At 69.3% G+C, this 57,671-nt stretch carries 38 protein-coding genes; 20 read left to right on the top strand and 18 right to left on the bottom strand.

The window, feature by feature from the left end; all coding sequences use genetic code 11:
- Nucleotides 1-85: 85 nt before the first annotated feature.
- From gltJ to KRR26_RS18745, 9 genes are all read right to left on the bottom strand, one after another.
- Complete coding sequence (gene gltJ / locus KRR26_RS18785; protein ID WP_217080453.1) at nucleotides 86-2,239, bottom strand: adventurous gliding motility protein GltJ; 2,154 nt, start codon at nucleotides 2,237-2,239, stop codon at nucleotides 86-88.
- A gap of 134 nt (nucleotides 2,240-2,373) precedes the next feature.
- On the bottom strand, nucleotides 2,374-14,649 hold the full coding sequence (locus tag KRR26_RS18780) for a tetratricopeptide repeat protein (RefSeq protein WP_217080452.1): 12,276 nt from the start codon (nucleotides 14,647-14,649) through the stop codon (nucleotides 2,374-2,376).
- 110 nt (nucleotides 14,650-14,759) lie between these two features.
- The gene (locus tag KRR26_RS18775; RefSeq protein WP_199723864.1) at nucleotides 14,760-16,400 is read right to left on the bottom strand and encodes a tetratricopeptide repeat protein; all 1,641 of its coding nucleotides are present in this window, start codon (nucleotides 16,398-16,400) and stop codon (nucleotides 14,760-14,762) included.
- Entirely contained in the window at nucleotides 16,367-16,567 is a 201-nt protein-coding gene (locus KRR26_RS18770) for a hypothetical protein (protein WP_217080451.1), read from the bottom strand. Before KRR26_RS18770 ends, KRR26_RS18775 begins: the two co-directional genes overlap by 34 nt.
- A gap of 25 nt (nucleotides 16,568-16,592) precedes the next feature.
- Nucleotides 16,593-17,225 carry an adventurous gliding motility protein CglE gene (gene cglE / locus KRR26_RS18765; RefSeq protein ID WP_120208622.1) on the bottom strand — a complete coding sequence of 211 codons (633 nt, stop codon included), beginning with the start codon at nucleotides 17,223-17,225 and terminating at the stop codon, nucleotides 16,593-16,595.
- A 105-nt stretch (nucleotides 17,226-17,330) separates the two neighbouring features.
- A complete protein-coding gene (gene gltG / locus KRR26_RS18760) occupies nucleotides 17,331-19,247 on the bottom strand; it encodes an adventurous gliding motility protein GltG (RefSeq protein ID WP_217080450.1) in 1,917 nt (638 codons plus the stop codon).
- A gap of 70 nt (nucleotides 19,248-19,317) precedes the next feature.
- Nucleotides 19,318-19,578 carry an adventurous gliding motility protein CglF gene (cglF, locus tag KRR26_RS18755; RefSeq protein ID WP_120208618.1) on the bottom strand — a complete coding sequence of 87 codons (261 nt, stop codon included), beginning with the start codon at nucleotides 19,576-19,578 and terminating at the stop codon, nucleotides 19,318-19,320.
- Nucleotides 19,579-19,705: 127 nt separating this feature from the next.
- Nucleotides 19,706-21,184, bottom strand: coding sequence for an adventurous gliding motility TPR repeat lipoprotein GltE (gene gltE, locus KRR26_RS18750; protein ID WP_120208617.1), 1,479 nt, complete (start codon nucleotides 21,182-21,184; stop codon nucleotides 19,706-19,708).
- The gene (locus KRR26_RS18745; protein WP_236068753.1) at nucleotides 21,184-24,795 is read right to left on the bottom strand and encodes a tetratricopeptide repeat protein; all 3,612 of its coding nucleotides are present in this window, start codon (nucleotides 24,793-24,795) and stop codon (nucleotides 21,184-21,186) included. The genes gltE and KRR26_RS18745 overlap by 1 nt, the downstream gene beginning before the upstream one ends.
- A 282-nt stretch (nucleotides 24,796-25,077) precedes the next feature.
- Between KRR26_RS18745 and KRR26_RS18740 the strand changes: the two genes are divergently transcribed.
- Genes KRR26_RS18740 through cutA form a run of 3 tightly spaced genes read left to right on the top strand, consistent with a single transcriptional unit; the run spans nucleotide 25,078 to nucleotide 27,096 of the window.
- Entirely contained in the window at nucleotides 25,078-25,734 is a 657-nt protein-coding gene (locus KRR26_RS18740) for a hypothetical protein (protein WP_217080448.1), read from the top strand.
- A 58-nt stretch (nucleotides 25,735-25,792) separates the two neighbouring features.
- The gene (locus tag KRR26_RS18735; RefSeq protein ID WP_120208613.1) at nucleotides 25,793-26,755 is read left to right on the top strand and encodes an ATP-binding protein; all 963 of its coding nucleotides are present in this window, start codon (nucleotides 25,793-25,795) and stop codon (nucleotides 26,753-26,755) included.
- A gap of 17 nt (nucleotides 26,756-26,772) precedes the next feature.
- On the top strand, nucleotides 26,773-27,096 hold the full coding sequence (cutA, locus tag KRR26_RS18730; protein ID WP_120208667.1) for a divalent-cation tolerance protein CutA: 324 nt from the start codon (nucleotides 26,773-26,775) through the stop codon (nucleotides 27,094-27,096).
- 7 nt (nucleotides 27,097-27,103) lie between these two features.
- Here the strand turns inward: cutA and KRR26_RS18725 are convergent, their stop codons facing one another.
- Nucleotides 27,104-28,873: an ATP-binding protein gene (locus tag KRR26_RS18725; RefSeq protein WP_217080447.1), complete on the bottom strand. Its 1,770-nt coding sequence runs from the start codon at nucleotides 28,871-28,873 to the stop codon at nucleotides 27,104-27,106.
- A gap of 332 nt (nucleotides 28,874-29,205) precedes the next feature.
- Here KRR26_RS18725 and KRR26_RS18720 point away from each other — a divergent pair, with 332 nt between their 5' ends.
- The gene (locus KRR26_RS18720; protein WP_147423019.1) at nucleotides 29,206-29,625 is read left to right on the top strand and encodes a hypothetical protein; all 420 of its coding nucleotides are present in this window, start codon (nucleotides 29,206-29,208) and stop codon (nucleotides 29,623-29,625) included.
- 23 nt (nucleotides 29,626-29,648) lie between these two features.
- Here KRR26_RS18720 and KRR26_RS18715 read toward each other — a convergent pair whose 3' ends face one another.
- Nucleotides 29,649-32,339: an ATP-dependent Clp protease ATP-binding subunit gene (locus KRR26_RS18715; protein WP_199723861.1), complete on the bottom strand. Its 2,691-nt coding sequence runs from the start codon at nucleotides 32,337-32,339 to the stop codon at nucleotides 29,649-29,651.
- Nucleotides 32,340-32,596: 257 nt separating this feature from the next.
- Between KRR26_RS18715 and KRR26_RS18710 the strand changes: the two genes are divergently transcribed.
- On the top strand, nucleotides 32,597-32,992 hold the full coding sequence (locus KRR26_RS18710; protein WP_147423018.1) for a hypothetical protein: 396 nt from the start codon (nucleotides 32,597-32,599) through the stop codon (nucleotides 32,990-32,992).
- Nucleotides 32,993-33,248: 256 nt separating this feature from the next.
- Nucleotides 33,249-34,871, top strand: coding sequence for a right-handed parallel beta-helix repeat-containing protein (locus tag KRR26_RS18705; RefSeq protein ID WP_217080446.1), 1,623 nt, complete (start codon nucleotides 33,249-33,251; stop codon nucleotides 34,869-34,871).
- Here the strand turns inward: KRR26_RS18705 and KRR26_RS18700 are convergent.
- Both KRR26_RS18700 and KRR26_RS18695 read right to left on the bottom strand, forming a co-directional pair.
- Nucleotides 34,861-37,434, bottom strand: coding sequence for a N,N-dimethylformamidase beta subunit family domain-containing protein (locus KRR26_RS18700; protein ID WP_217080445.1), 2,574 nt, complete (start codon nucleotides 37,432-37,434; stop codon nucleotides 34,861-34,863). The genes KRR26_RS18705 and KRR26_RS18700 overlap by 11 nt on opposite strands.
- A gap of 107 nt (nucleotides 37,435-37,541) precedes the next feature.
- Nucleotides 37,542-38,732 carry an aspartate kinase gene (locus KRR26_RS18695; protein WP_120208604.1) on the bottom strand — a complete coding sequence of 397 codons (1,191 nt, stop codon included), beginning with the start codon at nucleotides 38,730-38,732 and terminating at the stop codon, nucleotides 37,542-37,544.
- Nucleotides 38,733-38,781: 49 nt separating this feature from the next.
- Here KRR26_RS18695 and KRR26_RS18690 point away from each other — a divergent pair, with 49 nt between their 5' ends.
- Genes KRR26_RS18690 through KRR26_RS18675 form a run of 4 tightly spaced genes read left to right on the top strand, consistent with a single transcriptional unit; the run spans nucleotide 38,782 to nucleotide 43,404 of the window.
- Nucleotides 38,782-39,504 carry an ABC transporter ATP-binding protein gene (locus KRR26_RS18690; RefSeq protein ID WP_217080444.1) on the top strand — a complete coding sequence of 241 codons (723 nt, stop codon included), beginning with the start codon at nucleotides 38,782-38,784 and terminating at the stop codon, nucleotides 39,502-39,504.
- A 39-nt stretch (nucleotides 39,505-39,543) separates the two neighbouring features.
- The gene (locus tag KRR26_RS18685; protein WP_217080443.1) at nucleotides 39,544-40,347 is read left to right on the top strand and encodes an ABC transporter permease; all 804 of its coding nucleotides are present in this window, start codon (nucleotides 39,544-39,546) and stop codon (nucleotides 40,345-40,347) included.
- Nucleotides 40,348-40,372: 25 nt separating this feature from the next.
- Nucleotides 40,373-41,950, top strand: coding sequence for a GldG family protein (locus KRR26_RS18680; RefSeq protein WP_217080442.1), 1,578 nt, complete (start codon nucleotides 40,373-40,375; stop codon nucleotides 41,948-41,950).
- Complete coding sequence (locus KRR26_RS18675; protein ID WP_217080441.1) at nucleotides 41,947-43,404, top strand: DUF4340 domain-containing protein; 1,458 nt, start codon at nucleotides 41,947-41,949, stop codon at nucleotides 43,402-43,404. The genes KRR26_RS18680 and KRR26_RS18675 overlap by 4 nt, the downstream gene beginning before the upstream one ends.
- 13 nt (nucleotides 43,405-43,417) lie before the next feature.
- Here KRR26_RS18675 and KRR26_RS18670 read toward each other — a convergent pair whose 3' ends face one another.
- Nucleotides 43,418-44,122: a metallophosphoesterase family protein gene (locus KRR26_RS18670; RefSeq protein ID WP_120208663.1), complete on the bottom strand. Its 705-nt coding sequence runs from the start codon at nucleotides 44,120-44,122 to the stop codon at nucleotides 43,418-43,420.
- Entirely contained in the window at nucleotides 44,106-44,963 is an 858-nt protein-coding gene (locus KRR26_RS18665) for a nucleotidyltransferase family protein (RefSeq protein ID WP_407931724.1), read from the bottom strand. The genes KRR26_RS18670 and KRR26_RS18665 overlap by 17 nt, the downstream gene beginning before the upstream one ends.
- Before the next feature lie 207 nt (nucleotides 44,964-45,170).
- Here KRR26_RS18665 and KRR26_RS18660 point away from each other — a divergent pair, with 207 nt between their 5' ends.
- The 8 genes from KRR26_RS18660 (at nucleotide 45,171) to rpoZ (ending at nucleotide 53,487) form a co-directional block, all read left to right on the top strand.
- Entirely contained in the window at nucleotides 45,171-46,154 is a 984-nt protein-coding gene (locus KRR26_RS18660; protein ID WP_120208594.1) for a hypothetical protein, read from the top strand.
- Between the two features lie 27 nt (nucleotides 46,155-46,181).
- Complete coding sequence (locus tag KRR26_RS18655) at nucleotides 46,182-46,724, top strand: RNA polymerase sigma factor (RefSeq protein WP_120208592.1); 543 nt, start codon at nucleotides 46,182-46,184, stop codon at nucleotides 46,722-46,724.
- Nucleotides 46,721-47,491 carry a DUF4384 domain-containing protein gene (locus KRR26_RS18650; protein ID WP_217080440.1) on the top strand — a complete coding sequence of 257 codons (771 nt, stop codon included), beginning with the start codon at nucleotides 46,721-46,723 and terminating at the stop codon, nucleotides 47,489-47,491. The genes KRR26_RS18655 and KRR26_RS18650 overlap by 4 nt, the downstream gene beginning before the upstream one ends.
- Complete coding sequence (locus tag KRR26_RS18645; protein ID WP_120208588.1) at nucleotides 47,488-49,083, top strand: caspase family protein; 1,596 nt, start codon at nucleotides 47,488-47,490, stop codon at nucleotides 49,081-49,083. Before KRR26_RS18650 ends, KRR26_RS18645 begins: the two co-directional genes overlap by 4 nt.
- 11 nt (nucleotides 49,084-49,094) lie before the next feature.
- Nucleotides 49,095-50,054: a hypothetical protein gene (locus tag KRR26_RS18640; RefSeq protein ID WP_236068751.1), complete on the top strand. Its 960-nt coding sequence runs from the start codon at nucleotides 49,095-49,097 to the stop codon at nucleotides 50,052-50,054.
- 77 nt (nucleotides 50,055-50,131) lie between these two features.
- Nucleotides 50,132-51,409: an AmpG family muropeptide MFS transporter gene (locus KRR26_RS18635; protein WP_120208662.1), complete on the top strand. Its 1,278-nt coding sequence runs from the start codon at nucleotides 50,132-50,134 to the stop codon at nucleotides 51,407-51,409.
- An 84-nt stretch (nucleotides 51,410-51,493) separates the two neighbouring features.
- Nucleotides 51,494-53,131: a phosphoglucomutase (alpha-D-glucose-1,6-bisphosphate-dependent) gene (gene pgm / locus KRR26_RS18630; RefSeq protein ID WP_217080438.1), complete on the top strand. Its 1,638-nt coding sequence runs from the start codon at nucleotides 51,494-51,496 to the stop codon at nucleotides 53,129-53,131.
- 113 nt (nucleotides 53,132-53,244) lie between these two features.
- Nucleotides 53,245-53,487, top strand: a complete 243-nt coding sequence (gene rpoZ / locus KRR26_RS18625; RefSeq protein WP_120208583.1) for a DNA-directed RNA polymerase subunit omega — start codon at nucleotides 53,245-53,247, stop codon at nucleotides 53,485-53,487.
- An 11-nt stretch (nucleotides 53,488-53,498) separates the two neighbouring features.
- Here rpoZ and KRR26_RS18620 read toward each other — a convergent pair whose 3' ends face one another.
- The 3 genes from KRR26_RS18620 to KRR26_RS18610 are packed head-to-tail and all read right to left on the bottom strand — an operon-like array spanning nucleotide 53,499 to nucleotide 55,260.
- A complete protein-coding gene (locus KRR26_RS18620; protein WP_120208582.1) occupies nucleotides 53,499-53,969 on the bottom strand; it encodes an NUDIX hydrolase in 471 nt (156 codons plus the stop codon).
- 37 nt (nucleotides 53,970-54,006) lie between these two features.
- A complete protein-coding gene (locus KRR26_RS18615; RefSeq protein ID WP_120208580.1) occupies nucleotides 54,007-54,654 on the bottom strand; it encodes a hypothetical protein in 648 nt (215 codons plus the stop codon).
- A gap of 9 nt (nucleotides 54,655-54,663) precedes the next feature.
- Complete coding sequence (locus KRR26_RS18610; RefSeq protein WP_199723860.1) at nucleotides 54,664-55,260, bottom strand: hypothetical protein; 597 nt, start codon at nucleotides 55,258-55,260, stop codon at nucleotides 54,664-54,666.
- A gap of 390 nt (nucleotides 55,261-55,650) precedes the next feature.
- On the opposite strand from KRR26_RS18610, the gene groES reads away from it, so the two are divergent.
- Nucleotides 55,651-55,941: a co-chaperone GroES gene (gene groES / locus KRR26_RS18605; RefSeq protein WP_002640434.1), complete on the top strand. Its 291-nt coding sequence runs from the start codon at nucleotides 55,651-55,653 to the stop codon at nucleotides 55,939-55,941.
- A 39-nt stretch (nucleotides 55,942-55,980) separates the two neighbouring features.
- The gene (gene groL / locus KRR26_RS18600; RefSeq protein ID WP_120208578.1) at nucleotides 55,981-57,633 is read left to right on the top strand and encodes a chaperonin GroEL; all 1,653 of its coding nucleotides are present in this window, start codon (nucleotides 55,981-55,983) and stop codon (nucleotides 57,631-57,633) included.
- Nucleotides 57,634-57,671 lie beyond the last annotated feature (38 nt).

The raw sequence follows: 57,671 nt of genomic DNA, 5'->3' as shown, positions 1-57,671 counted from the left end.
GGCCTCACTCCGCAGATATTCAGCCTCTTCAAAAACCAACACTTGGGTCGAGGGTGTCATGTACCACCCTCAACCCCAGTGTCCTTTAGAACGTGAACGGGAAATCGATGGGGTCGCCCTGGCGCTTGTGTCGCGGGAACGTCCAGCCCTTGATGAGCCCCGAAATGCAGCTCGCCATGTAGCTCGAACGGAACTCATCCGTGCGACATGACACGGCGGTTGTCTTGCCGCTCGTCTGCACCGTCCAACGCATCACCAGCTTGCCACTCAGCGCCGGGTCCTTCTTCTTCTGCTCGCTCACACACTTCACGATGGCAGGCTTGTTCGACAACACCACCTGCATGATGTCCGACTGCTGAAGCGTGTCTGGCATCGAGCCGCCACCACCAGGCTCGGGCGGAATGTACGTCGTGGGCGGCTTGCTTCCCGCCTTCGCCACCGGCGCCGCCTTCTTCGTGCCGAAGAGGTCGTCAAACTCATCATCCCCACCACCCGCGTTGGATGACGACGAAGCCGTGTGCTGCGAAGCGCTGTGCGTCTCTTCTTCGTGGCCACCCACGCGGCTCGACGTGCCCGTGCGACGGGTCGTCTGCGTGCGCTCCACGCGCGCCACCGCCGTGCCAGGCATGGCTGGCGGCGTAGCCGTCGCCGGGGTCGGCGTCGCAGCGACCGGCGGGGGCGCCACAGCCGCGGCAGGCGTCGCGGCCGGCACAGGCGGCGCCACAGCCGCGACTGGAGCACTCGCCCCTCCCGGCGGAGGCGTCGCAGCCCCCGCCACTGGAGGCGTACCCGCCGCAGCGACTGGCGCCCCTCCCGCGGGCACAGTCGATCCCGGAGCAGGAGCCGCAGCCTGAGGCGTCGCAGCGGGCGGCGGCGTCTGCACCGTCCCGGTCGGAGCCGGAGGCATCGGCGGCATTTCCGCGCTCGGACGAGGCGTCGCGGCCGCCACTTGCGTGGGTGGCGCCGGCGGCACGGGCGTCTCTTCAGAGCGCGAGTTGCCACCACGGGAGACCGCCAGCACCGCCAGGACACCCAGGATGAGTACCCCGCCGATACCGCCCGCGATCAGCGGCATCTTGCTCTTACTCGCGGGAGGCGCGGCCTGCGGCGGCGGGTAGCCCACGGGATAACCCGGAGGCGGATAGGCAGGCGCGGGCTGCGCGTACGCGGGCGCAGGCTGCGCATAGACAGGCGCGGGCTGGGCATACGCGGGCGCCGCATGCTGCGGCGGATAGGCCATGGGCGCCTGAGCCATGGGAGCGCCCATCATCGGCATGGGCGCACCCGGCGACGACAGCGGCTCCGGAGGAGGAATCGGGACGTCCAACAGTCGCGACTGGGACACCGGCTCCTTCTCCAGCGACGGAGCAGGACGCGGCGGAGGCTTCGCCAGCGCCTCGTTCTCCTCCTTCACGAGCGACGCCAGGACGCTGGCGGCCGAGGGCTTCCAGCCCACGGACTCCTCGGCGGGCGCCAACGCCATACCGGGGCTCGTCTCCGTGCGGCCCGACTTGGAGCTGCCCGCGCTGAAGGCAGACTCAACCGGACCCGCCGCCACGGAGGGAGACGACGAAGACACTGGAGCGGGCGCGACGATGACAGGTTTGGACGGGCGCGGCGCGAGGACCGAAGCCAGCTCGGCCGTCTCGGACAGCGGAATCCAATCACTGAATCCTGAGCGCCAGCACAGGCTGTCCGGCCCGACCTCGCCGCGCTCCCAGGCGTCCTTCACCTTCTCCACCGACCAAGGCCCGACCTGCTTCTCCTCGATGGCCACGTACCACTCGTGGGCCGCGGCGTTGGGCTTGGCGTCTTCCTTCGACGACTCGGTCTCCTCGGCCTCGGCCAGGCGGCGCACGGTCTCGGATGCGGCATCCTTCGCCGCGCCCACCGCCTCGCCCGCTGGGATCTTGTGCGAGCCGGAGCTCAGCACTTGATCGAACACGGCGCCGATCTCGTCCTCCTCCACGTCCGTGAAGAGGCCACCTTCCGGAGGCGTGCCCAGCGATGCGGGCAACCCCGTTCCGGCGGGCTCGGCCACGCGCGGTGTACCGGCAGCGGGAGGCGGGGTCTCGACCGGCGCATTCTCCGGCGAGCCCTCCTTCACCGACGGTGCTCCCGCGGGCCTCACCAGAATGGTGTGACCGCACTTCTTGCAACGAACCTTGACTCCCTTGGAGCCAACTTTGTCGTCGCTGATCATGTACTGCGCGCGGCAGCTGTCGCAGACGAAACGCATCTTTCCCGCAACCCTCAGAAATGACGGAAGAAATCCCGTCGGAATCGTAGAAGTGCCCACCGGGGAGATCAAGGTCGCGCGCCTCGATTGCCCGGATGCTACTCAACGCACGAACCCGGAGTCCGGGTCTGGCGCTACCGTCGCACCTGCACCTCCACGTGCGTTCCCACGGCCACTCGCAAGTCGTGCAGGTCCTCGGAGGTCGCGAACACCAGGAGTTCGCGCAGCTTGGTGCGCGAGGGCACGCGGAAGGCCGAGCCCGTCTCACCCTGCACCATGCGGCGCACCGGCTCCAGCTCGCCCGCCGCGAAGAGTCCAGCGCGTGACGCCGTAAGCTCGGCGCCCTCCAGCCAGTTCTTCACGTCCTGGGGGGTCGCCGTGGGCAGGTAGGCCCGAGCGACCTTCGCGAGCGCTGCGCGGTCCGGCTCACTGAGGCTCTTCTCCAGCAAGCGACGCTCCGCGTCCACCGCGCGCGGGTCCACCGTCAGCCGCACGTTGCCCACGACCAGCGTGAGCGCGGCCTGGACCACGGCCTCGAGGCGCTCGGGCGCCACGCGTTGGCTGAGCGAAAGCTCCGGACGTGCCAGCGCCAGGGTGCGACCCAGCAGGTAGTAGACCTCTTTCTGTCCCTGCTCCGCGAAGTACTTGCCACCGACGCGCAACGAGGCCGGGTGCGTCTGGAGCAGCTCGACGTTGATGAGCGGCTCGGGAGCCGGATCGTTGGAGCGCTTCGCGAGGCGCTCGCGCGTCGCCACGAGGAACGCCGAGTACAACTCCACCGCCTCCATGCCGAACAGCCGCGCCACGTAGCGGTAGTGGTTGACGTGGTACTCCTGCGCCGTCGCCACGTCGATGCGGTGCTTCTTGGGCACGAGCTGGTACTGCGTGAAGGGCACGGCGTACAGGTGCCCCGCCTTCTCGAAGAGCAGGCCCAGCAGCTCGGACAGCGGCCCCCGCACCTTCGGGTGGAACAGGTGCGTCTGCCACAGGCGATCCGTCAACGGACGCTGCGCCAGCTCCTTCTTCTTCGCGTACGGCCCGAGCTTGGTGAGGATCTCCTGCTCGTCCTCTCCCGCCTCGCCGAGCAAGCCCGTCACGGCCTGGGCCGCGAGCCAGGCCGCGTCATAGTCCTTGCGCAGCGCGGACAGGCGCACGAGGTGCCCCACCACCTTGCGCGCGTTCTGGGTGTTGGGCAGAGCGCGGCGCAGCGCGGCGATGGCCTCGTCCTCCTTGCCGGGCATGGCGCCGGCGACCTCGGCGAAGGTCTCCTGCACGCTCGCATCGTCGGGCAGGCCCTTGGCCGCGACGCCGTAGGCCGCGACCGCGCCTTCGGGGCTCTTGAGCACCTGGAGATACAGATCGCCCAGTGCCCGCCAGAGCGTCATGCGCGCCGCGTGGGTGTCGGGCGTCTTGGGCAGACGGCCCAGCATCCGCGTGTAGTTCTCCTCGAGGACCTTCCACTGCCGCGCACCGCCGAGCAGCGCCTCCAGGGCGCTGAAGGCCTCCACGAAGCGATGGTCCAGATCGAGCGCGGCGTTGAAGGCCTGGGTCGCCCCCTCGACGTCCTTCAGCTCGTCGCGCCGAATCTCTCCCAGCGCGAACCACACGCGCTTGGCCTTGTGTGGCTCGGAGGACAGCGCCGGCAGCGCGAGCATTCGCGTGAGGACATCCGCCGCCTTCTGCCCCTGGCGCGTCTCGCGCAGGAGCACGTAGAGCGCGTCCATGACCTCGGGCGAGGTGGGGTCGACCTTGAGCGCGCCACTGAAGGCGTCGATGGCCATGTACGGATCATTGAGCTGATCCCTCGCGATGCGCCCCAGCTCGAGGAACACGCGGATCTTCGCGTCGCCCTCCACCACGCCGACGAGTTGCTGGCGCAGCTCGGCAGACTTCTCGTACTTGCCCGCCTTGTCCATCAGCGCCACGAGCGCGCGCAGCGTGGGCTCGTGGCCCGGATCCAACGCCAGCGCCTTCTCGAAGTGGTTCTGCGCCCGGTCGGCCTGTCCCAGCGCCGCGTGCACGTCACCGAGCTGCCAGTACACCTCCACCACTTCCAGGTCGGTCAGCTCCTCGCGGTGGTGGATGAGGATGGTCTGGAAGACCTTGAGCGCGTCCTCGAAGCGACGCGCCTGGACGAGCAGGTTGCCGTACCCCTCCAGCGCGGGCAGGTACGTGGCGTCCAACTCGTAGGCCTTCTCGTAGACCTTGAGGGCCTTGTCACGACGGCCGAGCTTCTCCGCCACGTAGCCCAGGCGGTAGAGCTGGCGGCACAGCTCGGCGGCGAGCGCTCCGTCCTTCTCCGCCATGGCCTTCTCGGCCATCTTCCGCGTGACGATGTCGAGCATCCGCTCGCCCGCGGACCAGTCCTCGCGAGCGATGTAGATGTCGGCCAACGGCCGCGCCGCCTCCAGGCTGTCCGGGATGTGCTTGAGCGTCTCCTCCCAGTAGCCCGTGGCCGTCTCGCGATCCTCGCGCGTCTCGGCGTGGTAGCGCGCGACGTCGAGCAGCGCGCGCCCCTTCGCCTCGGGGTCCTCGGTCTGCCGGGCCTCCTGCAAGAGCGTCTGCTCGTAGCCGCCCCAATCCTTCTCCTGCTCCTGGATGCCCTTGAGGGCGCGGATGCTCGGCAGGTGGCTCGCGTCCACGGCGAGGGCCTGTTGATAGGCGTTCCGGGCACTGCCGGAGTCCATCAGCATGTCCTCGTTGATCTTCCCCAAGCGGTACCAGAGTTCCACCGCCTCGGGAGACTGGCCCGCCAGCTCCGCCTCCTTTTGCAGCATCTCCAGCGCGAAGGGCCAGTTGCCACTGCGCTCGTAGAGCGTGCCCAGCGCGTGCAGGGCGGGCCGGCTCGTGGGGTCCGCCGAGAGCGCCGCGTGGTAGCTGTTCACGGCCTTGTTCAACGCCTTGAGCTGCTGGTACTGCACGTTGCCGATCTCGACGTACAGCTCCGCCTGCTCCTGCGGGCTCGTGGCCAGCGCGAGCTGTCGCTCGAAGGCGGCGATGAGGTCTTCCCAGCGCGCCTGCGCGCGCCGCAAGCGGATGAGGGCCTTGATGGCCTGCACGTTCGTCGAGTCGATGGAGAGCACGCCCTCCACGCACGCGTCCGCGTTGGCCGGGTTCTGGTACGTGTCCTCCCAGATGGTCGCGCTGCGGAACAGGACGCGGACCTTCTCGCGCCAGTCCTGGCTCAGCTCCAGCATCCGCTCGTAGGTGGCGAGCAGATCCGCGGGCTGATCCAAGCGCGTGTGCAGACGCTCCAACGACTCCAGCGACTCGCGGTTGTCGGGCTCGAACTCGAGGGCCTGCCGATAGGCCGCCACCGCGGCCTCGTCATCCTTGAGGTCGCGCTCGTAGACACCGGCGACCTCGACCTGGATGCGCGCCCGCGCCTCATTCGAGTCCGCGAGGTCCCTCGCGCGAAGCAGCGACGAGGCCACGTCCGAGTACGCCCTGCCCCGCCGATACAGCGCGGTGAGGACCCCGAGCGTCTCCAGGTCCGGCTCCAGGTCCAACGCGCGCAAGAGCGCGCTGGCGGACTCCGACGGGTCCTCCAGCTTCTCGTCCCAGACACGGGCGATCTCTCGCAGGATGGACTTGCGCGCCTCGATGGATCCGGCCGCTTCGAGCTTCTGCTCGAGCGCCACCACGTACTCGCGATCCCGTCCCCGACGCTGGAACACCGCCGCCAGGCCGTCCAGCGCGGTGGCGTTCGTCGGGTCGAACTCGAGGATCTTCCGGAACGCTGCTTCGGCGGCCTGTGGATCATCCAGCCGCGTGTCGTGCACGCGCGCCAGCGTGGCGTAGATGCGCTCGGCGAGAGGCCCGCGCGGCAGGTCGTCCGCCACCTGATCGTAGACCGCGGCCAGTTCCTCGTGGCTCCCCGTCTCGTCCGCGAGCCGCTCGACTTCCTCGCGCAGCGAGTCGTCCGAGGCGTCGAGCTGCAACGCGCGGCACAGCGCGAGGAACGCCACGTCCTTCTGACCGAGCCGCTCCTCTTGCACGCGCGCCAGCTCGCGCAACGCGGCCAGCTTCTCCTCGTCCGTGACGAGGTGAGGCATGTACCGGTCCATGACCGTGGCGTAAGCGCGCCAGTCATTGTGCGAGCGGTACAGCGTGCACGCCCGCTCGTAGGCCGTGCGATTGGCGGGGTCGAGCTCCAGCACGCGCTCCAGCGCGCCCGCGGACAGCTCCGGCTTGGCGCCAGGGCCCTCCCACAGGTCCGCGACGGCGAAGTACGTGGCAACGGCCTGCTCGCGCTCCTCGGCGCCGAGGTGCACCTGGACCTTCAACTCCAGGGCGCGCACCGCGTCGTTCCACGCTCGCAGTGAGGCGAACAGCGCGTTGACGCGCTCCAGGTCCGCGACCGCGTGCGGCTCCACCTCCAGCGCGCGCCGGGCCGCGTCCAGCGCCTCCTCGCGGCGCCCCATCCCCGCGAGCACCTCGGCCAATCGCAGGCGCAGCGCCTTGACCCCCTCACTGCTCTCCTGGAGCGGGATGAGGCGGCGCAGCACCCCCACCAACTCCTCGCGCTGGCCCGTCTCGTCGTACAGCTCGCGCAGCGTGTCCAACACGCCGCGGTGGCGCGCGTCGCGGTCCAGCGCGGCCTTGAAGAACGGCACCGCTGCTTCGGGCTGCTTGAGCAGGCGGTACACCACGCGCCCGAGTCGCTCGTTGAGCCGCACCACCTCGCGCGGATCCAACGTGAGCGCGAGCCGGCCCTCCAACAACGCGCGGAGATCCTCGGGACGATTGGCGCGCTCGTACAGCGACTCCAACGCGGAGAACGCCTGCTCGTTGCGCGCGTTCTTCGCGAGCAGCTCGCGATACAGCTCGATGGAGCGGTCCAGGTCCGCCAGGCCCTCGGCGGACACCTGGGCCATCTTGGCCAGCACCCGGTCGCGCTCGGCGCCAATGGCCTTGTCCGCCTGAAGCTTCAGGATGCCGTAGAGCTTCTCCGAGGCATTGGCCGCCTCGTAGATGCCCTCGAGCAGGCGCGCCGAGGCGAGGTGTCCTGGATCCAACGCGAGGATGGACTCGTACGCCCCCGCGGCGCGATCCGGGCTGTCCAACCGCTCCTGGTAGAGCTGACCGAGCCGGAAGAGGAAGCCCACGCGGTCCGCCACGTTGGCGCCACCCGCGGCGAGCGCCTCCAACACGCCCGCCAGTTCCGGCCACGCCTCCAGCTCCACGTAGAGGCGATCCAACGCGACCAGCGCCTTGTCCTGCACCGACGCGTGCAGGGTGCGCGCCCGCTCGTAGTACGAGACGGCGCGGTCGGGATCCCGCAGCTTCGTCTCCAACATCTGGCCCAACTTGAGGCAGACGTCGGCGGCGTCGGCCGCTTCGGCCACGCGCGGGAGGGCTTCCTCGTATGCCACCACGAGTTCGTCGTAGCTGCCCGAGGCATCCGTGGCGTCTTCGAGCCGCCGGCGCACCTCCGCGTCGTTCGGGTCCTCCTTGAAGCCACGGAAGAGGGCCAGGAAGGCCAGCTCCGACTCACCCTGCGCCTCGCGCAACGTGGCCAGCTCCCCCAGCAGTTGCTTGCGCTCCAGCGCGTCACGCGACACGCCAACGCGGACCTCGATGACTTGCGCCAGACGCGCCACGTCGCCGCTCGCGCGGAAGGCGCGCAGCAACGTCTCCACCGCGAGCAGGTTCTGCGGCTCGCGATTCACCAGCGCCTCCATGCGGCCCACCGCGCCCGCATGGTTCGGCTGGACCGCGAGGACCTCGCCATAGAGCGCCAGCGCTCCAGACTTGTCCATCAGCTTGGACTCGCGCACCGAGGCCAGCCGGAACTTCAGCTCCAAGCCCTCCTCGGGCCCGAGCTGCGCGATGCGACGCGCCAGCACGTCCGCCAGCTCCGGCCAGCGCTCCTGCTTCTGGCAGAGCGCTTCCATCTTCTCGAGCGCCGCGGTGTCGTCCGGCTTGAGCTCCAGCAGGCGCCGGAACGTGGCCAGTGCGGCCAGCGAGTCCTTGAGCTGCTCGTCCTGGACGGTGCCAATCTGAAGCAGCACGGCCGCGCGACGCGCCGGCTCCTCGGACAGCGCGAGCTGCCGGCGCAAGACCTCCAGCAGCTCCGTCGGCTTGCCCTGCGAGGCGACCAGGCGCGCCGTGCCATCCAGCGCTTCCTGATCCGTGGGCTTGAGTTCGAGGACCTTCTTCCACGACGCGAGCGCCTCGACGGGCTCGCCCAGGTCCACCTGCATGCGACCGAGCGCGCGGTACAGCTCCGCACGCGCGCTGTCACTCGCCTTGGGGGCGACCTCCAGCAACACCGCGCACAGCTCCTCGGGGGCCTCGGCCTTGTCCACCAGCGAGACGCACAGCTCCAGCGAGCGCAGGTCGTCCGGCAGCTCCCGCAGCGCGCGCGTGGCGGCCAGGAAGGCCATCTCCGGATTCTCCAACGGCCCGGCGTAGGTCTCTGAGATGCGGCGCAGCAGCGCGGCGCGCTCCTGCGGAACGGGCTCCGCGGAGGCGCGCGACTCCAGCATCTCCACCTGCTTCAGGTGATTGCCCACCGACGCGAAGACAGGCTCCAGGGCCTGCGCCGCCGCGCCTCGCAGCGGGCTCTCCGAGCGAGCCATCTCCTCGAGCGCGCCCACCGCGCCCGCGTGTCCGGAGCGACGCGACAGCACCGTCTGGTACAGCTCCAGCGCGCCGCGCGGGTCGTCCAGACGGCCAACCTTGAGCCGTCCGAGGCGCACGCGCAGATCCGACGCCTCCTCCTGCGCGCCGCGCGCGTCCGCGAGCTGAATCTCGCGCTCGACGTGCTGGGCCAGCTCCGGCCAGCGCTCCATCTCGGCCAGCACGCGCCCCAAGAGCTTCAACGCGTTGGTGTTCTCCGGCCGAAGCTCCAGCACCTCGCGATAGGCCTGAGCGGCCAGCGACTTATCCGCGAGCGTCTCCTCCGCCAGGTGCGCCAGCTCGAAGAGCAGGTTCACCTGCGAGCTGGCGTTCTGCTCGGCCGCCACCTGCCGCCGCATCACCAGCGCCAGTTCGCGGTGCGCGCCCGTGCGGCGATGGACGCGCGCGATGGCTTCCAGCACCGTCTTGTTCTTCGGATCGCGACGGCTCACTTCCTCGAGCGCGCGCACCGCCAGGTCGTAGCGCTTCAGGCGGTTGTCATAGATGGCCGCCAGCCGGCGCCACAGGTCACCGGCGAGCGGCTCGGCGGCGTCCCGTTCGAGCTGATCCTCGTAGGCCGCCGACACCTCCTCGAACGAGCCCGAGTCGGCCGCGAGCCGCTCCAGTTCGTCCCGGACCGACGTCTCGCCGGGGAACTCGTTGAAGGCGCGCAGGCGCGCGACGAACGCGAGCGAGGTCTGCCCCAGCGCCTCGCGCAGCGTGGCGATCTCCTGGATGCGCTCCAGCCGCTTCTCAGGCTGGACCCCCGGGAGCAGGACTTCGAGCACGTCGACCAGCTTCCGCGTGTCGTTGATCCCGCGATAGACGGGCTCGAGCAGACGCGCCGCCTCGATGCGCGGCCCGTCATGCGACAGCAAGCGCTCCAGCCCCGCGACCACCTGATTGTCACCGGGCGCGTTCTCCAGCAGCCGCCGGTACACCGGCAGCGACTCGGCGGCGCCCACTTCCTTCTCGAGGAGCTGCGCGCGTTTGAGCAGCCAACTGCGCCGCGAGGGCTCGTCCGCGGCCACCTCCGCGAGTTGCTCCAGCACGTCCGCCTGCTCCACGAAGCGCCGCGTCTTGGCGTACAGCTTCTCCAGCGCGAGCAACCCTTCGGGAACCTTGCGCAGCGCGAGCGCGGAGCGCAGGGCCTCGATGGCCTTCGCGTCGTCGCCCGCGTTGGCGTAGGCCTCGCCGGCCTTCAGGAGCAGCCCGAGGCGCGCCTCTGGATCCGTGGAGAGCAGCGCCTGCTTGGCGTACACCTCGGAGAGGCTCTTCGCGTTCTGGCCCTTCTCGTAGAGTCGGGACAGCGCCTCCAGTGCTTGCCGGTCCTGCGGCGCATCCGCGAGCAGGTTCTTCCACAGCCGCGCGGACTCCTCGGGCTGATCCAACTGCTCGCGCAGCTCGGCCGCGCGGCGCAGCAGCTCGAGCGCGGCGGGGTCACCGGAGGTGAGGTCCACCGCCGCCGTCTCGTAGATCTCCGCCAGCACCTCGTGGCTGCCAGTCTCTCGAGCGAGGCGCTCCAGGTCCGCGCGCACGCCGTCCCGGTCCAGGCCCGCGGCGAAGGTCTTCACCGCCGACATGAAGGCAAGCGACGGCTGCTGCATGTCGCGCTCGTAGATGCGGCGTACCTCTCCGGCGAGGATGATCTTCTCGACGGTGAGCGCGGACTCCATTCGCGTCTCGCGCAGGCTGACCCGGCGGGCATGGTCGCCCACCTGCTCCAGCACCTTGTCCAAAACCTCCAGCGCGGCGCCACTCGTGGGCACCGCCGCCTTCACCCAGGACTCCAACCCCGCGCGCGCGCCCGGATGACCCGGGTCCTCGGCGAGGATGCGCTTGTAGAGGCCCAACGCGGCGTTCGCGTCATCCAGGACGGTGCGCTGCAACTCCGCGAGACGGAAGGAGACCTCGCGCCCCTGCGGACTCTGGCCCTCCTGGTTGCGACGCAGCGCCAGCACCCAGGCCAGGTCCGCGTTGCGCCCCAGCTCCGTGTAGAGCCGATCCAACGCCGCGGCGGCCTCGCGCTGCGCGGGGTCACGCTCCGCGATGGCGCGCCACGCGTCCGCGGCGCTCTCCTTGTCGGTGAGCTTCGTATCGTGGAGCAGCGCGGCCTCGCGCAGATACGCGAGCTGCTCGGACGCCTCGCCTGAAGCGCCGGCCAGCTTCTCCAGCACCTCCGCCAACGCCGCCCACTCCTCGCTCGCGCGATGCAATCGCTGGAGCGCGCGCAGACAGTCGAGGTTGCCGGGCTCCAGCACCAGCAGCGCGCGCAGGGCCTTCACCGCGCCTGCCTTGTCGTCGAGCTTCTTCTCCTGGACCTCGGCCAGCTCGCGCAGCAGCGCGCCGCGGGCCGCACCCACCTCGCCCTCCTCCGTCAGCTCGGAGAGGATCTCCGCATAGCTGTCCAGCGCATCCGCGTCCTCGGCGGCCTGCCGCGCGGTGGCCCGCAGGCCCGCGTCCGCTGGCGTCAACCGCAGGGCGCGCGCCAAGGCGGAGAAGGCCAGCTCGGGTTGTCGCAGGTGCGTCAGGTGAACCTGCGCCGCGTGCCGCAGGGCCTGCACGCGCTGCGCGTCGTCACGCGCCACCTCGGCCAGCATGTCGAGCGTGGCCACCATCTTGCGGTGGTCCTTGGTGCGCTCGTACGCCGGAACCAGTGCCCGAGCCGCGGCCTCACGCGATGGCCCCTCGGCGAGCATGGCCTCCAGGGCCGCCAACGCGTCTGGATCCGACGGCCGCTGGCGAAGGAGGTCCGCGTAGCTCTGCACCGCCTCGTCGCTGCCGTCCTGCGAGCCCTGGAGCAGTTGGGCGCGGCGCAGCTTCAGGCGCGACACCGTGTCCGCGTTCCCCGCGGACTCCGCCAGCGCAATCATCCGAGCCAACGTCTCGCCCAACTCGCGCGTCTGGCCGGCCTTCTCATACAGCTCGGCCAGGCGCGGCAGGTGGCGGCCTTCTTCCGCGCCGTGCGACAGCGCGGAGTTGAGCGCCTCCGCGGCCTGCGCGGGACGACCCAACTCCACGTTGAGGTCCACCAACCGCAAGAGCATCTCCAACCGCTCGGGGCCCCGCGTCGCGTGGATGCGCTTGCGCAGCAGTGTCTCGGCATCCGCCGAGCGCCCAGCCCGGCCATACAGGCGAACGAGCCGCTCCAACACCTGAGGCGACTCCGGCGCGCGCGTCAGGCCCGCCTCCAGCGCGGCCACGGCCTCGGCGACCATGCCGCCTTCCTCAGCCAGCGTCGCGGCCTCGGTCAGCAGTTGCACCGCGAGCGTCGGCTCGTCGGCCTCGGTGGCCAGCGTGCGCAGCGCGCGGCCCAGCTCCGCGTGCGCGGACAGGTCCCGCGCCAGCCGCTGCGATTCCGCGCGGTTCGCGTCATCGCGAGGGTCCTCGCGCAGCGCGCGCAACCGCACATCGAACGCGGCCCGGCTGTCCGCGAGCTGCTTCTCGTGGATCCCCGCCAGGAGCCCCAACAAGCGCTTGCGGCCCGCGGGCTCGGTCACCGCGTCGAGCTGCCGCTGCAGCGCCGCCACCTGTCGCTGGTGGTCTCCCGTGCGGCCGTAGTGGCCCGCGAGGGCCGCGGCGATCTCCTCGGTCCGGATGCCATTCGTGGCGAGCCGCTCCAGTCCGCCCACGACCACGCCCGACGACACGTTCTCCGACAACAGCCCGAGGAACAGATCCGCCGCGTCCTCTTGCCGGCCGAGCCGCTCCGCGTAGAGCTTCGCCTGCCGCGCCGTCCACTCGTTGCGCTCGAGCTGCGACTCCGCCAGCGTCACCAGCCGACCCGCCAACGCCGCGGCCTCGTCGAACTTGGACAGCGCCACGCACAGGGCCTGCAGCTTGTGCACCGGGGCGGCGTCCTCGGGCGCGAGTTGCACCCACTGACGCACGAGCGGCTCGAGTTCCTCGGGCGGCGCGCCGGCGGCCTCGCGCCGGCCGATGTCCGTCTCCAGCCGCACCTTCGGGTCATCCGCCAAGGCAGCAGCCGCTTGCAGCGAGCGCACCGCCTCCGTCGCGGCGGAATCCCCCGGCGCACGCGCCAACACCTCGCGCCATGCGGCCTCCGCGCGAACGGGATCCGCGAGCGCGCCCTGGAGCAACTGCGCCAGGTGGCGCCACATCGCCAACGCCACCTCGGGCGCGGTGGTCGCGGCCTGAGCCGCCCGGAGCAGCGCCGAGGCCAGCGCCGGCTGCGCGCCCGCCGCCTGCGCATGCTCCACCACCGAGTTCATCAGCAGCGGTCGCGCCGGATCCAACTCCAGGGCCCGCGCGAGCACGTCGAACGCACCGCGCGCGTTCTCCTGCTCCTCGAACATCAGCGCCAGGGCCTCGCAGAAGGCCACCCGCTCCGCGCGCGGGCGAGGGGCGAGCATGGCGAGGTCCAACAGCGGGAGGACCTCCTCGGGCTTGTCGTCCTCCGCCAGGAGCCGCGCGAGTTGGAAGGCCGCCAGCGCGTTCGTGGGGTCGAGCTTCAGCGCCGTCTCCAGGTGGCCGCGCGCCGCGTCCGGATCCTTCACCTGGTAGAGGCACAGGTCCGCCAGCCGCAGCCGCAGCCCGGCCTGCACCGAGCGGTCCTTCACCGTCCCCAGGTAGCGCTCCAGCGTGGCCACCGCGTCCGCGGAACGTCCCTGCTCCAGCATCAACTCCGCCGCGAGGCTGGCGGCGTCCGCGCGCGAGGCATCCGCCGCCACGGCCTTCTCGAAGGCCGCCAGCGCGGCCGCCGCGTCGTTCATCCGCCCCAGGCGCAGCATGCCCAGACGCAGCCACAGGTCGACCTGGGCCGTGCGGTCCCGCGCCTCCCCGGCCATCGCCTCGAACTGGGCCATCGCGGGCGCGAAGTCTCCCGCGCGCTCGGCCAGCTTCTCGATGAGCGTCAGCGCCTCGGGCATGGCCGGCCACAGCAGGAAGCAGCGATCCAGCGCCTCCTTCACCTTCCCCGCCGCGCCGGGGTCGTACCAGGCGAACAGCTTGGCCACGAGCAGCGACAACCTCGCCGCGCTCTTGCGGTCGCGCTCCTCCAGCGACATGGAGCGCAGCATGCGGACCTTGTCGCGCCAGAGCTGCTCGAAGCGCTGGAGCGCCCGCGTCGCCTTCTCCACCCGCGCGTTCTGCGGCTCCAGCGTCCGCGCGACCTCCAGCACCTGCTGCGTCAGCGCGTGCTCGGTGGGGTCATCCACCAGCCGCTCCGCCAGGGCCGCGTACTCCTCGGCCATGCCGGTGTCGCCGAGCGCCGCGCGCTCGCGCTGCAACGCCTCGAACGCGGGCTGGAAGCGCTCCTCCGCCAGCAACAACTGCCGCACGCGCCGGAACGTGTTGCGCTCCGGCTTCGCCCGCGCGGCGCGCTGAAGACACAGCACCGCGCGGTCCCGGCGGAACAGCTTCTGCTCGTAGAGGTCCGCTGCCTTCAGGTAGTGGCCCGCGCTCTCCTCGCCCTGCGTCGCGGAGCCAAGCCGCTCCAGCACGTCCGCGAGCGCGGCCGAGTCCTGGCGAATCTCATGCAACCGCTTCAAGCCCCGCAATGCGGGCAGCGGATCACGCGCCACCAGCAGCGCGCGCTTGAGGAGCTCCTCCGCGCGCGGCGCGTTGCGCTGACGCTCATGGGCCAGCTCCCCCGCGCGGCACAACAGACGCACCGCCTCGTCCGCCGGAACGTCGCGCGAGCGCCCCTCGTACAGGCGGATCAGCTCCTCCACGCGGCCGGCCTTCTCCAAGGCCGCCTCGGCCTCGATGAAGGTCCGATCATCGCTCACACGCAGCGTGGGACGCGGAGAGGTCGTCTGTTCCATGAGATTCGCGGGCCAGGGATAAGAGGAATGAAACGAGGGCGCCAGCGACCGGACTCTACCGGCCGCGGGCGCCCCCGGGCAATCACGCAAAACCCGTCAACCGACGGAAATTATTGGCTTTCTTGCTCTCCGGACGGGGAGGCGGTGGACGCGCTGTCATCGCCCTCCTCGCTCGCATCGGACTTATCGGCGGCAGGAGCGGCAACGGGAGCCTCGGGCAGCGCCTTCGCGCGCTCCACCCCGGCGGAATCCCCCACCTGGGTGTACAGCGCGAGGGCCTTCTCGCGGAGCTGGAGCTCCTCGGCGAGCTGCGCCGCGCGGGCGATGTTGCCCATCTTCTCGTGCAGCGGAAGCGCCTTGTCCTTGCGGCCAGCCTGCTCCCAGGTCTCCGCCGCGGCGGCGGTGTCGCCCAGCAACTCGAGCCACCGCGCACGGCCCGCGGGCTTCTGCTCCTGCTCGGCACGCGCCAACTCGCGCTGCGCCAGGGTCTTGGCCTCCTCATCCAGCTTGAGGCGCTGCATGAAGTGGAAGGCCTTGGGCGGCGGCAGGGTGCCGAGCACCTCGACCGCCTCGCGCCGCTGGCCCACCGCCACCAGGAGGGTGGCCGCGCCCAGGCGGTCACCGCGCTCCACCAGGTTCTTCACCTCGAGGCCGCGGATGCGGTTGGCGCTCGCCATGTCCCGAGCGCGCTCGTACGCCTTGCGCGCCAGGGTCAGCTTGTTGGCGCGCTCGTACGCGAGCGCCGCCTGATCGAACTGGCGGGCGCGCTCGTACAGCCGGGCGACGTTCTCGAAGTCACCCTTGGCGACGTAGTGCTCCATGAGGAGCTCGTAGGCGCCAGCCTTCTCCAGGGTCGCGGCGATCTGCTCCGCGGGAAGCGTTCCCACCAGGCGGCGGGCTGCGTCGTTGTCCTGACCGGCCAGCGCGTTGCGCAGGGCGCTCTTCAGGTCCCCCCCCGCCTCGAACAGGCGGATGGCCTCGGCGTAGGAGTTGTTGCGCTCGTGGAGGCGGGCCGCGTCACGCGTGCGTCCCATGCCCTCGAGCTGCTTGGCCTGCTCCGGCCACTCACCCGTGAGCTCGGGCATCGGCGCGCGCTCCGGACGCTCCGGGCGCGGACCACGCTCGGGACGCTCGCGGCGCTCGCCCGAGGCGCCCCGCTCCGGGCGGGGACCGCGCTCGGGACGCTCCGAACGCTCGCGACGCTCACCCCGGTCACGGCGCTCGCCCCGCTCGGCGGGACGCTCGCGACGCTCCTCGGTGCGCGGCGCCGGCTCCTCGGCCTCGGCGGTCGGCTGGCGACCGCTGGCCGTGAAGGCGGTCTCGGCCCGGTCCGCGTCACCGGCGGCGCGCCACACGCGCCCCACCAGGAACATGACGTCCGTCCAGGCATTGAACTTCGTGCGCGCCTGCTCGGCCGGCGAAGGCTCGGCGGCAGCAGCCTCGGCGGGCGCAGCGCCCTCCACCGGGGCGGCGGCCTCGGTGGCCTCCGGTGCGGGGGCGTCCGCGGGAGCCGCGGCTTCGGCCGGAGCGCTCTCCGGGATGACCGGCTTCACCTGACGCTGCACGCGCAGCATCGTGGTGATGAGGCGGCCTCGGGTGTTGAGGTCCAGGTCCTCCAGCGACTTGAGCCGCATGGGCTTCAGCGACCGGACGATCGCCTCGAGAGGGCCCTTCTCCGCGGAGAAGTCCGACTTGGACAGCGCCTTCTCCAGGGTGCTCAGCTCGGCGATGACGCGCTGCCCAGGACCCACCGGCCCCGCGTCGCGGTCGCGCCCTCGGCCTTCGCCCCGGCCACGCCCTTCGCCCCGGCCTGGACCACCCCGGCCACCAAATCCGCCAGGACCATCGCGGCGCGGCCCCTGGCCCGGCGCACCCCCATCCCGACCGCGCCCACCTGGGCGCGGCCCACCGCTTCCATTCTCCTGAGCCACGTGAATCTCCCGCTAGAACGCGTAGCGAATGTTCGGCGCCACCGCGAACCCGAAGGTGCCCGCGGAGACGAGGTAGTTCCCCGTCACCTCGAGCCCCACGGAAAAGTGGCGCAGCCGTGTGTAGTACTCCACTCCGGGCCCGGCAAACACAAGAATGTCGGAATCCGGGAGGAGCTTCTTCGGCGTAAACATCGCATAGCCCGCGCCGGCGCGGGCATAGATCCACGTCCGCTTCACTTCCTGGTTGTCCGCGAAGCCCACCAGGTGGGCCCGCAGCACCGCGCCAGGGACCACCGTCGAGAAGTCACCCGAGGCGGCGCCCTGGGAGTTGCCTACGTAGTCCGAGCCGGCCCGGTTCACCGTGCCCATGATGAACAGGCCCAGCGAGAGGCGCTCGCCCAGGTCCAGGCCCAGCTCCACCTGCGCCATCTGCCCGGTGGAGAAGGGGCGGGGCCCCTGGGACGCGGGCGGGTTCACCATGAAGCTGGGGCCCCCCAGCACCGAGAAGTAAACGCCCCGCTCGATTTCATCGAACGTGACGGCGGGGCGGTCCCCGGTGGCGACGCTGGAGGAGGTTTCCTGGGCACCCGCGACCACGGGGAGGAGGAACGTGGCGCACAGGGCAAATGGAGCGAGGACTTTCATTCGGTGCCTGAGGGGTTGCGCGACACCCGCGGGGGCGGGGGTCGGAAAGACCACGCGAGCGGGCCCACTCAGAGCCCGCTCGCCGAGCGAGAGACCAGGTCGGCGCTAGTCGCCGGCCTGCTTGAAGTTGAACGGATACGTGACGATGACCGAGCCGCCCCCCTTGGGCTCGGGGAACTTCCACGTGCGCACACGGCCCGCCACGCACGTCTCCAGCTCCGCGTTGCCAGCTGTGGACTGCGCGACATTGGACGAGGCCACGCTGCCGTTGGCGCTGATGATGAACTTGATGGCCACCTTGCCGCCCAGCTTCGGGAAGCGGTTCAGCAAGCTCTCGTAGCAGAAGCGAATCTGGCCGCGGTTGCGCTGGATGACCTGCCGGATGAGCTCCTTGTCCAGGGAGCCCATGACCTCCGGGTCGGACGAGGTGATGCCCACGTCCACGCTCTGCTTGCCACCGAGCACGCCGACGCCGGTGCCATATGCGCTGGTGCCGCCGCCACGGCCCTTGGTGCCGACGCCACCGATGCCGATGCTGTCACCGGTACCGCCGCCCCCACCGCCGTTGCCGCGCAGCCCCATGCCGTTGAAGCCGGCCGAGTCACCCGCGCGCGCGCCGAACATGTTGCCCATGGCGCTCTTGAGTTCGCCGCCCAGGCCGTTGCTGCCGAAGATGGTGGAGATGCCGCCCTTGCCACCGCCGAAGATTTTCGCGGTGAGCGCGCGGGCCTGATCCTTCTTGTTCGGGTCGCCCTTGACCGCGGTCTTGTTGCCCGTCTTCGCGGCGTCCTTCTTGCCCATCTGGCCTTCGTCGCCGCGGTTCTTGGCCGCCATCTCGCCCGACTTCTTCTCCTTCTGCTGATTGAGCTTCTCGAGGAACTTGTTCTTCTGCGCCTCGGGCGGCTTGATGATCAGCTTGGCGATGCGCGCGTCGTTACCGTTGAGTTCATCCGAGTACTCGTCCCCGCGATCCGTGCGGTTCATCGAGTGGATGACGAACGCGGTGGCGATGAAGAACATCACCAGGAAGATGTTGAGCGCCGTGTAGTCGAGGTTCTCGCCGAGCGGGACCACCACCGGCTTGGGCACCGGCTGGAACTGGACCTCGAGCGTCACGCCGCCCAGGTCCACCCAGTAGAAGTCGTCCGCCTCCAGCGTGAGCGAGTACGCCTCGCCCTCGTGGGAGACCTTGCCGGACTCGATGACGGCCTTGAGGTCGCGCGCCTCGCCCTTCCGGGTGAGCTCGCCCTTCATCTTCCCCGTGAAGCGCACGGAGAAGCTGGACCCGTCCGCCTGCAGCGCGACGAAGCTGGGGGCCCCCAGCTTCGCGTCGCCCATGACGAAGTCCACGCCCTTCGCCGAGCCCACCGTGAACTGCTTCTTCACCTTGGTCGGCGCGATGAAGAACTCGCCCACGCGCTGATCGCCCCACAGCAGCCGGAGCGACACGCCCATGGGGCCATTGGACTTGGAGCGGCGCACGGTGCGCACGCGCGGCGCCGACTCCACGGGGGCGGCGGGCGCCTCATCGTCGTCGCGCGCGGGGGCAGTGACCGCGTGCTTCTGCGTGGTCGCGAACGAGGTGTCCATCGCGGCCGGCGGAGGCACCGGAGCCGACACAGGCGCGACGACCGGAGCCGGCGCCGCGGCCACCACGGGGTTCTTGTCCGTGGGCGCCTCGGCGGTGGCCACCGCGGCCGCCAGGTTCACCGCCGCGACCGCGGCCGGATTCTCCAGGCGGATGGTGGTGCCGCCCACGCGAATCTCGTCTCCAAAGGCGACCTGCCCCTTGGTGACGCGCTTGCCGTTCACGTAGGTGCCCTCGACGCTCCCCATGTCGATGATGGACAGGGTGCCGTCGGTGGCGACCTCGATGACGGAGTGGATGCGACTGACCTTGTCGTCGTCCAGGCACAGGTGCGCGGAGGACAGACGACCAATCTTGATGATGTCGCGCTCGTAGTCCTTCGAGGCAACCAGCGTGTCGCCCTTGAAGACCTTGAGTGTCAGCGGAACGGCCATGAGAGCTCCCGAGTGGCTTTTGCGCTCTTCGACAACGGATTCGACGGGAGGTTCCCGCCCAGGGGTGCGACTACAGCTCACCCACGGACTGCATCACCTTGTCCTCGAAGTCCTCACGCACGCGGATGAGGTTCGAGTGCTTCACGGTCTTGCGCGCCTCGACGTACTCGCCATCCGGCTTCGTGAGGTCACCCTCGATGGTGTCGTCCTCGAAGTCGATGTTCGTCGTCTTCTGCGTGCGCGCGCCGCCCTGCCCCTTGCCGCCACCCTCCTCCGCGGCGAAAGCCGGGACCACCGACAGCGCCACACACAGCATCAGCAGGTTCCGCATATCGCCTCCACGAAGGCCCCGCGGGGCCACCACGCACGTCGCGTCCCCTGGCTGGCAGGGACGCTCAAGGTTCGCATCATCCCGCGCGCCCACGCCACAGCGAAGGTACGCGCGGGCGCTTCCGTTTTCACAGCAGGTCGTCGGACGGCTCCTCGGAATCCGCCGCTCCTGCATTCTTCTTCTCCGGCGTGGCCTTCGCGGGGGTGGGCGCCGGTGCGGTCGCGGGCGTGGCCACCGCGGGCGCCGGGGTGTTCGTCCCCGTGGCCGGCGTGGCCTGAGTGGACGGTCCGGGCGAGCTGACGGGCGTCGCGGCCCCACCCGGCGTGGGCGCGGGGGCCGGCTTCTGCTTGGCCTCCTCGGCCTTGAGCGCGGCCTGCTGCTGCGCCTGGAGCGCCTCCATCTGCTTGGCCTGATCCTCGGAGGCCTTCGCCTCGCGCTTGGCCTGGACGATGCTCTCCGCCTCGCGCAGCAGCGCGAACACGGGCGCCTCGCCCGAGAGCGCCACGTCACCGCCGGCCATGGCCACGTACTTCTTGTACAGCTCCACGGCGCGCTCGGGCGCGTCCTTCACACGGTGCAGGATGACGGCGCGGTTGAGGTAGATGGCCGCGAGGTTCGGGTCCAGCTTCTCCGCCTCGTCGTACTCCTGCATGGCCTTGTCGAACTGGCCCTGCCCCTTGAGCGCGATGCCCAGGTCGAGGTGCGCGGCGGCGTTCTTCCCGTCCGCCTGCAGGACGCGCCGCAGGTGCTCCTCGGCGCCCGGGTAGTCCTCGGACTCCAGGGCGAGCTGCGCGAGCATGACGTGCGAGGGCACGTAGTCCGCGCGGGACTCCAGGGCGCGCTTGAACTGGAGCTGCGCGCCCTCCTTGTCCCCTTCCTTCTGGAGGATGAGGCCCACGGCGTGCTGCATCTCGGGATCCGACGAGTCGATCTTCACGCCGCGCAGCGCGACCAGCTTGGCCATCGCGAGCTGCTTGCGATCCAGGAAGCTGCGGATCATCACCTTCAGCGCGGTGGTGGACTGCGGGTCGCGCATGAGGGCGGCGCGCGCCAGCGACATGGCTTTGTCGTGGTCACCCGTCTGCCGGTAGATCTCCGCGAGCCGGGCGCGCGAGCTGGCGTCATCCGGATAGCGCTGAAGAACGTCCTGGTAGAGCGCGACGGCGCCGGCCACGTCACCGGAGTTCTGGCTGAGGATGGCCAGGTTCTCCGAGGCCTGACGCAGCGACGGCTTCGTGGTGAGCGCGGCCTTGTAGTGCGCGCGGGCCTCGTCGTTCTTGCCCTGCCGCTCGGCCACCACGCCCAGGTTGTACTCGGCCTCGGCGAGGTTGGCGTCCGCCTCCAGGGCCGCCTTGAACTTGCGCTCCAGCGATGGGTAGTCGAACGCCTTGGCCTTCTTCTGCGCGTCGAAGGACTTCACCGCGTCCTCGAACAGCAGCTTGGCGCGGTTGGAGATGGTGGGCGCCTCCTCGGGGCCAGTCTTCGTGACCGCGGTGGGCTTGGTGGGGCCCGTGGGGGCCGCCGCCTTCGTCGTGGAACAGCCCGAGGCCACGAGCGCCGTGGCCGCCAGCAGGAGGACGGGACGCAAGAGATGGGTACGATTCATTAGAGGAAGTCCTCCGGCTCCTGATCATCCGCCGGCTTCTTGGTCGCGGTGCCGTCCTGCGGACCCGCCGCCGGCTTCGCGCCGACCTGCGACTCCGTCTGCTGACGCAGCTGGTTGGTGAGCGCGGAGAGGTCCTCGCGCAGCTCCTCGCTCTTGGCCTGCTTCTCGGCGGCGGCGGCCGGCGCGGGCGGCGGCACGTCCTGCACCGCGACCAGCAGATCGCCTCCGATGATGAGCTCGCGGTTCTTCAGCGCGACCTTCTCCTCCGGCATCTCCGGATAGCGATCCGGCGCATAGGTCGTGCGCAGCAGCTTGAGGCTCTGGGCCGCGCAGTCGTTGTAGACGGCCAACTCGCGGCTCTTGGCGACCGCGCCCGCGAAGGCCTCCGTGGCCTTGTCCTTCAGCGGCTGGGCCTGGTTGGCGAACTCGTCGCGCAGTGCCTGCTGCCCCTCGTCATCCAGTCCGCGCGGCATGGGCGCGTTGATGACCCGGTCCGCCATGTGGTCGTACGCCAGACCAATGCGCTGCAGCGCGCAGATGGCGGGCTCGGGCGCGCCCATGGCCACCGTCTGCACGTACTTCTTCTGCACCACTTCCAGCGCGCGGCTCTTGTCCACCACGGACGCCTTGAAGCGATCCGGCGAGGGAGGCGCACCCCAGTAGAGCTTCAGGCGCTTGTACTCGTTCCAGTCCGGCTCGATGGCCAGCAGGTTGGCCTGCGCGGCGGCGGCCAGGGCCGGCTTCTCCAGCGTCGTCTGCACGCGCTTCGGGAGCTGGTCGTAGTAGTCGGAGATGCGCTTGTACATGCGCGAGGTGTCGCGCGGCTTGTGCATCTTGTTCTCGAAGATGTCGACGATCCTCCCCTCGGCCATCAGCATCTTGCTGGCCGAGCGCGCGTTGTCGCGCTCGTAGTCCTCGAGCATCTTCAGCGACTTCGAGTACGCCCCCTGCTTCGTGTACAGGTCGATGATGGACAGGAGCACCTGCTCGTAGTCCTTCGACTTGGGCCACAGCTCCAGGTAGTGCTCGCGGTTCTTGAGCGCGGCCTTCAGCTGACCGAGTCCCTCGCGGTAGGTCGCCGCGTTGAAGAGCGCCACCTGCGCCTTGGTCTCGTCCCACTTCTGCACCACGGCGGGCTTGCCGGACTCGGCGGGAGCAGGCGCCGCGCCGCGCTTGCCACCGCGCGCCGCGTGCTTGCCACGGGCCTTGGCGGCCACCACGCCGCCGCCCTTCTCGTTCAGGCTGCGCTCGTAGCCGCGCACGTAGAGTTCGAAGGTACCGGCCGCGTCCTCGAAGTCACCGATGGCCTCCAGCGCCTCGGCGTTCGCGTAGATGGAGTCCGGAACGTACTTCGAGCGCGGATACTCGGCGAACAGGCGCTTGCGCACCTCAATGGCCTTATCCAGGCTCTTCGCCTTGTAGTAGTCGACGGACGCGTTGTAGAGCGCCAGGTCGGCGATCTCCGTCTGCGGGAAGTCGTGCACGAAGTTCAGGTATGCCTCGGCCGCCTTGGAGAACTCCTTCTTCTCCTCCAACTGGCTGACGAGCTTGAACGACGACTGCTCGATGAGCTTGGCCAGGTCATCGCGGAACTTGCCCGTGGCGAGCTTGTCGTTGGCGTAGAAGCGGCGCGCCCACTCGTTCACCTTCGCGAAGTCCTGGAGCAGGTTGTACGAGTCGAGGATGAGGTTCGCGGCGATCTCCGCGGCGCGCTCCCCGTTCTCGAACTTGTAGTCCGGGTAGCCGAGGGCGATCTCGCTGAAGCGCAGCACCGCCTCGTCGAAGTGGTTGTGGCGGTAGTAGATGTTCGCCGCCTTGAAGGCGATCTCCACCCGCTTGTCACCCTTGGGCACGTACTTGAGGTAGCGCTCGCACGCGTCCAGCAGCGACTTCTTCAGCGTGGGGATGGCGATCTTCTTCGTGATGTCCGAGCCGGCCGCCTCGCTCTTGCCCTCGCCGCGCGCCTCGGCCGCCTTCACGACCTCGTCGTAGGCGAGCACCGCGTTGTAGGAAGCGTTGGGAAGCCACTTGCCCGGCTTGCCCGGCTTGGGCTTGCCCTTGTCATCCTTGGCCTCGAGCACCTTGGCGTCCTGCAGGACGACGAGCGTGTAGTTGGCGGCGGCCTTCTCGTAGTTCTGGAGGTTGTCGTTGAGCAACTCCGCCCAGAAGAAGCGCAGGTCATAGGCCTTGGGGTTCTCGGGGAAGAGCGTGAGGTAGTCGCTGTAGACCGCGTCCGCGAACTTGAACGTCTCCTCGTTGTGCGTCTTCTTGCCCTCGTTGTGCCACGTGACGGCGAGGTTCGAGAGCGTGCGCTCGGACATCTCCTTCGCCTCGGCGAGCGCCTTCTTGTCCTTGTCGTCCTTGATGACGCCCGAGGACTCGACGTCCTTCATGATCTTCACGAGCCGGCGCACCTGGGCCACGGTGCGCTCCTTGTTGCCCATGCGCAGGATGCAGTCGACGATCTTGCCCTGGAAGCCCGGCGCCTCGGGCGACAGCGGCTTCTCTTTGATAAGGGCGTTGAACGTGATGGCCGCTTCGCGGTCCTTGCCGTCCCCGTAGTAGAGGTTCGCCAGCGTCTTCATCATGGCGAAGCGGTCTTCGGGATTCGTCGCGACCTTGCTGAAGTCCTCGCGCGCCTGCGTCACGTCACCCTCGCGGGCGAACGCGCGGACGTAGTCGCTGCGGGCTTCACGCACGAGCGAGTTCTTGCTGCCCTTCTTGCCGGGGTCCTTCTCCACCGCGTTGGCACCGGCCAGTTCGCCGAAGAGGACGACCGTCTTGTACTTGTCCTTGGCTGCCGCGTAGTCCCCGAGGTTGAAGTAGCACCACCCCTGCTTGTAGAGCGCGAAGGCGTAGACTTGGCTCTCCGGGAACTCCGCCGCCTTCTTGTAGGCGGCGAGCGCCTTCTCCAGCTCCGGGCGCTTCCCCTTGGAGTTGTTGAAGTAGTACTCGCCGAAGGCGAAGTACGCGTCCGGGATGTACTTGGACTGGGGCCACTTCTCGATGAGGCGCTTGAAGGCCACCAGCGCCTTGCGGTCCTGGCCGTCCTCCATGAGGTACTGACCGAGGAAGAAGAGCACCTCGTCCGTGCGCTCGAACTTCGGGTACTCCTGGACGATCTTCGTGTACTGCTCGACGGCGTGCTTGCCGTACTCCTTCTGGCGCGCCTGGAGCTCGGCCTTCTCCGCCTTGGCCCGCTGCTGACCGGCGGCGTCATTGCGGTTCATCGCGCCGATGAGGTCGTCGTCCTTGCGGTTGGCCTCGAAGAAGTAGAACTTCGACTCCTCCCAGTACAGCTCGCCCAGGCGGAACAGGAGGCTGGGCGCCTCTTTCTGATCCGCGGACAGGGAGATGATCTTCTTCAGCGACTCGATCTGCTCACGGCGCTTGGACGCGACCTGAAACTCCACGCCCAGCCGGAACTGATCGTACTGAAGCTGGGGAGCCGCTTCGGTGTCGTCCTTCTTGCGCGTGATGTCGCCAGCGAGGGACTTGTCGATGTTGGTGGTGGACTTCTTGCCGAGGTCTGCGTCGCGAGGCGCTTTCTTCTCCTGGGCGGCGGCCACCGAGGCCAGGAGCACGAGGCAGACGAGGAGCGAACGGCGCATGGTCTTCCTAGGGCGGGGGGACCGGCGTTCCCGGATCGTTACCGTGTCGGCAAGTGTCCGGGAATCTTCGGGAATTTCCATTCGGAGGGGCCCACTATGCGCGGTTTCCGCGCGGCGGGTCAACCCAGACTGGCGGACGGGCGCTTCGAGGGAGAACGAGCCGAAAATCTTCCACAAGTGCTGTGAAAAAGACGGCGCGGCGGTTGCCTTGTCGGACCCACCGGGTAATGGGATGCGACCGGCCGGCTGACCGGCTGCCTTGCCTGGAGTCGTGCGCGGATCATGAGTCTCCTCCCCGAGAGCGCCAGTTTCGAAGAGCTGGTGCAGGACTACTTCCTCGCCGTGCGCGGCGCCGGCTTGATGTTGTCCGCGCTGGACACCGAGCTGTTGACGTCCTGGGCCCGGGAAGAAGTTCCCTTCGAGGTGGTCGCGCGGGGCATCGCGCGCTCGGCGGAGAAGGCGATGTGGGACGCGCGCCCGGGTGAGCCGGTGTTGCGCTCCCTGCGCTCCTGCAAGCGGACGGTGGACGCGGAGATCAAGAAGTATCGCTCCCTGTCGGCGGGAGTGGGCACGGAGGAGGCGCCCACCGCCACGCGGCGCAAGAGCCGCACCTGGGAGGAGACGCGCCACGCCCGGCTGTGCACGGCGCTGGAGGACGTGGCGAGGCGGGACGCGTCCTTGGCCCCGCGCGTGCGGTGGCTGCGGCAGACGGTGTTGGCAGAGGTTCCGCAAGAGCCTGCCCGGCTGGATGCCCAGGAAGCGCTGTCCCTCCTGATGATGCTGCGCGCCATGCCCCGAGCGGAGCGGGTGGGTGCGTGGCGTGAGGCCCAGGCGGGCATGGAGGCCCAGCAGGCGATGACGTCGCGGGCCCGGCGGCTGTCGCGGCGCTTCCGCGTGCTCGCGGTGGTGCGGCGCCGGCTGGGGCTCCAGGAGTCCTGAAGCGGAGGCGTGCGCTGAACACCCGAGCAGAGAGCTGACGGGCCCGGGAGGCGGTGTTATGGCGATGGGCGAGATGGCTGCGAAGGCGAATGTCGGCGAAGGCTGTGACGTGTGCGCGGGCCGCACCTACGTCATCGAGCGGCGCGGGGACCTGGCGGGCGCGAAGGTCTGCGCGTGCTCGGAGCGCTGCACCGTGTGCGGAGGCAAGGGGCACGTGCTCGTGGAGCGCGAAGCCACCTTCAGCCAGAAGGTGGGCTCGCGGCGCTACGAAGTGCTGGAGCCGTGCGTCTGCACGCATCGTCGCAAGCGGGTGGCGCTGTTCAACGACGTGGGCATGCCGGGCGTGGTGGCCCACGCGAGCTTCGACAACTACCGGGCCTTCAACGAGGCGCAGGATCGCGGGCGCGGCGTGGCGATGCACTTCGCCCACCAGTACGTGAAGGGCAATCCGTCCAAGGGCTTCGTGCTGAGCGGGCCGGTGGGCACGGGCAAGACGCACCTGCTGGCGTCAACGCTGGCGCACCTCGTCCTCGAGTTGGGCGTGCGCACGCGCTACGTGGAGATCTCCCTGCTGTACGCCACCATCCGGCGCGGCTTCCAGGAGGGCAAGAGCGGCGGAGAGATCATCGGGCCGCTGTCCGAGGTCGAGGTCCTCGCCATCGACGAGCTGGGCAAGGGGCGCGGCAGTCCCTTCGAGATGGAGACGCTCGATGAGCTCATCGCCCGCCGGTACAACGCGCGCCGCACCACGCTGTTCGCGACGAACTACTCGCTGGAGCCCGAGCGCAAGAGCGCGCGGCAGGCGCCCACGGGCTACCGCAGCACCGAGGACGCGCGCGCGGCGGTGAAGGAGACGGAGCTCTTGCGTGAGCGCGTGGGAGAGCGCATCTACAGCCGGCTCTGCGAAATGTGCACCTTCGTGGAGCTGCCCAAGGACACGCCGGATCGCCGGCGCACGCGGCAGGAGATGGACACGCATCCGTCCCTCGGCGCGGGCGCGCCTCGCGGCCCCGGTCGCTGAGCGCCATGGCCGCCCCCGTGACGGACGCCATCCTCGTGCTCGCCACCGCGCCGACGCAGGAGAAGGCCGCGGAGCTGGCGCGCACCCTCGTGGACGAGCAGTGGGCCGCGTGCTGCAACCTCCTCCCGGGCCTGCGCTCCATCTACCGATGGGAGGGACAGGTTCAAGACGAGTCGGAGGTCCTCCTCGTCATCAAGAGCCGCGCGGGCCTGTTTGAGGGGCTGCGCGCGCGCCTCGTGGCGCTGCATCCGTATCAGGTCCCCGAGGTGCTCCGCGTGGACATCGCCGCTGGGCACGCGCCCTATCTCGAGTGGCTCCTCGCCAGCACGCGCCGGGGTTGAGGTCTCCTCAGCTGGCCTGCTCTGACTGCACCCCCGACTCCAGCCCCGGTCGCTCATAGTCACGTCGCGCGGGCAGCGGCTCGCGCTCGGCGAAGCCCCTCGCCTCGACGGTGGCGCGCGAGGGCTGGGCGAAGGTCCGCAAGCGCACGCGGAACGTGGTGCCCCGTGAGACCTCGCTGTCCACGGACAGCTCGCCTCCGTGCGCCGCGATGATGCCCTGACAGACGGCGAGCCCCAGGCCGGTGCCCGTGCCCACCGGGCGCGTGGTGAAGAACGGATCGAAGATGCGGTCCAGGTGCTCGGCGGCGATGCCACAGCCCGTGTCGCTCACCTCCACGCGCACCCAGCCCTCCTCCTCGCGCGCGCTCAGGCGGATGGTGTTCCACTCCACGCGCCCCGGCTCGATGGCGTGCGCCGCGTTGAGCAGCAGGTTGAGCAGCACCTGGCACAGCCGCCCGCCATTGCCGAGCACCGCGGGCACGCTGTCCACCTCCAGCACCAACCCGGCCCTCGGGCGGATGAGGTGCATGGCCATCTTCACCGCGCTGCGCGCCACCGCCCCCAGGTCCACCGGCCCGGTGTCCAGGCTGTCCGGCCGCGCCAGGTTCTGCAGCTCCTTGACGATGACCCGCACGCGCTCGGCGCCCTCCCCGGCCTCGGCCAACGCCGCTTGCAGCTCCAGCCGCTGGCGCGCGGACAGGCCACCGTCCACCTTGTCGAGCTGCCCCGCGACGAATTGGAGGTTGGCAATGATGAAGGCCAACGGGTTGTTGATTTCATGCCCCACCCCCGCCGCGAGCTGCCCCACGGACGCCAGCCGGTCCGCGAAGAGCAGCCGCGACTGCGTGGCCTGGAGCTGCTGAAGGCTCTCGGTCAGCTTCGCGTTGGCGCGCTCCAGTTCGGTGGTCCGCTCGCGCACGGTCTGCTCCAGGCGCGCGTTGTCGCTGCGAATCTCCCGGCCCACCGCCTCCGCCTCCAAGCGCACGCGCTGCTGTCGCTCCGCCAAGGTGTCCCGCAGCTCTCGCGCCATGCAATTGAAGGCCCGGGCGAGCGCGCCGCACTCGTCGCGTGAGCCCTCGGGGAGCAGGCAGTCGAAGTCACCGTGGCCAATGCGCTCCGCGCCCTCCACGATGGCGCGAAAGGAGCGCTGCAAGGGCACCACGATGGCCAGCGCCAGCCCACCCACGAGCAACAGCGCCGCGAGCGGAATCAGGCCCCCCATCCATCGGGCGCGGTCGAACGCGAGCGTGCTCTCCTGGAGCAACTCCGCCGTCTCTTGCTGCTCGGCTTCCCAGGCCTGGAGGATCTCCGGCTCGGGTTCGCGCGCGAAGACATGCAGGGCCGCGTGCAGACGCCACGCGAGGTCCTCCGTCCCGGTGGCGTGAAGCCCCGCCTCCGTGTCACGCAACCACCGGCGGTAGCCCTCCGCGAGCAGGCGGAAGCGCTCGAGTTCCGCGTCCGGCGAGTCCTCCGCCGCACGGGCCTCGTCGCGCGCGAGCTGCGCCAGTCGCACGAAGTCTCCGTCCGCGTGTCGCAGCGCCTCTTCGCGCACCACCACCGTGTCTTGCTTCGCGATGGCCGTGTCCGCCAGCCCGTGCAGATAGTGTGTGGCATTGGCGCGAAGGCCCAGCAAGAGCTCCGCCTGTCGCTGCGCCGCGAGCGCGCGATCCCTCGTGCGACGGCCCTGATGGGCGCCCAGCCACACCAAGGCGCTCATCCCCATGACAAGGCCAATCGCCGTCACCGCGAACAACAGCACCTTGGTCCGCACCGTCATGCTCAGCCCTCCCGCTGGACGCCCCCAAGGCTCCAGCGCCCCCTTCCCCATCAGGCCGCGAAACATGCGCAGCACAGCATCTCGGCCTCACGACAACAACGCCCTCCCCTCGGACCAAACACCGCAAACCACGATAACTGCCAGCACGGCTCACCCTGTCCTCAAGACAACCCTCGGAAATACCGGCAGACAACACACGCAGACACCGAGTGAACATGAATTACCTATTCACCATGGGTGACAGAGTTCATTGCGTTACGGAGGCAACGACTTGCGTGGCGAGGTGCGGGTCGCCTTAGGATTGAGTGCCTTTGCACAAGGGGGGAAACATCGTGTCGACAGCAGCCAAGACGCAGTGGTCCTTCGGGGAGAGTCACGGGCGTTTCGAGTCGCCTGATCTGCTCCTGGTGACGTTCCGCGGGACGCTCGATGTAGAAGGTGCGAAGCAGGTGGTGGAGATGTACCGGGAGGCCGCGAGTCGAGGTCCGGTGTTCGTGCTGGTGGACCTGACGGGTTCGGGGGTGGAGCCGGCGGCGCGCACGCATCTGGCACAGAACGTCTCGCCGGATTGGTTCCACGCGATGGTGGGCTACGGGGCCGGGTTCGCGCAGAAGGCCGTGCTCAAGTCGCTCGTCATCGGCGCTTCGTTGTTCGGCAAGGCGGCCATGGAGCTGGAGTTCGTGACCACTGAAGCCGAAGGACGCGCGGCCATCGAACGGCGCCGAGGGCGGCTGCGCGCGAAGGTGGCCTGAGCCCTCGCGCGCGGAGAGACACCTCACACGGGCGGCGGAGCCGCGGGCTCGGAGGTCGATTCCTGCTCCGGCGCGCCGCCCTCGGTGCGGAAGGTGAAGTGGCCGTCCTGGAAGTCCACCCGGACGCGCTGCCCTTCCCGCAGCGAGCCGCGCAGCAGCATGCGGCTGAGCTCTGTTTCGATGTCACGTTGGATGACCCGGCGCAGGGGCCGCGCGCCGTAACGAGGCTCGAAGCCGCGCTCGGCCAGCGCGTCTCGCGCGGCGTCTGACAACTCCAGCGTCACGTTCTGCCCGTGCAGCTTGCGCCGGGTGGAGACGAGCAGCGTGTCGACAATCTTGCGGAGCTGCTGCGCATCCAGCGGGCGGAAGACGATGATCTCGTCGATGCGGTTGATGAACTCGGGGCGGAAGTGGCCGCGCAGCGCGTTCATCACGGCTTCGCCCGCGCGGGCGTCCGCGGTCCGCGCCCCCTCCGCCGTGCGCTGGAAGCCGAGCGACCCGCGCGTATTGCCCAGCATGTCCGAGCCCAGGTTGGAGGTCATGAGGATGACGGTGTTCTTGAAGTCCACCGTGCGGCCCCGCGAGTCGGTGAGCCGCCCGTCATCCAGCAACTGGAGCAACAGGTTGAACACATCCGGGTGGGCCTTCTCCACCTCATCGAAGAGGAGCACCGAGTAGGGCCTGCGCCGCACGGCCTCGGTCAAGCGTCCGGCCTCTTCGTAGCCGACATAGCCCGGAGGAGCGCCGATGAGCCGGCTCACGGTGTGGCGCTCCTGGAACTCGGACATGTCCAGGCGGACCATCGCGTTCTGGTCGTTGAAGAGGTAGTCCGCCAGCGCGCGCGCCGTCTCCGTCTTGCCCACGCCGGTGGGGCCGAGGAACAAGAAGCTGCCGATGGGGCGGTTGGGGTCCTTGAGCCCCGCGCGCGCGCGGCGCACCGCCTCGGAGATGGCGCGCAGCGCGTCCTCTTGTCCCACCACGCGCTGCTTGAGCGACTCCTCCATCTCCAACAGTCGCTGTCCCTCTTCGAGTTGGAGCTTGCGCGCGGGGATGCCCGTCCACTCGCTGACCACCGTGGCGATGTCCTCGGGGTTCACCGTGGGCTCGGTGACGCCCTTCTTCTGCTGCCACTGGGTGCGCAGGCCCTCCAATTCGGCGCGCAAGGACTCCAGCTCTCCCTTCAGGCGGCTGGCTTCGTCGTAGCGCTCGCCCGCGACCGCCGCGCCCTTCTCCTTGTCCTTTCGCGCGAGTTCCTCCTCCAGCGCGCCCAGGCGATCGGGAGACGTGCGTGCGCCCAAGCGCACCATGGCGCACGCCTCATCGAGCAGGTCGATGGCCTTGTCCGGCAGGAAGCGGTCATTGACGTACTTGTCCGACAGCTCCACCGACGCGGTCAGCGCGGGGTCGAGAATCTTCACGCGGTGGTGGGCCTCGTAGGTGTCGCGCAGGCCGCGGAGGATTTCGATGGCCTGCTCCGGCGTGGGCTCGGACACCATCACCGGCTGGAAGCGACGTTCGAGCGCGGCGTCCTTCTCGATGTGCTTGCGGTACTCATCCAGCGTGGTGGCCCCCAGGCATTGCAGCTCACCGCGCGCGAGCGCGGGCTTGAGCATGTTGGACGCGTCCATGGAGCCTTCCGCGCCACCCGCGCCCACCACCGTGTGGACCTCGTCGATGAAGAGGATGATGCGCCCCTTGAGGTTGCGGACCTCGTCCATCAGGCCCTTGAAGCGCTCCTCGAACTCGCCACGAAAGCGCGTGCCCCCGAGCACACTCCCCAGGTCCAACGCGAGCACGCGCTTGTCCTTGAGCACGTCCGGGACGTCGCCGGCGATGATGCGCTGGGCGAGCCCCTCGGCGATGGCGGTCTTTCCCACGCCGGGCTCGCCGATGAGGACCGGGTTGTTCTTCGTCTTGCGGCTCAGGATGCGGATGACCCGGTCGATCTCCTTCTCGCGCCCGATGACGGGATCCACCTCTCCCGCCTGCGCCATGGCGGTGAGGTCTCGCGTGAAGCGGGTGAGGTTGGGCGGCAGTCCCGCGCCACGTCGATTGCCACCCATGCCCGTGCCCGTGCCCGGAGTGCCCGCGGGCGCTCCCGTGGCGAGCCGCTGGCGCAGCTCATCCGCGTTGATGCCCGAGAGGAACTGAGACGCGAAGCTCTCTCCCTCCTGGAGGATGGCCAACAGCAGGTGCTCGGGGCCGATGAAGGTGTGCCCCATCTGGATGGCCTGGAAGCGGGAGATTTGCAGCACGCGCTTGACGCCCGAGGACAGTCCCACGCCCTTGGCGCGCCTCGGCTCGCGGCGAGGCATGACACCCTCGAGCTGGGATTCGTAGGAGTCCACGGGCGCCCCCATGGACTTGAGCAACTCACGCAGCTCTGGGACGTTGCGCAGGATGGAGAGCAGGAGGTGCTCGCTGCGCATGCGTTCGTAACCCCACTCCAGCGTGAGGCGCGCGGCGTTCTCCAGGACCTGCTGAGCCATCTCGGAGAGTTGGGCCAGCAGGCTCTCGCGCCCTCTGGGACGCGGCCCCATCATCTGCTCGACGAGGCTCTCCAGGCCGCCGAACCCGTTGGGTCCGAGCGAGCCGGAGTTCATGCCCATGGCGCTCGCGCAGTGGTTGCAGAGGTTGAGCGTGGCCTCCCGACCTCCCGCGCGCTGCTTGAGGATGACCACGGCCGGCCGGGACCTGCAGTTCTCGCAAAGCATCGTCGACACTCCTCCGCGCACCGCCTCGCGCGGAATGTGGGGACGCGCCGGGGAACGGACCATGGCCAAGGGGTCCCGGGACATCGTCCGCCCTTCCACCCCGGCAGGGGGTCGCCAGCTCGCTCCGCCGCGCGCGCTGGCGCCGCACGTCCTGAACACCCGGCTCGTTCCCCAAGCAGGGGGGAGCGTCCGGGCACACGTTGCACCGGCCCCGGGCGCGACGGACCCTGCCTCACAGCAGGCAGCGGAGGGGTGGCATGGGCGGGTGGGTGCGAAGAGGGGTGGTCATCTCCATGGCCACGATGGTGGCGGCGTGTGCCTCGGCGCGAGCGAAGCCAACGCGCGACGAGGACAGCGAGCGAGTCGATGCGATCCTCGGGTTGGATCGCGAGCCGGAGGATCCCCCCGAGCCGGGGCCCCTGGCCGAAGGGACGGACGAGCCCCCCGCCGCCCCACCGCTTCAGTCCGCGAAGGAAGCGCTCACCGCGACGCCGACCTCGGGGACATCTGCTTCCGTGGCGACGGGGGCCTGCACGCGCCCGCCACATGGCGCGCTCTTGCCCGCGCCCGTGCCCAAGGCGTGCCTGCTTCGTCCCGGGACGGCGAAGCTCTTCTTGCCCCCGCCGCCCCCAAAGCCCGAGCACCCGCTGTAGGCGCTCGAAATCATCGCGTGCGGGCCGGGCCTCGGAGGCTCGCTCGACGTGCGAACCTCCAGCCGCCGCGCCACACACTCCCCCTGCACGAGCGCGCTGTCGTCTTCCTCTGCGCGTGATAGGGATTCGTCCGCGAGATGCCTGCACCGAGGGGCTTGGCGCCCCGGCCGCTCGGTAGACAGCACTCGCGACAGGCAGAATAGCGCTCGTCCCCCGAAGCGTTCTCGGCTCCGCTCAAAAAGGAGGAGCCGAACCGATGTCGACGCTGCGAAGCCTGTACCTCACCGGCGCGCTCTGTCTCACCCTCGTGGGGTGTGGCCAACGAAAGGATTCCGAGACTCGCGCCACCCCGACCCCGGGCAACAAGGAGTCTCCCCTCCCCTCGCCTTCCCCCACCGTCCCGGTCACGCCGCCGGTGACCACCACGCCGACGCCGCCCCCCGAGACGCCGCCGCCCGTGGTCACGCCGGAAGTTCCCGCCGAGCCTCAGCCACAATACGCCCACGAGTGGTACGTCAGCCCCTCGGGCAATGACAGCGCCTCCGGCACGCGCGCGGCCCCGCTGCGCACCATCTCCAAGGCGCTCTCGGTCGTGGGCGCGGGCGACATCATCCGCGTCCAGTCCGGGACGTACGCCGAGCAGTTGCTCATCGACGACTCGGTGGCCGCCGGCACGAAGGACGCCCGCATCACGCTGCGCGGCGAAGGCAGTCCCCACATCGTCCCCGTCTCGGGGCCGTGGGCGATGATGCAAGTCAAGCGCCCCTACTGGACCATCGAGGGCTTCGACATCGATGGGAAGAGCCAGCGCCAGGTCGCCGTGGCCTTCAGCGGAAACACCGAGGGCACGCTCCTGACGGGCAATGACATCCACCACGGGTCATTCGGCAGTGGCGTGAGCACCGATGGCGGCGCCCACGGCATCACCATCGAGAAGAACACCATCCACCACTTCAGTCGCGACAACGACGACTCGCACGGCATCGTCATCACCCCGACGTCGCGCGACATCACCGTGCGCGACAACGACATCCACGACAACTCCGGCGACTCCGTGCAGTGCCTGGGGCCCGAGGGCTTCAGCAATGACACGCCCGCGCAGGGCGTGCTCATCGAGAACAACCACCTGCACGACAACCGCGAGAACGCGACGGACATCAAGACGTGTCACGACGTCACCGTGCGCGGCAATCGCATGCACGGGTTCCGCAACTCCACCACCTCGAGGGGCGAGGCCGTCGTGGTGCACTACTCGGCCAAGAACGTCGTGGTGGAGAACAACGACATCTCCGACACGTCCATCGGCGTCGCGGTGGGTGGCAACCGCGTGGGCCCGCCACCCAACAACATCCGGGTGCAGCGCAATCGCATCCACGGCGTGGTGGCCCCCGAGGGCTCGGCCATCCGCATCGAGAACGGCACCGACGTGCGCGTGCTGAACAACACCGTCACCGACGTCGAGGGCTTCGCGCTCGTGGTGGGCCATGGCACCGGCGGTGCCTCCACCAACGTCACCGCGCGCAACAACATCTTCGCCGCGCGCAACGCGATGAGCCTGGGTGGGCAGGCGCCGGGCCTGAAGCTCGACAACAACCTGTATGCGCAAGGCGCCAACTTCTCCACCGCCAGCTTCTTCGTCCCTGGCGCGGATTGGGTGGGCCAGTCGCTGACCGTGTGGAAGCAGTCCGGGCAGGACGCGAGCTCGCGCGAGGGCGGGACGGCCCTGGCCGATACCACCACCCTGGCCCCGGGCCCGAGCGCGGTGGATCAGGGCGTGGACGTGGGGCTGCCCTTCTGCGGCGCGGCGCCCGACCTCGGCGCGGTCGAGTCGGGCTGCGCCACCACCGCGACGAGCACCGTCGCGGGCGTCACGGAGTGATGGCGCGCACCAGCGCGTTGCCCGCATCGGCGACGTAGAGCGTGCCGTCCGGGCCCAGTGCGAGGCCGGCGGGGAGGACGAGGCTTGCGTCTCCCCCCGGCCCGCCGCCAAAGCCATAGCGTCCGGTGCCCGCCAGCGTCGTCAGGCGATCCGGTGCGCCCTCCGAGTTGAACAGGAGCCGGCGCACCCGGTAGTTGCCCGGATCCGAGATCGCGAGCGAGCCGTCCTTCAGCAGCGCGATGCCCAGGTAGGGCATGAGCTGCGCGGAGGACGCCGGACCCTCCTGGTAGCCCGGCACGCTCCCGGTCATCACCGTGGTCGCGCCTCCCCGCAGGCGCACCACGCGGGACATGCCCGACTCCACCACATACAGCGTGCCATCCGAGGCCGCTGTCACCGCGGACGGGCGATAGAGCCAATCGCCGCCTACGGTCGACACGAGGTGCTCGGAGGTCGTCATGTCGATGCGGCGGATGAGGCCGTTGTTCAAATCCGCCACCAGGAGCGTGTTGCCGTCTGGCGTGAACGCGAGTCCCGCGGGCTGATTGAAGGACGCGGACCTCGCGGGTCCATCCAGCAACCCCGCCCCAGTGCCCGCAAACACCTCGCCGCGTCCCCCCGGGGTGATGCGCCGGATGACGCTGTTGTCCGAGTCGGACACGTAGATGTTCCCGGCCGCATCCACCGCGATGCCGAGCGGACCCGCGAGGTCTCCGAGCAACGTGGTCACCTCGCCCTCCGGAGAGATGCGCTTCACCGCGTTCGCCAGTCCATCCACCACCGCCCAGCCGCCACCGGGCAACACCGCCACCGCCACCGGCGCCCCGAGCGAGTCCTCCGCGATGCGCCCGAGCGCGGTGCCGTGCCGGCCCGGCTTGCCCGCCACGGTGCGCACCTCCTTCGCGAAAGGACCGGCCGCGGATGGCGTCACGGGCGGCTGGAACTGCACCAGGGCCTCCGGCACGGTGTGCCCCATGGCGCGGAACAGCACGTTGGCCACGATGCGCCCCGCCCTCGCATCGGGCTGGCGCTCGGGCGTCCCCGCCAGCTTCTGCGCGAAGTCGATGCCTCCCGCGGAGAAGACGTAGGCGCGGCCCTGCTGGCGCACCACCATGTGCGAGTATCCGAAGGCACCCTGCAAGGACAGGGCGGGAGACTCAGAGAGCACTTCCACGCCCTCGGGCTCGAAGCCGTTGTCCACGCGCTGATCCAACTCATAGCCGCTGGACATCCAGAGCGTGTCTCCCGTCTTGAGGCCCGTGCCCGCCAGCGCCCAGTGGTTGGGCGCGGTGATGACCGCGGGGAAGGACCACTGATGCCACCGGCTGTTGAACATCACACCAAACAGGCCGTTCTCGGGACGCGGCTTGGGCAGCTCGCGGAACTTCACCGTGCGCCGCTGATCCTTGAACGGATCGCTGTCATGGCCCTTGAAGCACGTGACGATGCGCCGGGGTCGGCCATCGCGCGCGGCGTCCATCCGCACCTGCCAGTACCCATTGTTCGCGCCCAGGTTGATGAGCGAGCGCCCCTCCGCCAGGGCCTGGTCCGCGAAGTCTCGCTGACGGCTGGACCAGTACTCGTCATGCCCTGACAGCATGAGGACCCTGGCGCCGCTCAAGAAGTCATAGCCCGCGTCCATGTCCTCGTCGGTGAAGTAGCCCACGTCCAGGCCTTGTGACTCCAGCCACGTCACCACGCTGATGTCATCCACCATCAGGTGCCCGGAGCCCTGGCCTCGCGCGAAGGGCCGGTCGTACGACGACTGGAATGCGCGCGCGACGCCCAGGTCCTTCATCACGCGGTTCTGGTCGTCATAGAGGCTGGTCCCGCCCCACGTGTTGTACGCGGCCCAAGTGGCGGTGGGGATGATCAGCGCCACCTCGGGGCGCGGGTTGGCGTCACGCACCACGAAGGGCACGTAGCGCTGGAACGTGTCCTCGCGCACGAGCTTCACGACATACACGCCGCGCACCCAGTCCTCCTTCACGGGCAGCTCCAGCGTGGGCGTCCAGGTGCAAGCAATGACACCCGTGGCGCGCTCGACGGGACAGTCCGGCTGGCGGATGCCCTGCACATGGCTGCCCCGGGCCACTTCGCGCGCGCCCGCGCCGCCGTAGTAGCCCAGCCGGTACACGTACCAACTGAACTCCTTGGGATCGGACAGCGAGACCGCGACGCGCAGCGTGTCCCCTTGCGTCACCGAGGTCTCCAACGCGTAGCCTTCAATCTCCCGGTTGTTGGCGGTGTGCATGAGCCGCCACGCGGTGGTCCCAGGGCGCTTGTTCTCCTGGCGCACCGCGTCCGCGTCGCGATCGGGCAATGGTCCTGCGTCCGGGTCCCCCGTGCCGCCATCCGGCCCCCCCGATTCATTGGGCCAGGTGCCTCCATCCGGAGGCTCCGGAGGCCCGCCGTCCGAGCCTCCACTCACGGGGGGTTCGTCATGGCGATCCCCAGGCGGATGGACGGCGGGCGACGAGTTCGAGGCCTTGCATCCGGCCATGCCCATGGCCATACAGGCCAGCACGCACGCGGTCGCGACCCAACGGCCAGCCCATCCCATGAGAGGACCCTCCGTCCCCAGCGTTCAGTGGCGGAGGGTAGGCACGCCCGAACAGAAAGAAAGCCTCCTGCTCGGGACGGAGAATCAATTCCAACACTTCCGGCGCATCACGCGCCGAGCAGCTCGCGATGCAGCCGCGCCGTCAGCGGCTTCAGGTGCGTCTTCTCCACGAGCAACGTGAGCTGCAACGGCGACGTGTGCAGCGCGAACACGCGCGCGCCCAAGTCCTGCGCCGCGCCCAGCGAGCGCCGCAAGGGCGCCCAGTCCGCGTTGAGGCCCACGCCCACGCAGGTGACGGTGCCGAGTTCGTCACGCCACGCCACGCCGTCACCGAAGCGCGTGCCGAGCTCGCGCCGCAGCGCCTCTGGTCCGTGCACGTCCGCCAGGGGAATCACGAGGAAGGTGCGCGAGGAGCCCTCCAGCCCGTCATGGCCCAGCGAACGACCGCGCACCCCTCTGGCGTCGAGGAACTCCAGCAGCTCCGCCAGCGGTACGTTCGCGGCGACGGAGAGCACCATCATCTCGGCCTCGGACGTCACGCCCTTCACGCGCGGATCCGACGGCACCGTCAACTCGCGAACCGCCGTGCCCGTGCCCTGCCCGTGCGCGGTGCGCGCCAGGATGGTGATGCCGCGCGCCTTGGCCCACTCGACGGCCTGCGCGTTGAGCACCTTGGCGCCCGCGCTGGCCAGCTCCTGCATCTCGTCGTAGCCCAGGGACTCCAACTTGCGCGCGTCCGGGACCACGCGGGGATCCGCGCTGAAGATGCCGTCCACGTCCGAGTAGATTTCGCACGACTCCGCGTCCAGCGCCGCCGCCAACGCCACCGCCGTGGTGTCCGAGCCGCCGCGCCCCAGCGTCGTCACTTCCTTCTTGAAGGACACGCCCTGGTAGCCCGCGACGATGACGACCTTGCCGCGCCCCAGCTCGTCCTGGATGCGATAGGGACGCACCTCGACGATGCGCGCCTGGGCATGCGCGTCCGTGGTGATGATGCCGCTCTGGCTGCCGGTGAAGCTGATGGCCTCCACCCCCATCTCCTGGAGCGCCATGGACAGCACCGCCATGGAGATGCGCTCGCCACAGGTGAGGAGCATGTCCAGCTCGCGCCGGGGGGGATCCGCCGACACCTGCTTGGCCAGGGACAACAGCTCGTCGGTGGTGTCGCCCATCGCGCTCACCACCACCACCACCTGATAGCCGGCGTCGCGCTTCTCCTTCACGCGCCGCGCGACCTTGCGAATCTTCTCCACGTCAGCGACCGACGAGCCGCCGTACTTCTGCACCACGATTGGCATCAACGCCTCCCCGCCCATTGTAAGGTCCCATCTTATGAGCGAAGGACCGATGATCGAGGTACGCCAGCTCACCCGGCGCTACCGCGACCGAGTGGCCATCGAAGACCTCTCTTTCTCCGTGCGAGAGGGAGAAATCCTTGGATTCCTCGGGCCCAACGGCGCGGGCAAGTCCACCACGATGAAGATTCTCACCGGATTCCTGCCCCCATCGGCGGGCAGCGTGAAGGTGGGTGGGTTTGACGTGGTGACGCAGCCGATGGAGGTGAAGCGGCGCATCGGATACCTGCCGGAGACCCCGCCGCTCTATCCAGAGCTGACGGTGCACGGCTACCTGAAGTTCGTCGCGCAGCTCAAGGGCCTGCCCGGCCGAGGGCTCCAGGCCGAGGTCGAGCGCGTGGCGGGCCTCACCGGTGTGGGGCACGTGCTCGCGCGCGGCCTCCAGCACTTGTCGAAGGGCTACAAGCAGCGCGTGGGCATCGCGCAGGCGCTGCTCGGCTCACCGCCCGTGCTCATCCTGGACGAGCCCACCGAAGGGCTGGACCCCACCCAGCGCGCCGAGGTGCGCGCGCTCATCAAGAGCCTCGCGGGCCGGCACACCGTCATCCTCTCCACGCACATCCTCCCGGAGGTGACGATGACCTGCGAGAAGGTGCTCATCCTCAACCAGGGGAAGAAGGTCGCCTACGACGACCTCCGCTCGCTGACCGCCGCGCATGGACACGCCGAGCACACGTCGCTGGAAGAAGTCTTCATCAAGCTGACCGCCGCCTGACGCGGGCGCCCTTCCCTCTTCTCGACAAGGACCTCGCGCATGCGCACCGCTCTGGCGATTGCTCGCAAGGAACTGACCATCTCCTTCACCACCCCATGGGTCTACGTCGTGCTGGCGGCGATGGCGGCCCTCTCGTCGTTCTTCTTCGTGGGCCTGCTCGAGACCTTCCAGCAGGTGCAGGACCTGGCCCGAGAGCAGGGCTGGGAGCGGCTGCCGCCGGACTCGGTCGTCTATCGCAACCTCACGGACGGCGTGGTGGTGCAGCTCTGGGGTGTCGTCCTCATCATCACGTTGTTCGTCGCGCCGTTCCTCTCCATGCGGCTGTTCGCGGAGGAGAAGCGCAACAAGACGTTCGAGCTGCTGATGACCGCGCCCGTGCGTCCGCTCGACATCGTGCTGGGCAAGTACCTGGGCGGGCTGGGCGTGATGGGCGCCACGCTGGGCCTCACGCTTGCCTTCCCGCTGTTGCTCACGGCCTTCAATCAGGGTGAGGAGGGACAGGCGCTGGAGTGGACCACCGTGCTGCTGGGCTACGGCGGCCTGCTGCTCTGGGGCGCCACGTGCATGGCGGTGGGCATGGTCCTGTCCGCGCTGACGGAGAGCCAGATGGTGGCGGCCTTCCTCACCTTCGCGGTGCTGCTGCCGTGGATGCTGCTGCGCGGACTGACGCGCACCTTCGAGGAGCCGCTGCGCTCGGTGGTGAGCTACCTGTCCTTCGACACGCAATTGGAGGGGTTGCTCCAGGGCGTGGTGGATGTCCGAGCCCTGGTGTTCTTCGCCTCGGTCATCGTGTTCTCACTGCTGCTGACCCACCGCGCGGTGGAAGCCCAGCGCTGGATGTGACGGGCCTCCGGCCTCGAAGGGAATCATGAGACTGGCTTCCATCGGAAGATTCCTGGGTGCGTTTGGACTGCTGCTCGTGCTGACCAGTCCCCTTCCCCTGCTGCTCGGCGCGGGCAGCGGGCTCGCCGCCGCGTGCAAGGGCGGAGTCGGCCTGCTGTTCCTGGGCATCGCGTACGCGCTTCAGCGCTCGCTCTTCACGCAGCTCGTCACGGTTCGCTGGGGCGCGTTCGCGGTGCGAAGCGTGCTTGGGGTGACGGCCGTGCTTGTCGGGCTGGTGGCGCTCAACGTGCTGGTGTTTCGCCATGGCCCCCGCTGGGACCTGACGCAAGACCGGCTCTTCACGCTCGCGCCCCAGACGCACACGACGCTCGCGGCGCTCCCGGACAAGGTGACGGCCATCGGGCTGCTCCCGCCGAATGATCCGTCCTACGACGCGCTGGAGGCGCTGTTCCGGCGCTATCACGAGGAGGCGCCCGAGCGCTTCGACTTCACGTTCAAGGATCCGGGCCGCAACCCCGAGTTCGCCACGCGCTTTCAGCTCAAGGCAGGACAGACCACGGTGATGCTGGTGCGCGGCGAGGGCGCGAAGGAGTCACGACTCGCGCTCCACGGCGTCTCCGAGCAGGAGCTGACCAACGCCCTCATCCAGTTGAGCGCGGTGGGCACGCGCAAGGCGTACTTCCTCACCGGCCACGCCGAGTGGCCGCTGGAGCGACAGCCCTCGGCGCGAGGCGACGGACCGGGCGACGGACTGGCGGAGTTGGGACATCAGCTCGCGGCGGAGGGCTACACCGCCGAGTCGCTCAACCTCGCCGGCCAGAAGCAGGTTCCGCGAGACGCCGCGCTCGTCATCATCGCGGGCGCGAAGACGCGCTATACCGCGCCGGAGATCGACGCGCTCCAGGCCTACCTCGCCGAGGGCGGGCGCATGCTGTACTTCGCCGAGGCGGCCGTCTCCGACGGGCTCGACTCGCTGCTCTCGGACTATGGCGTGGCGCTCGACGAGGGCATCGTGGCGGACACGCAGTTCAACGCGGGCAACCCCTACGTCCTCGTCTCCAAGTTCTACAGCGAGCACGCCATCGGCAAGCCGCTGCTGACCCGCGCGCTGAACATCGAGCTGGTCACCGCGCGCAGCTTCTCCCTGCTCCGCACGGGCACGCTGCCGGGCGTACACGTGGAGCCCGTGGTCCTCTCCTCCCCCTACGCTTGGGTGGAGACCCACCCGGCCGAGGACGCCACGCCCACCGATGGCGAGAAGACGGGACAGCTCACGCTCGTGGCGGCCAGCACCCGGCCCACCCGGGACGCGAGCGCGAAGCGCAGCGACGAGGCGCGCCTCGTGGTGGTGGGGGACTCGGAGCTCATCCTCGATCCCAACTGGGGACATGAGCCCAATCGAAACCTGGTGATGAACTCGCTGGCCTGGGCGAGCACGCAAATAGAGAAGATCACCCTTCGCCCTCCGGACCGCGCCGTCTCCACCTTGAAGCTGAGCCCAGACGTCATTGACGCCGTGCGCCTGGTGGCCATGGACCTCCTGCCCTTGTCGCTCCTCGGACTGGGCCTCGCGGTCTGGCTCGCGCGTCGGGAGCAGGCATGAGACGGGAGTTCGCCCTCATCCTCGCGGGGCTGGGACTCACCGCTTGCAAGCCCGGTGCGGACACGTCGCGGGCGAACCATGCGCCCGCCGCGTTCGCCTCCGCGCCGACGCCTGATTCGGCCGCCCCCGCGCAGAGTCCTCCCGCGCTCTCCTTCACGCGGCTCACGGTGAAGGCCCATGGCACAACCACGGAGTTGGTGAAGGACGCGGCGGGCTGGCGCATCACCGCACCCGTGGAGGCTCCGGCGGACTCGGCCACGGTGGAGGCGCTGCTTCGGCAGCTCGCGACCGCGAAGCCCAAGGCCACCGTGAAGCAGCACCCCTCCGAGGCGGAGCTGCGCCAGTACGGCCTCGCGCCCCCTGTCTTCGAGGTCGAGGCCCAGGGCTTCGAGTCGAACGAGCCTGCTCATGCGCGCACCGTCAAGCTGTCCGGAGGGAATGAGAACCCCTTCGACGCCTCGGTGTACCTGCGGCGAGACGGTGACCCCACGGTGTACTCGGCCGATGGCACCGCGCGCGTGGCGCTCGACCAGAGCACCTATGCGCTGCGCAGCAAGGATGTCCTGGGGCCGCTCGCGGAGCCACGACTCGGCACGGTCACCGTCACGACTCGCACGCGGACGTATGTCCTGGAGCGCGCGGCGGACGGCTCGGCGTGGAAGCTGGTGAAGCCCGTGACGGCCCGCGTGGAGACGACGCGCGTGGCGAAGCTCCTCTCCTCGTTCGTGGGGCAGACCGCGCTCGCCTTCCCGGACGACACCGCGGAGGGCCGTCGCGCGCTGGGTCTGGAGAAGCCCGAGGTGGACGCGCGGTTCGTGCCCCTTACGGGCGAGCCCGTGCGGATCCGCTTGGGCCGTTCAGTCGCGGCCGGCGACTCCCGCACGGTGGCGCTCCGAGAGGAAGGCTCGCGCGCGGTGCTCGCCGAAGTCCCGGATCAGGCCCGAGCACTGCTCGACCTCGACCCCACGGAGCTGAAGGACCGGCATGTGCTCGTGTTCCGACGCGAGGACGTGCGGCGCGTGAGCATCACCCCGGGCGATGGAGCGCCTGCGTTCGCCCTCGTGCGCGCCGCCGAGGCACGCGAAGGATGGACACTGGAGGGACCGTCTCCACAGCCCGTCCAACACTTCCGCGTCCTCTCCATCCTCGGACGACTGGGTGCGCTTCGCGCCACCGCATCGCAAGCGCTCCAGGGCAAGGCCTGGCAGACGTATGGCGTGCGTGACACCGCGCGCGGCGTCGCGCTCCAGGACGCGGCGGGACACGAGCTGGCTCGACTCTCCATCGGGGACGCGGTCCCCCACCAAGCCGAGTCGCGCTATGCGCGCGGCTCCGGGCCGGACGTGCTGGAGATTCCCGCGCTCGCGGTGGACGAGCTGCCCTGGCGCCCTGACGACGTGCGGGCCCCCGCCACGCCCGAGGACGCCGCGCCCTCGGAGCCCCCCGAGCCGTAAGCGCGTTTGCGACTCAGACCTCCAACACCACGAAGCGCTGCTCCGGCGTGTACTTGGCCAGCAGCGGCATGGCCACGTTGTAGACGGGGATGCCGCTCTTGGTGCGGCCCTCGCGTGAGCCGTGATGCGCGTGGCCGTGAAAGACATACGCCGCGCCGTAATGGTCGATGGGCATCGACAGGCGACTGGTGCCGAGGAACGGACGGATCTCCACGTTCTCGCCCTCCAGCGTCTCGGGGATGGGGGCGTAGTGCATGATGACCACGCGCTGAGGCGTGTCGAGGTGACTCAGGGCCGCCTCCAGCTTGAGGGACTCGGAGACGGCCTCTTGCACGAAGGCCTTGGTCTGCGGCTCGCCAAAGGCTTGCAGCGTCGCGTTGCCAAATCCTCCGGCGAAGCCCTTCACTCCCGCGACCCCCAGCGCCTTCTCGAAGATGAAGTGGTCACCATCCAGGACGTGCACGCCCACCTTGGCCAGCTCGCCGCAGATCTCCTTCACCTGGCCGTGCTCGTAGTCATGATTGCCGAGCACCGCGGCGCACGGGACGCGCAACGCGGACAGCTCCTCGGCCAGCACGAGCCCCTCTTCGAGCATCCCGCGGTCGGTGAGGTCGCCGCACAGCAGCAGGAGATCCGCGGCGGCGTTCACCTGCTTGACGAGCAGCCGGAAGCGCCCGTGGTGGTCCTCGCGACAATGCAGGTCACCGACCGCTGCCAGCCGAATTCTCGAGTTCGGGTCTCGCGCCACGCTCGTCCCCCAGTTCTCGTTCGTTCTCGTCCCAGGCCCGGCCGTCGCGGAAGCCCCAGTGGTGGATGTCCACGTGGTAGTTCACCCGCGACACGAGGTTGCCTCGGCACAGCTTGTCGTCCCAGCCTCCATCTCGGATGGACTGGAGCGTGCGCCCCACCAGCTCCGCCATCACCCAATCCGGAATGATGTCGCGCTCGGAGGGGTACGCGAACCGGAACATCATCAGGTGACTGAGCAGCACCTCCCAGTATCGATCGAAGCGCCGCAGCAGCCGCTCCCAGTCCAGCGTCGGGCCGGCCTTGAGCAGCAGGTGATTGACGTCCGCGCCGTCATAGCGCTCGCGCTCGTTGACGAAGGCCTTGGACCAGATCATCTCCTCGGCGGGCGCCACCAGACAGTCATGCCCGAAGACGCGAGCCACGCGCGCGTGCGCGAACCACGCGTCGTCCACCACGGCCACGCCGTTCCCGGACGAGAAGATGAAGTCGACGAAGTACTCGCCCTTGAAGGCCTTGTAGAGCCAGACCTCGTCCGTGCGTTCGGTGCGCCAGCCGTCCTTCTCCAGGATGGACAGCGCGCGCTCCGCGTCCACCTTGCGAGGAAAGAGGTCCAGATCCTTCGTGTCCCGGTAGATGCCGGTATAGGTGGCATAGGCATACGCGCCGCCCACCACGAACGGCACCCCGGCATCGAGCAGCAGCCCGACCGCCTCGGCCCGGGCGTTGATCTCGTCGGGAGTCCGGGCCTGCTCGGCCAGCGCGGCATCCGTCCCCATCTCCCCCGGGTGGTTTGGGTGTCGTTTATCCATGGCGGAAAGGTAGGGATGACTCGATCCGGCGGTCGGGCGAGCGGGCGAGGGCGGCTGGAGGGCGGGCAAGCGGACCCCAACCCCTTGTTTTCAGGGCGCGGCGACCGAGGAAAATGAGCCGCTTTCTGTTTTCGGCGACCGCTGTGTCCATTGGGGCGAACTCGTCATGCACGGCCCGCCGGGGGCCGGCGAGAGGACGCCGAAACCATGCTGCGCAAGAGCCTGCTGTGTGCCGCCCTGCTGTTCGCCGGTTGTGACTCCGCTTCGAAGAACGATGAGGAGTCGTTCAAGGACGGTCTCCCCGCCAAGGAGATGGTCGACGTGAAGTCGCCCGGCACGACGGGGCAGGGCCTCACCTCCGCCTCGGCCTCGGGCCAGACTTCGGAGTACTACCAGCTCACCCTCGCCGCGACCGCGACGGTCAACGGCGGGACGCGCTGGGTGTTGGACCTCATCGCCGACATCACCGTGAACGCGCCCTCGTCGATCAGCGACACGCAGGCGGTCTGGGGCCCCTTCACCGGCGCGCTGAGCCCCACCACGTACAAGCTCACCGTCACCAAGACGGGCGACCTGACGTACTCGTGGGTGCTGGAGGGCAAGGCCAAGAGCGACGCGGACTCCGGCTACAAGGTCGTCCTCTCGGGCTCGCAGACGGTGGTGCTGGATGCGACCGGCCACCGCGCTCGCGGCTATGGCTCCGGCAGCATCCTCATCGACTGGGATGTGGCGCGCACGCTGCCCAATGGCAACCAGAAGGACCTGGGCACGGCGGAGATCGACTACTCGCGGCTGAGCGACACGTCGGGCACCACGGTGGACGCGCACTTCCGCAAGGTGCGTGACAACGATTCCCAGGACGTGCGCGTGGACGCGGACTACCACTACAAGGCCACGCCGGGCGCGGGCGGTGAGTTCGACTACGTGCTCAACAAGAACATCGACATCGACCCGACGCGCACGAAGCTGGAGCAGCTCGCCATCAAGAGCCGCTGGGCGAACCTGGGCAACGGCCGCACGGACATCAAGCTGTCGGGCGGCGACCTCTCCGGTCAGGCCACGGTGAGCGAGTGCTGGAACACCGACTTCAAGAGCACCTACTTCCGCTTCAGCCTGGAGCTCGCCGCGCGCTACGGCACCGAGGCGGCGGACTGCGGCGCGTTCACCTCGCCGGTCTACTCCTCACCGTGAGGCCACTCGCGGTAGGCTGACGGGCGCGTGACGGGTACGAGCCAGCCGATCCTCCGGGTCATCGAAGGGGGTGCCTCCCAGGATCGGCGCGCCTTCCTGCGCGAGCTCTATTCCAAGTACGGCGGCAGCGTGCAGGAGCGCTGCCGCTACTTGCTCAAGGACGCGATCAAGGCCGAGGACGCGATGCAGGACGTCTTCGCCCGCGCGCTGTCCCACAGTGAGTCCTTCCGCGCCGAGGCCTCGCCGTTGACGTGGTTGATGAAGATCGCCACGCACCAGTGCCTCAATCAGTTGCGCTCCGAGGGTGCCGCGTGGCGACGCTGGTTCGAGCGTGACGCGGCGGCCCGGCCCGAGGGACATGGTGGGCCGGAGGCGATGGAGACGCGGGTGTTGGTGCGGCGGCTGCTGGCGCGAGTGGACGCGGAGACGCAGGCCGCCGCGATTCACTATCACGTGGATGGCATGACACTCGAAGAGGTCGCGGCGCTGCTGGGGCGCTCGGTGCCCACGGTGCGCAAGCGGTTGGAGCACTTCGCCACGCTGGGCGGAGAGGAGCTGAGGGTTCGATGAGCGCGCACGAGTCAGAGTGGACACTGCGCCGCCTGCACGCCGGGGAGCTGCCCGCCCCCGACGCCGCCCGAGCCCGGTCCCACGCGGCGGGCTGTGCCCCGTGCGCGGAGGCCCTCAAGCGCTTCGCGCAGGTGCAGTCCCAGTTCGAGGCGCACCTGCCCTTCGAGCACTTCGAGGCCGGCATCGAGCAAGCCCTGGAGCGCCAACGCGCCGAGGACCGGGCCCGCGCGAAGGCGCGTTCTCGTTGGGTGGCGCCGGTCGTCTCGCTCGCGGCCTCGGTGCTGCTGGTCGTGTTGGCCCGCCCGTTGATGCACACGGGGGCTCCGAGCAATCGCCTCAAGGGCGGCGCGGTGGCGGAGCTGCGCATCGGCGGCGGTGAGGCGCCCCAGCGCGTGGTGGACGCGAACCTCCGCGAGGCGCTGCGCCCCGGCGAGCGCGTGCGGCTGGGCTACACCGCGGACACGCATCGCTATGTCGCGGCGCTGTCCATCGACGCGACGGGCGAGGTGACAGCGCTCTACCCGGACGCAGGGGAGAGCCTGCCCGTGGAGGCCGGCGACGGAATGCACTGGCTGCCCGGCAGCCTGGAGTTCACCGGGACTGGCGCGGAGCGCGTCGTGGTGCTGCTGTCCGATGCGCCGCTCGACATGGATGCCCTGCGAGACGCGGCGCGCCGGGCCTACGCGGTTTCGGGACGAGACCTGGACCTCATGCCCGCGCTGGACGTGCCGGGAGAACAGACCCAGTGGACCTTGCTCAAGCCATGAGCACCGTCACCCAAGTGGGGCGCGCGCTCGCGCTGCTGGGCGCGCTCTGGGCCTCCGTCGCGGGCGCGGAGTCCGTGCACCGCTTCGCGCTGGTGGCCGGCAATGACGAGGGCGGAGACGGCACTCGTCCCCTGCGCTACGCGCGCGATGACGCGCGCAAGATGCATGACCTGCTGGAGCGCTTGGGCGGCGTGGCGGATGACGACATGCGCCTGTTGCTCGACGTGGGCACGCCGGACTTCCTCGCCGCGTTGGGCGAATTGGAGGCGCGGGCTCGCGCGGCGAAGGCGCGGGGTGAGCGCACGGCGTTGCTCGTCTACTACTCGGGCCATGCGAAGGACGGCGCGCTCCGGCTGGGAAACACGGGCCTGCCCTTTGAGACGCTCAAGCGGCGGCTCGCCGATGCGACCACGGACATCCGCATCGCCATCCTGGACTCGTGCCGCTCGGGGGCGCTGACTCGCACGAAGGGCGCGCGCAAGGCGCCCGCGTTCGACATCGACTCGGGTGTGGCGCGAGAGGCGCGCGGCGTGGTCATCCTCACGTCGAGCGCGGCGGACGAGGACTCGCAAGAGTCGGACGCGCTGGGCGGCAGCTACTTCTCGCACCACCTGGCCAGCGGCCTGCTGGGCGACGCGGACCGCAGTGGCGACGGACAAGTCACCCTGTTCGAGGCGTACTCGCATGCCTACGCGCGCACGGTGGCGGACACGGCCGACAGCAGCGCGGGGCCGCAGCACCCGACCTTCAGCTATGACCTCGCGGGCAACGGCGACCTGGTGCTCACGGACCTGCGAGCCAACGCCGAGGGTCTGCTCGTCCCCGTCCTGGCGCCCGCGGGCCAGTATTACTTCGTCACCCCGGGCGGACGGGTGGTCGCCGAGTTGGAGAAGTCGCAGGACCAGGAGCGGCGGGTGGCGCTCGCGCCCGGCACTTATCGTGTGAAGCGTCGCCTCACGGATCGGCTGCGCATCGGGGAGGTGGAGGTACGGCGCGGGCGAACCACCGTGTTGGAAGAGACGCGGCTGCGGGACGCGCCGTTCTCCGACGACCCCGTGAAGGGCGCGCTGGCGCTGCGAGGCGCCTGGTGGTCGCTGGGGCTCGCGGGCGGCTACCAGTCCTTCTTCGATGCCACCACGCGCCAGTCGCTGTTCCTCTCGGTGCCGCTCGTGGGCTTCGAGGCGGAGCTGCACGACTATTTCCGCCGCGATTGGGTGTGGGGCGTGGACGTGGCGCTCGGTGGAAAGCAGGCGGTGCTCACGCTGCCCACGCTGTCCGGCCCACCGTATCGCTACAGCATGGTCAACCTGGGGACGAGCCTCATCGCCGAGTGGCCCTGGGAGCGCGTGGTGCCCTTCGTGGGCGGACGGCTCGCGTACCTCATGATGCGTCGAGACTTCAGTGACGCGGCGATGCCGGATCAACACTTCAACATGCTCTCGCCCGGGCTCGTCGGCGGGGTGAGGTGGCAGCTCACGCCGCGACTGAACATCACGACGCGAGGCCGGGCCCACTACCTTCAGTACAACGTCGATGCGCAGCGCTCGCTGGGGTATTGGGAGCTGGCCGCGCTCGTGACGTACCAGCCATGAGGGCACCCGCGATGAGAACCCTGGCCCCGGCCCTGCTCTGTCTCTTCGCCGCCGCGTGCGGAGGGGACTTCTCCAACGAGGACCTGGAGTTCCTCAACGCCCTGCCCCAGCGCGAGGACCTCGCGGCCCGCCTGCCCTCCAGCAAGGAGGTCACCGGCAACGGCACCGAGACCCGCAAGGACGCGCTGGGCCTCCAACTCCTGGGGGACCTGTCCGAGCTGGCGGGAGACACGTTCAAGCAAGGCACGCAGTTCAACCAGAGCGTGGACGCGCTGCTCACGTTGTTGGAGGCCATCCGCTCGCGCCAGCCGACCGTTCGGGAGCCGCACCGGCGCGTCTGGGGCCCCTTCTCGGACAAGGACCGCCGAGGCAACGACGTGCGCTTCGTGATGGAGCGCGATGCAGACGCGTTCACCTACTCCTTGCAGTACCGCCCCTCGGGCACGGGGGACGACCAGTGGTGGACCTTCCTGCCCGGCCGCTTCCAGGCGAACGGCGGCATCCGCAAGGGCGAGGGCTCGGTGGCGCTGGATCTCAAGGAGGCCCGGGCGCATGGGTTCCTGCTCAGAGACATGGCCCTGATGGATCGCCTGGATATCGGCTACCAGACGAAGGCCCTGCCCACGCGCGTGGAGCTGGCCTTCACGGCCGTGGGGCGAACGCAGCCCGGGACGCGCTACACCTACCGCTCCGTGCCCAACGGGCCGGGAGAGATGGTGTTCCGACTGGCGGACACGGACTTGGTGCCGGGCGGGCTGCGGGAGACGTTGGACCTCACCAGCCGCTGGGCGCCGGACGGCCGAGGCATGGTGAGCGTGGACATCGTGGAGGGCGACGCGAAGGGGGCGAAGTACACCGAGTGCTGGGACATCAGCGCCCACACCACCTTCATCCAGCGCAATTGGGACTGGTTCAATCCCCCCGAGGGAGACCCCAAGAGCTGCCCTGACTTCTCCGAGCTCAACCCGTAGCCCAGGGAGCGAGCAGTCGAACATTCGCGCAAGGGGAACGTGACGGGCCGAGTGAAATCTCTATGCTCCCGGCACCCATGCCCACCCCGTCCTTCCTCTCCGTCCTGAGAAGCCCGCGCATCTGGCTGCTGCTGGCCGTCGGCTTCGCGTCGGGGCTCCCGCTGTGGCTCACCGGTGTGACGCTGTCCGCGTGGATGAAGAACGAGGGCGTGAACCTGAAGACCATTGGCGTCTTCAGCCTCGTGGCCATGCCCTACACCATCAAGGTCCTCTGGGCGCCGTTGATGGATCGCTACACGCTGCCCTTCCTGGGACGGCGGCGGGGCTGGATGCTGCTGACACAGGTGCTCCTCATGGGCGCCATCGCCGGCATGGGGCTGGTGAATCCCAAGGACTCGCCCTTCACCATGGCGCTCATGGCGCTCACGGTGACGTTCCTGTCCGCCAGCTACGACATCGTGGCGGATGCGTGGCGCACGGACATCCTCACCGTGGAGGAGCGAGGCCTGGGGAACTCGACGTACGTCACGGGCTACCGCCTGGGCATGCTGGTGGCGGGGGCTGGAGCGCTGATGCTGTCGGACCGCATCGGCTGGTCGCAGACGTACTTCCGCATGGGCCTGCTCATGGGCGTGGGCATCGTGGCCACGCTGCTGGCGCCGGAGCCCACCCAGGTGCGCCCGCCGCGCAACTTGCTGGACGCGGTGGCCCATCCCCTGGAGGACTTCTTCCGGCGGCGCTACGCCGGCGCGGTGCTGGTGTTCCTGGTGCTCTACAAGCTGGGAGACGCCATCGCGGCCAGCATGGTGACGCCCTTCTATATCGACCTCGGGTTCACCAACACGGAGATTGGCGCGCTGAGCAAGGGCCTGGGCATGGTCGCCACCATCGTCGGGGGGCTGCTCGGCGGCGTGGTGATGGTGAAGATGAGCCTCCGCCGCGCGCTCTACCTCTTCGGCATTGGACAAGGCCTCACCAACCTGGGCTTCGTCGCGCTGTCGCTGGTGGGCAAGAACGACCTGATGCTGGCCACGGCCATCACCTTGGACAACCTCTGCACGGGCCTGGGCGTGACGGCCTTCGCGGCCTTCCTGATGTCGCTGTGCCACAAGCGCTTCAGCGCGACGCAGTACGCGCTCCTGTCCGCGCTGGGCACGGTGGCCAATCGCCTCATCGGCTCCGTGTCTGGCTATCTGGCCACCTGGATGGGCTGGCCCCTGTTCTTCTCCTTCACCATGGTCGCGGCGGTGCCCGCCCTCATCCTCCTGCGGCTCATCCCCGAGGGCGCGGCCATGCCCGTCGAGGATGACCCTCCCCCCGCTCCAGATGCACCCACCCCGGCGCTGGCGCGCTGAGGGCCCTCCGCGCCTGATCAGCGGGCGACACGGCCGCGCGAGGGGGGCTCCATCCCGCACGCGGCCCGCTTAAGGTCGGGGCCCATGGCCCATCCACTCGCTGGCAAGCCCCCTCCCGCGGAGTTCCTCATCGATCCGGAGAAGCTGCGCGCGCAGTACTTCTCCGAGCGGCCGGATCCAAACGAGCCGGAGCACCGCGTGGCGTTCGGCACCTCGGGCCACCGAGGCTCGGCCGCGCGGCGCAGCTTCAACGAAGCCCACATCCTCGCGGTGACACAGGCGCTGTGCGAGTACCGCCAGCAGCAGGGCTACGACGGGCCGCTGTACCTCGGCATGGACACGCATGCCCTCTCGGAGCCCGCGCAGCGCACGGCGCTGGAGGTGCTCGCCGCGCATGGCGTGCAGGTGCGCTTCTCCGACGCCGCGACGCCCACGCCCGTCATCTCGCACGCCATCCTCACGTACAACCGAGGCCGCACCACGGGGCTCGCGGACGGCATCGTCATCACCCCGTCCCACAATCCGCCCGAGGACGGTGGCATCAAGTACAACCCGCCCAACGGTGGCCCGGCGGACACGAACGTCACGTCCCTCGTCGAGCGCCGCGCCAACGAGCTGCTCGCGCAAGGCAACGCGGGCGTCCGGCGCGTGACGTACGAGCAGGCCCGAAGCGCCGCGTCCGTGAAGGGGCACGACTTCATCACGCCCTACGTCGAGGACCTGGGCCACGTGGTGGACATGGACGTCATCCGCGGCGCCAAGCTGCGCCTGGGCGCGGATCCGTTGGGCGGATCCAATCTCCATTACTGGGCCCCCATCGCCGCGCGCTACGGCTTGGACCTCACCGTGGTGAACCCGGTGTTGGATCCGACGTTCCGGTTCATGCCGTTGGACCATGACGGGAAGATCCGCATGGACTGCTCGTCGCCGTACGCGATGACGAACCTGGTGCGGATGAAGGACCAGTATGCGCTGGCCTTCGGCAACGACGCGGACTCGGACCGGCACGGCATCGTCACGCGCAGCCAGGGGTTGATGAACCCCAATCACTATCTCGCGGTGGCCATCTCGTATCTGTTCGGGCATCGGCCCGGCTGGAGCGCCGAGGCCGCGGTGGGCAAGACACTCGTCAGCAGCAGCCTCATCGACCGGGTGGCGAAGGACTTGGGCCGCCGCGTCCTGGAGGTGCCCGTGGGCTTCAAGTGGTTCGTGCCCGGACTCCTGGATGGCTCGCTGGGCTTCGGCGGCGAGGAGAGCGCGGGCGCGTCGTTCCTGCGGCGCGACGGCACGGTGTGGACCACCGACAAGGACGGCATCATCCTGGACCTGCTCGCGGCGGAGATCCTGGCGCGCACGGGCAAGGACCCCGGCGAGCACTACCAGGCCCTGGCCTCACGGTTCGGCGCGCCGCTGTACACGCGCATCGATCAACCCGCGACGCCCGCGCAGAAGGCCGCGCTCAAGAAGCTGTCCCCGGACGCGGTGAAGGCCACCACGCTCGCCGGAGAGCCCATCCTCCAGCGCCTCACGCGCGCGCCCGGCAACAACGCGGACATCGGCGGCCTCAAGGTGACGTCCCAGAACGGCTGGTTCGCCGCGCGCCCCTCGGGCACCGAGGACGTCTACAAAATCTACGCGGAGAGCTTCCGGGACCAGGCCCACCTGGACACCATCGTCCAGGAGGCGCGCGGCATCGTCGGCGCGGCGTTCGCGGGGCGGTAGCAGGGCGCCTGTCCGCTGGGAGGCTCGCGGCGCCACGTCCTTCCTTGACTCGTCGGGGGGCCCTCTTTAGGTTTCAGCGTTTTCAGCCGCTTTTCGCCAGAGAAGGATGTTCCATGGCTCGCGTCACAGTTGAAGACTGCCTCCCCCTTGTGGACAACCGGTTCGCGCTGGTCCTCCTGGGCGCCAAGCGCGCCCGCCAGCTCATGGCCGGCGCCCGCCCCATCAGCGAGACCTCCAAGAACAAGCCCCCCGTGCTCGCCCTGCGCGAGGTGGCCACGGGCCGCGTGAAGTTCGACCGGGACGTGCGCGAGGCGCTGTCCGGCAAGTACGCGGGCGACGAGAAGAAGCAGGGTTGATCCCCGCTGTCCTACCCAGGCTCCCTCTCGGTTGGCGGGGGAGCCTCGGGCAGCAGGCCCTGCGCGCGCATCCAGCGGCTCGCCCGCCCCGCCACGGCCTTCTCGCCCTTGTAGCCCAGTGAGGACACCAATCCCTCCATGGGCACCCATCGCACTTCATCCACCTCCACGCGCGGACCGGGCAATGGCCCGAGCTCCCCTTCCTCGTAGCGGAACAGGAAGAAGTGGACGCGCTTGAAGATGCGCTGCCCCCGGAACTGGTAGACGTAGCGGATCTCTCCCAGGGGCGCGAGCAGCCCCACGGTGAGCCCCGTCTCTTCCCGGACCTCCCGCATCGCGGTCTGCTCGGGTGTCTCACCGGGGTCCACATGGCCCTTGGGCAGCGCCCACAGCTGGCGCCCGTGCGGACGGATGACCGCCACTTCCCAAGTGGGGGCACTTCCCCGGATGACGACACCTCCTGCGGATGCCTCGCGCGGCATGGACCCACCCTACCCGAAGCGAACGGCCCCGGTGCAATCAACCGCCGTGGGCGAAGTGCCGCAGCTTGGCCTCGGCCCCCAGCCGGTAGGCGTAGCGCAGGTCGCCCAGGAGTCGATCCAACCGCCTCCCGATGACGTGCCCCATGAGGCGGGAGCAGAAGCGCCGCGACAGGCGATTGGCCTCCTCGTACCGCCAGCGCTCCTGAGAGGACAGGCGCGGCGGGTAGGACACCCGGTCGAACAGCCGGCTCCGGAGTTCCCCAGCCCAGGCCTGGACGCCCTCGCCCCAGCGGTGCAGCAGGCACACCGCGAACTTGTCCACCTCCGCCTGGGCCTCCAGCTCCAACAAGGACACGGTGCGTTCGTAGTGGGCCGTGTGGGCCACGTAGAGGAAGTGGCTGACGCCCTCGGTAACCTGGCAGTAGCCATCCAGGTCCGCGTCCAGCACCTGCCCCAGCGGGCCCGCCTCGTACGGCTTGAGGCGCGCCAGCAGCGAGGGCGCCAGGTACAGGGCCAGCTCCAGCCCCTCCCCGTCCGCGTCCACGCTCACGAGCAGCTCCTCCGAGCCATGGCCACTGCCGCCCAACTGCACCGCCGCCTCGGTGTCCACCACGAAGGCCTCGGCCCTCGCCTCGCATGTGAAGCCGTAGATGGCCTCCAGATGATCCTGCAGCCGGGCAATCATCGCGCCTCCTCAGTTGGGCAAGGAGCCCTTGCGCGTGACGAGCCCGGCCTCCACCAGCACCCGCTCCAGCTTGTCGTCGCCGGTGCGAGACCAGGACTCGTAGACCTTGAGCGCCCCGCTGGGGCCCGCGCGCACCATGCCGCGCGCGGCGATCTCCTCTAGCAGCGACACCAGGGCCCGGAACTTCTCGCACAGCTCCCGGTACACCGCGGCGAAGCCCGACGCCGGCGCCAGCGCCGCCACCTGCCCGTACGCCGAGCCGCCCATCTGGATGTAGTAGTCCGGCCCCACCAGGCCGTGCTGCAGTGCCCCCGAGAAGAAGCCGGCCTTGTAGAGCGACACGTCGCCCAGGCGCCGCAGCGTGCGGATCCGCTCCTCGCGCTCCTGCTGAAGGGCCCGGTGATAGAGCAGCGCGAGCGGCTCGTGGTCCCTCCGGCCCTCCGCGTCCCGGTTGAACAGCGCGTCCGTGGCCGCGAAGTCCGACAGCAGGTTGACCAGGTAGAACTCCGCGCCCTCCGTCAGCCCCACCCGTTGACGGGCCAGGACCTCGTCCAGCAACGACTTGAAGAATTCCTTCAGGGAAGAGGAAGCCACCAGTCCACTCATCGACACCTCCAAGCCTCCCGCAACGCTAGCAACAGGCCTGGAGCACAGCAAAAGGCACCCTGAGTGATTCCAATGGGTTACGCTGGCACTCGCCACCTCCGAGTGCCAATTCGGAGCGGGCGCGGCGGGGGTTGAAGCGCGCGGACACACTGGGCCCGAGTGGCCCAAAAGCGCAACGACGTCAGGTGTTTAGCGCTGCACGGAACGGTGCCCCGTCGTCGCTTGACGGGTCAAAGACCCTGGTTATTATCCCGCGCGCTCAGGCATTAGCACTCGGGTGGTTCGAGTGCTAATGCCGCGGGTCGTCACGACCCTTCGTCAACCCCCCACCGGCGCACCGACCGGCACCTGCCGGAACGGGCGTCCTTCTCGTGGAGCAAGGAGCAACTCATGAAGATTCGTCCCCTGCAGGATCGGCTCATCGTCAAGCGCGTCGCCGAGGAGAACAAGACCAAGGGCGGCCTCTTCATCCCGGACACCGCCAAGGAGAAGCCCCTCGAGGGCAAGGTGATCGCCGTCGGTAACGGCAAGGTGCAGGAGGACGGCAAGGTTCGTCCCCTCGACATCAAGGCGGGCGACACCATCCTCTTCAGCAAGTACGCCGGGACGGAGATCAAGCTGGACGGCGAGGAGCACCTCATCCTCCGCGAGGAGGATGTGCTCGGCGTGATCGAGAAGTAGTCCGGCCTTCCCACCTCTTTTCCAAGGATTCATTCCACCATGGCGAAGGACATCATTTTCGACGTGCGCGCGCGTGAGGCCATCCTCCGCGGCGTGAACATCCTCGCGGACGCGGTCAAGGTGACCCTGGGGCCCAAGGGCCGCAACGTCGTCATCGAGAAGAGCTTCGGCTCCCCCACCATCACGAAGGACGGCGTGACGGTGGCGAAGGAGATCGAGCTGGAGAACAAGTTCGAGAACATGGGCGCGCAGATGGTCAAGGAGGTTGCCTCCAAGACGTCTGACGTCGCCGGTGACGGCACCACCACGGCCACCGTGCTGGCGCAGGCCATCTTCCGCGAGGGCGCGAAGCTGGTCGCCGCGGGCCACAACCCGATGGACATCAAGCGCGGCATCGACAAGGCCGTCGCGACCATCACGGCCGAGCTGAAGACGCTGGCCAAGCCCACCAAGGACAAGAAGGAGATCGCCCAGGTCGGCACCATCTCCGCCAACGGTGACTCCACCATCGGCCAGATCATCGCGGACGCGATGGAGAAGGTCGGCAAGGAGGGCGTCATCACGGTCGAGGAGGCCAAGGGCCTCGAGACCACCCTGGACGTGGTCGAGGGCATGCAGTTCGACCGCGGCTACCTGTCCCCGTACTTCGTGACGGATCCGGAGCGCATGGAGGCGGTCCTCAACGACGCCCTCATCCTCATCCACGAGAAGAAGATCTCGTCGATGAAGGACCTGCTGCCGGTGCTGGAGCAGGTGGCGCGCGCGGGCAAGCCGCTCATCATCATCGCCGAGGAGGTCGAGGGCGAGGCCCTGGCCACCCTGGTGGTGAACAAGATCCGCGGCGTGCTGAACGTGGCCGCGGTGAAGGCGCCGGGCTTTGGTGATCGCCGCAAGGCCATGCTGGAGGACATCGCTGTCCTGACCGGCGGCCGGATGATCGCCGAGGACCTGGGCATCAAGCTGGACACGCTGACGCTCCAGGACCTGGGCCGCGCCAAGCGCGTCACCATCGACAAGGACAACACCACCATCGTCGACGGTGCGGGCAGCCAGAAGGACATCGAGGCGCGCGTGAAGCAGATCCGCGTGGCCATCGAGGACACCTCCAGCGACTACGACCGCGAGAAGCTCCAGGAGCGCCTGGCGAAGCTCGTGGGCGGCGTGGCGGTCATCAACGTCGGCGCGGCCACTGAGACGGAGATGAAGGAGAAGAAGGCCCGCGTGGAGGACGCGCTCAACGCGACCCGCGCGGCCGTCGAGGAGGGCGTGGTGCCCGGCGGCGGCGTGGCGTTCATCCGCTGCCTGAAGTCCCTGGACGGCCTGAAGGTCGTCGACGGCGAGAAGTTCGGCGTGGAGATCATCCGCCGCGCGCTCGAGGAGCCCCTGCGCCAGATCGTCGGCAACGGCGGCCTCGAGGGCAGCGTGGTGGTGAACAAGGTCAAGGAGGGCTCGGGTGCCTACGGCTTCAACGCCGCCACCGGCGCCTACGAGGACCTGCTGGCCGCGGGCGTCATCGACCCGGCCAAGGTGAGCCGCACCGCGCTGCAGAACGCGGCGTCCGTCTCGTCCCTGATGCTCACCACCGAGGCCATGGTCGCGGACCGCCCGAAGGCGGACGACGACAAGGCGCCCGCCGGCGGCGGCATGGGTGGAATGGGCGGCATGGGCGGTATGGGCGGCATGGGCATGTAGTCGCCCCGTCCCTCCTGACTCCGGCGCTCGCGCCGGGG

The sequence above is a fragment of the Citreicoccus inhibens genome (assembly GCF_019039035.1).
In the GTDB taxonomy this organism is placed as follows: domain Bacteria; phylum Myxococcota; class Myxococcia; order Myxococcales; family Myxococcaceae; genus Citreicoccus; species Citreicoccus inhibens.
The sequence above is the reverse complement of the archived record's forward strand: the minus strand, read 5'-3'. Positions and strand labels throughout refer to the sequence as shown.

What these genes read in the sequence shown, in the direction of transcription:
- KRR26_RS18680 (WP_217080442.1), top strand. Translation starts at nt 40,373, where the DNA reads ATGAGACTGGCTTCCATCGGAAGATTCCTGGGTGCGTTTGGACTGCTG.
- KRR26_RS18620 (WP_120208582.1), bottom strand. Translation starts at nt 53,969, where the DNA reads ATGCCGCGCGAGGCATCCGCAGGAGGTGTCGTCATCCGGGGAAGTGCC.
- KRR26_RS18770 (WP_217080451.1), bottom strand. Translation starts at nt 16,567, where the DNA reads ATGGAAGCGGTGGGCCGCGCCCAGGTGGGCGCGGTCGGGATGGGGGTG.
- KRR26_RS18645 (WP_120208588.1), top strand. Translation starts at nt 47,488, where the DNA reads ATGAGCACCGTCACCCAAGTGGGGCGCGCGCTCGCGCTGCTGGGCGCG.
- KRR26_RS18665 (WP_407931724.1), bottom strand. Translation starts at nt 44,963, where the DNA reads ATGGATAAACGACACCCAAACCACCCGGGGGAGATGGGGACGGATGCC.
- KRR26_RS18705 (WP_217080446.1), top strand. Translation starts at nt 33,249, where the DNA reads ATGTCGACGCTGCGAAGCCTGTACCTCACCGGCGCGCTCTGTCTCACC.
- KRR26_RS18615 (WP_120208580.1), bottom strand. Translation starts at nt 54,654, where the DNA reads ATGATTGCCCGGCTGCAGGATCATCTGGAGGCCATCTACGGCTTCACA.
- groES (WP_002640434.1), top strand. Translation starts at nt 55,651, where the DNA reads ATGAAGATTCGTCCCCTGCAGGATCGGCTCATCGTCAAGCGCGTCGCC.
- rpoZ (WP_120208583.1), top strand. Translation starts at nt 53,245, where the DNA reads ATGGCTCGCGTCACAGTTGAAGACTGCCTCCCCCTTGTGGACAACCGG.
- cglF (WP_120208618.1), bottom strand. Translation starts at nt 19,578, where the DNA reads ATGCGGAACCTGCTGATGCTGTGTGTGGCGCTGTCGGTGGTCCCGGCT.
- KRR26_RS18780 (WP_217080452.1), bottom strand. Translation starts at nt 14,649, where the DNA reads ATGGAACAGACGACCTCTCCGCGTCCCACGCTGCGTGTGAGCGATGAT.
- gltG (WP_217080450.1), bottom strand. Translation starts at nt 19,247, where the DNA reads ATGGCCGTTCCGCTGACACTCAAGGTCTTCAAGGGCGACACGCTGGTT.
- groL (WP_120208578.1), top strand. Translation starts at nt 55,981, where the DNA reads ATGGCGAAGGACATCATTTTCGACGTGCGCGCGCGTGAGGCCATCCTC.
- cglE (WP_120208622.1), bottom strand. Translation starts at nt 17,225, where the DNA reads ATGAAAGTCCTCGCTCCATTTGCCCTGTGCGCCACGTTCCTCCTCCCC.
- KRR26_RS18725 (WP_217080447.1), bottom strand. Translation starts at nt 28,873, where the DNA reads ATGACGGTGCGGACCAAGGTGCTGTTGTTCGCGGTGACGGCGATTGGC.
- KRR26_RS18740 (WP_217080448.1), top strand. Translation starts at nt 25,078, where the DNA reads ATGAGTCTCCTCCCCGAGAGCGCCAGTTTCGAAGAGCTGGTGCAGGAC.
- KRR26_RS18710 (WP_147423018.1), top strand. Translation starts at nt 32,597, where the DNA reads ATGGGCGGGTGGGTGCGAAGAGGGGTGGTCATCTCCATGGCCACGATG.
- KRR26_RS18610 (WP_199723860.1), bottom strand. Translation starts at nt 55,260, where the DNA reads ATGAGTGGACTGGTGGCTTCCTCTTCCCTGAAGGAATTCTTCAAGTCG.
- KRR26_RS18660 (WP_120208594.1), top strand. Translation starts at nt 45,171, where the DNA reads ATGCTGCGCAAGAGCCTGCTGTGTGCCGCCCTGCTGTTCGCCGGTTGT.
- KRR26_RS18685 (WP_217080443.1), top strand. Translation starts at nt 39,544, where the DNA reads ATGCGCACCGCTCTGGCGATTGCTCGCAAGGAACTGACCATCTCCTTC.
- KRR26_RS18715 (WP_199723861.1), bottom strand. Translation starts at nt 32,339, where the DNA reads ATGCTTTGCGAGAACTGCAGGTCCCGGCCGGCCGTGGTCATCCTCAAG.
- KRR26_RS18675 (WP_217080441.1), top strand. Translation starts at nt 41,947, where the DNA reads ATGAGACGGGAGTTCGCCCTCATCCTCGCGGGGCTGGGACTCACCGCT.
- KRR26_RS18640 (WP_236068751.1), top strand. Translation starts at nt 49,095, where the DNA reads ATGAGAACCCTGGCCCCGGCCCTGCTCTGTCTCTTCGCCGCCGCGTGC.
- KRR26_RS18690 (WP_217080444.1), top strand. Translation starts at nt 38,782, where the DNA reads ATGATCGAGGTACGCCAGCTCACCCGGCGCTACCGCGACCGAGTGGCC.
- gltJ (WP_217080453.1), bottom strand. Translation starts at nt 2,239, where the DNA reads ATGCGTTTCGTCTGCGACAGCTGCCGCGCGCAGTACATGATCAGCGAC.
- gltE (WP_120208617.1), bottom strand. Translation starts at nt 21,184, where the DNA reads ATGAATCGTACCCATCTCTTGCGTCCCGTCCTCCTGCTGGCGGCCACG.
- KRR26_RS18700 (WP_217080445.1), bottom strand. Translation starts at nt 37,434, where the DNA reads ATGGGATGGGCTGGCCGTTGGGTCGCGACCGCGTGCGTGCTGGCCTGT.
- KRR26_RS18650 (WP_217080440.1), top strand. Translation starts at nt 46,721, where the DNA reads ATGAGCGCGCACGAGTCAGAGTGGACACTGCGCCGCCTGCACGCCGGG.
- KRR26_RS18735 (WP_120208613.1), top strand. Translation starts at nt 25,793, where the DNA reads ATGGCGATGGGCGAGATGGCTGCGAAGGCGAATGTCGGCGAAGGCTGT.
- KRR26_RS18745 (WP_236068753.1), bottom strand. Translation starts at nt 24,795, where the DNA reads ATGCGCCGTTCGCTCCTCGTCTGCCTCGTGCTCCTGGCCTCGGTGGCC.
- pgm (WP_217080438.1), top strand. Translation starts at nt 51,494, where the DNA reads ATGGCCCATCCACTCGCTGGCAAGCCCCCTCCCGCGGAGTTCCTCATC.
- KRR26_RS18635 (WP_120208662.1), top strand. Translation starts at nt 50,132, where the DNA reads ATGCCCACCCCGTCCTTCCTCTCCGTCCTGAGAAGCCCGCGCATCTGG.
- KRR26_RS18695 (WP_120208604.1), bottom strand. Translation starts at nt 38,732, where the DNA reads ATGCCAATCGTGGTGCAGAAGTACGGCGGCTCGTCGGTCGCTGACGTG.